Source organism: Roseburia sp. OF03-24 (assembly GCF_003463035.1).
GTDB lineage: Bacteria > Bacillota > Clostridia > Lachnospirales > Lachnospiraceae > Roseburia > Roseburia rectibacter.
Genome location: NZ_QSCK01000009.1, coordinates 1 through 57671, shown reverse-complemented (window position 1 = coordinate 57671; position 57671 = coordinate 1). Strand labels below are relative to the sequence as shown.

At 42.0% G+C, this 57671-nt stretch carries 55 protein-coding genes (1 of these 55 running past the window's edge); 4 read left to right on the top strand and 51 right to left on the bottom strand.

The window, feature by feature from the left end; all coding sequences use genetic code 11:
* From DXA60_RS06100 to DXA60_RS06000, 21 genes are all read right to left on the bottom strand, one after another.
* Positions 1-857 carry the 5' portion of a hypothetical protein gene (locus tag DXA60_RS06100; RefSeq protein WP_117920401.1) on the bottom strand. Its footprint begins 322 nt before the window's first position, so the window shows 857 of its 1179 coding nt (coding positions 1-857); its start codon is at positions 855-857; the stop codon falls past the left edge of the window.
* Positions 858-1658 carry a hypothetical protein gene (locus DXA60_RS06095; RefSeq protein ID WP_117920399.1) on the bottom strand — a complete coding sequence of 267 codons (801 nt, stop codon included), beginning with the start codon at positions 1656-1658 and terminating at the stop codon, positions 858-860. It abuts the gene before it with no gap.
* Between the two features lie 12 nt (positions 1659-1670).
* Complete coding sequence (locus tag DXA60_RS06090) at positions 1671-2744, bottom strand: DUF6077 domain-containing protein (protein WP_117920397.1); 1074 nt, start codon at positions 2742-2744, stop codon at positions 1671-1673.
* Positions 2734-4020, bottom strand: coding sequence for a hypothetical protein (locus tag DXA60_RS06085; protein WP_117920395.1), 1287 nt, complete (start codon positions 4018-4020; stop codon positions 2734-2736). Before DXA60_RS06085 ends, DXA60_RS06090 begins: the two co-directional genes overlap by 11 nt.
* A 14-nt stretch (positions 4021-4034) precedes the next feature.
* The gene (locus tag DXA60_RS06080; protein ID WP_243006782.1) at positions 4035-5456 is read right to left on the bottom strand and encodes a sugar transferase; all 1422 of its coding nucleotides are present in this window, start codon (positions 5454-5456) and stop codon (positions 4035-4037) included.
* 55 nt (positions 5457-5511) lie between these two features.
* Positions 5512-7563, bottom strand: coding sequence for a hypothetical protein (locus tag DXA60_RS06075; RefSeq protein ID WP_117920393.1), 2052 nt, complete (start codon positions 7561-7563; stop codon positions 5512-5514).
* A gap of 26 nt (positions 7564-7589) precedes the next feature.
* Positions 7590-8867, bottom strand: a complete 1278-nt coding sequence (locus tag DXA60_RS06070) for an ABC transporter ATP-binding protein (protein WP_117920392.1) — start codon at positions 8865-8867, stop codon at positions 7590-7592.
* A gap of 59 nt (positions 8868-8926) precedes the next feature.
* The gene (locus DXA60_RS06065; protein WP_022112665.1) at positions 8927-9760 is read right to left on the bottom strand and encodes an ABC transporter permease; all 834 of its coding nucleotides are present in this window, start codon (positions 9758-9760) and stop codon (positions 8927-8929) included.
* A gap of 10 nt (positions 9761-9770) precedes the next feature.
* On the bottom strand, positions 9771-10355 hold the full coding sequence (gene rfbC / locus DXA60_RS06060) for a dTDP-4-dehydrorhamnose 3,5-epimerase (protein ID WP_022112666.1): 585 nt from the start codon (positions 10353-10355) through the stop codon (positions 9771-9773).
* Between the two features lie 27 nt (positions 10356-10382).
* On the bottom strand, positions 10383-11261 hold the full coding sequence (gene rfbA, locus DXA60_RS06055; RefSeq protein ID WP_117920390.1) for a glucose-1-phosphate thymidylyltransferase RfbA: 879 nt from the start codon (positions 11259-11261) through the stop codon (positions 10383-10385).
* Positions 11262-11348: 87 nt separating this feature from the next.
* On the bottom strand, positions 11349-12431 hold the full coding sequence (gene rfbB / locus DXA60_RS06050; RefSeq protein ID WP_022112668.1) for a dTDP-glucose 4,6-dehydratase: 1083 nt from the start codon (positions 12429-12431) through the stop codon (positions 11349-11351).
* A 109-nt stretch (positions 12432-12540) separates the two neighbouring features.
* Positions 12541-14172: a glucosyltransferase domain-containing protein gene (locus DXA60_RS06045; protein ID WP_117920388.1), complete on the bottom strand. Its 1632-nt coding sequence runs from the start codon at positions 14170-14172 to the stop codon at positions 12541-12543.
* 4 nt (positions 14173-14176) lie between these two features.
* Positions 14177-15049 (bottom strand): dTDP-4-dehydrorhamnose reductase, encoded by an 873-nt coding sequence (gene rfbD, locus DXA60_RS06040; RefSeq protein WP_117920386.1) that lies wholly within the window; start codon positions 15047-15049, stop codon positions 14177-14179.
* Between the two features lie 45 nt (positions 15050-15094).
* Positions 15095-15358, bottom strand: a complete 264-nt coding sequence (locus DXA60_RS06035; protein ID WP_117920384.1) for an HPr family phosphocarrier protein — start codon at positions 15356-15358, stop codon at positions 15095-15097.
* Between the two features lie 70 nt (positions 15359-15428).
* Positions 15429-16778 (bottom strand): phosphoglucosamine mutase, encoded by a 1350-nt coding sequence (glmM, locus tag DXA60_RS06030; protein WP_117920382.1) that lies wholly within the window; start codon positions 16776-16778, stop codon positions 15429-15431.
* A gap of 27 nt (positions 16779-16805) precedes the next feature.
* Complete coding sequence (locus DXA60_RS06025) at positions 16806-18125, bottom strand: CdaR family protein (protein ID WP_117920380.1); 1320 nt, start codon at positions 18123-18125, stop codon at positions 16806-16808.
* Positions 18091-18996: a diadenylate cyclase CdaA gene (cdaA, locus tag DXA60_RS06020; RefSeq protein ID WP_442969710.1), complete on the bottom strand. Its 906-nt coding sequence runs from the start codon at positions 18994-18996 to the stop codon at positions 18091-18093. The genes DXA60_RS06025 and cdaA overlap by 35 nt, the downstream gene beginning before the upstream one ends.
* A gap of 39 nt (positions 18997-19035) precedes the next feature.
* Entirely contained in the window at positions 19036-20034 is a 999-nt protein-coding gene (locus tag DXA60_RS06015; protein WP_117920376.1) for a hypothetical protein, read from the bottom strand.
* Positions 20035-20089: 55 nt separating this feature from the next.
* A complete protein-coding gene (locus DXA60_RS06010) occupies positions 20090-20515 on the bottom strand; it encodes a hypothetical protein (RefSeq protein ID WP_117920374.1) in 426 nt (141 codons plus the stop codon).
* Between the two features lie 83 nt (positions 20516-20598).
* On the bottom strand, positions 20599-20997 hold the full coding sequence (locus DXA60_RS06005; protein WP_186899896.1) for a flagellar protein: 399 nt from the start codon (positions 20995-20997) through the stop codon (positions 20599-20601).
* A 41-nt stretch (positions 20998-21038) separates the two neighbouring features.
* Positions 21039-21785 carry a ComF family protein gene (locus DXA60_RS06000; RefSeq protein ID WP_117920370.1) on the bottom strand — a complete coding sequence of 249 codons (747 nt, stop codon included), beginning with the start codon at positions 21783-21785 and terminating at the stop codon, positions 21039-21041.
* 198 nt (positions 21786-21983) lie between these two features.
* Between DXA60_RS06000 and DXA60_RS05995 the strand changes: the two genes are divergently transcribed.
* From DXA60_RS05995 to DXA60_RS05985, 3 genes are read left to right on the top strand one after another with little or no spacing between them, the layout of a single operon-like run.
* Positions 21984-23048, top strand: coding sequence for an ABC transporter substrate-binding protein (locus DXA60_RS05995; protein ID WP_117920368.1), 1065 nt, complete (start codon positions 21984-21986; stop codon positions 23046-23048).
* A 26-nt stretch (positions 23049-23074) separates the two neighbouring features.
* Complete coding sequence (locus DXA60_RS05990) at positions 23075-24022, top strand: ABC transporter permease (RefSeq protein ID WP_117920366.1); 948 nt, start codon at positions 23075-23077, stop codon at positions 24020-24022.
* A 1-nt stretch (position 24023) separates the two neighbouring features.
* Complete coding sequence (locus tag DXA60_RS05985) at positions 24024-24818, top strand: ABC transporter ATP-binding protein (protein WP_186899915.1); 795 nt, start codon at positions 24024-24026, stop codon at positions 24816-24818.
* Between the two features lie 115 nt (positions 24819-24933).
* Here the strand turns inward: DXA60_RS05985 and recD2 are convergent, their stop codons facing one another.
* The 24 genes from recD2 to DXA60_RS05860 all read right to left on the bottom strand — a co-directional run bounded on the left by recD2 (position 24934) and on the right by DXA60_RS05860 (position 51668).
* Entirely contained in the window at positions 24934-27147 is a 2214-nt protein-coding gene (gene recD2, locus DXA60_RS05980; RefSeq protein WP_117920362.1) for an SF1B family DNA helicase RecD2, read from the bottom strand.
* A gap of 147 nt (positions 27148-27294) precedes the next feature.
* Positions 27295-27648: a hypothetical protein gene (locus DXA60_RS05975; RefSeq protein ID WP_117920360.1), complete on the bottom strand. Its 354-nt coding sequence runs from the start codon at positions 27646-27648 to the stop codon at positions 27295-27297.
* 34 nt (positions 27649-27682) lie between these two features.
* Entirely contained in the window at positions 27683-28501 is an 819-nt protein-coding gene (locus DXA60_RS05970) for a flagellar hook-basal body protein (RefSeq protein ID WP_117920358.1), read from the bottom strand.
* A gap of 20 nt (positions 28502-28521) precedes the next feature.
* Positions 28522-29316, bottom strand: a complete 795-nt coding sequence (locus DXA60_RS05965; protein ID WP_117920504.1) for a flagellar hook-basal body protein — start codon at positions 29314-29316, stop codon at positions 28522-28524.
* Between the two features lie 99 nt (positions 29317-29415).
* Positions 29416-30411, bottom strand: a complete 996-nt coding sequence (locus DXA60_RS05960) for a rod shape-determining protein (RefSeq protein ID WP_117920356.1) — start codon at positions 30409-30411, stop codon at positions 29416-29418.
* Between the two features lie 467 nt (positions 30412-30878).
* On the bottom strand, positions 30879-33743 hold the full coding sequence (gene uvrA, locus DXA60_RS05955) for an excinuclease ABC subunit UvrA (RefSeq protein ID WP_117920355.1): 2865 nt from the start codon (positions 33741-33743) through the stop codon (positions 30879-30881).
* Positions 33744-33763: 20 nt separating this feature from the next.
* On the bottom strand, positions 33764-35746 hold the full coding sequence (gene uvrB, locus DXA60_RS05950) for an excinuclease ABC subunit UvrB (protein WP_117920353.1): 1983 nt from the start codon (positions 35744-35746) through the stop codon (positions 33764-33766).
* Between the two features lie 190 nt (positions 35747-35936).
* Positions 35937-37139 (bottom strand): FprA family A-type flavoprotein, encoded by a 1203-nt coding sequence (locus DXA60_RS05945; RefSeq protein ID WP_186899900.1) that lies wholly within the window; start codon positions 37137-37139, stop codon positions 35937-35939.
* Positions 37140-38235: 1096 nt separating this feature from the next.
* Positions 38236-38421, bottom strand: a complete 186-nt coding sequence (locus tag DXA60_RS05940; RefSeq protein ID WP_117920349.1) for a hypothetical protein — start codon at positions 38419-38421, stop codon at positions 38236-38238.
* Between the two features lie 27 nt (positions 38422-38448).
* Positions 38449-38826, bottom strand: a complete 378-nt coding sequence (locus DXA60_RS05935) for an SdpI family protein (RefSeq protein ID WP_117920347.1) — start codon at positions 38824-38826, stop codon at positions 38449-38451.
* Between the two features lie 910 nt (positions 38827-39736).
* Positions 39737-40672, bottom strand: coding sequence for a MetQ/NlpA family ABC transporter substrate-binding protein (locus DXA60_RS05930; protein ID WP_117920345.1), 936 nt, complete (start codon positions 40670-40672; stop codon positions 39737-39739).
* 102 nt (positions 40673-40774) lie between these two features.
* Positions 40775-41434 (bottom strand): methionine ABC transporter permease, encoded by a 660-nt coding sequence (locus DXA60_RS05920; protein ID WP_015521960.1) that lies wholly within the window; start codon positions 41432-41434, stop codon positions 40775-40777.
* Positions 41424-42461, bottom strand: a complete 1038-nt coding sequence (locus DXA60_RS05915) for a methionine ABC transporter ATP-binding protein (protein ID WP_186899901.1) — start codon at positions 42459-42461, stop codon at positions 41424-41426. Before DXA60_RS05915 ends, DXA60_RS05920 begins: the two co-directional genes overlap by 11 nt.
* Positions 42462-42842: 381 nt before the next feature.
* The gene (locus DXA60_RS05910) at positions 42843-43748 is read right to left on the bottom strand and encodes a LysR family transcriptional regulator (RefSeq protein WP_117920340.1); all 906 of its coding nucleotides are present in this window, start codon (positions 43746-43748) and stop codon (positions 42843-42845) included.
* A 39-nt stretch (positions 43749-43787) separates the two neighbouring features.
* On the bottom strand, positions 43788-44666 hold the full coding sequence (locus DXA60_RS05905; protein ID WP_243006778.1) for a YitT family protein: 879 nt from the start codon (positions 44664-44666) through the stop codon (positions 43788-43790).
* Between the two features lie 30 nt (positions 44667-44696).
* On the bottom strand, positions 44697-45182 hold the full coding sequence (locus DXA60_RS05900) for a hypothetical protein (RefSeq protein ID WP_117920502.1): 486 nt from the start codon (positions 45180-45182) through the stop codon (positions 44697-44699).
* 260 nt (positions 45183-45442) lie between these two features.
* Entirely contained in the window at positions 45443-45568 is a 126-nt protein-coding gene (locus DXA60_RS19430) for a hypothetical protein (RefSeq protein ID WP_256451903.1), read from the bottom strand.
* Positions 45569-45720: 152 nt separating this feature from the next.
* Positions 45721-45975, bottom strand: a complete 255-nt coding sequence (locus DXA60_RS05890; RefSeq protein ID WP_117920336.1) for an ArsR family transcriptional regulator — start codon at positions 45973-45975, stop codon at positions 45721-45723.
* A 165-nt stretch (positions 45976-46140) separates the two neighbouring features.
* Positions 46141-47076, bottom strand: a complete 936-nt coding sequence (locus tag DXA60_RS05885) for a PfkB family carbohydrate kinase (protein ID WP_117920334.1) — start codon at positions 47074-47076, stop codon at positions 46141-46143.
* A 20-nt stretch (positions 47077-47096) separates the two neighbouring features.
* Positions 47097-47276, bottom strand: coding sequence for a hypothetical protein (locus DXA60_RS05880; protein ID WP_117920332.1), 180 nt, complete (start codon positions 47274-47276; stop codon positions 47097-47099).
* 21 nt (positions 47277-47297) lie between these two features.
* Positions 47298-48485 (bottom strand): sodium/glutamate symporter, encoded by a 1188-nt coding sequence (gltS, locus tag DXA60_RS05875; protein ID WP_117920500.1) that lies wholly within the window; start codon positions 48483-48485, stop codon positions 47298-47300.
* A 53-nt stretch (positions 48486-48538) separates the two neighbouring features.
* Complete coding sequence (locus DXA60_RS05870; protein WP_117920498.1) at positions 48539-49462, bottom strand: TAXI family TRAP transporter solute-binding subunit; 924 nt, start codon at positions 49460-49462, stop codon at positions 48539-48541.
* Between the two features lie 75 nt (positions 49463-49537).
* Positions 49538-51022 (bottom strand): C69 family dipeptidase, encoded by a 1485-nt coding sequence (locus DXA60_RS05865; protein WP_117920330.1) that lies wholly within the window; start codon positions 51020-51022, stop codon positions 49538-49540.
* Between the two features lie 28 nt (positions 51023-51050).
* Positions 51051-51668, bottom strand: a complete 618-nt coding sequence (locus DXA60_RS05860) for a histidine phosphatase family protein (protein ID WP_117920328.1) — start codon at positions 51666-51668, stop codon at positions 51051-51053.
* Between the two features lie 228 nt (positions 51669-51896).
* On the opposite strand from DXA60_RS05860, the gene DXA60_RS05855 reads away from it, so the two are divergent.
* The gene (locus tag DXA60_RS05855) at positions 51897-52718 is read left to right on the top strand and encodes a GGDEF domain-containing protein (RefSeq protein WP_158570864.1); all 822 of its coding nucleotides are present in this window, start codon (positions 51897-51899) and stop codon (positions 52716-52718) included.
* A gap of 5 nt (positions 52719-52723) precedes the next feature.
* Here DXA60_RS05855 and DXA60_RS05850 read toward each other — a convergent pair whose 3' ends face one another.
* From DXA60_RS05850 to DXA60_RS05825, 6 genes are all read right to left on the bottom strand, one after another.
* Complete coding sequence (locus DXA60_RS05850; protein WP_117920325.1) at positions 52724-54088, bottom strand: MATE family efflux transporter; 1365 nt, start codon at positions 54086-54088, stop codon at positions 52724-52726.
* A 111-nt stretch (positions 54089-54199) separates the two neighbouring features.
* Positions 54200-55411, bottom strand: a complete 1212-nt coding sequence (locus DXA60_RS05845; RefSeq protein ID WP_117920323.1) for an MYG1 family protein — start codon at positions 55409-55411, stop codon at positions 54200-54202.
* A 21-nt stretch (positions 55412-55432) separates the two neighbouring features.
* Positions 55433-55969, bottom strand: coding sequence for a hypothetical protein (locus DXA60_RS05840; RefSeq protein ID WP_117920321.1), 537 nt, complete (start codon positions 55967-55969; stop codon positions 55433-55435).
* A 15-nt stretch (positions 55970-55984) separates the two neighbouring features.
* Positions 55985-56269 carry a hypothetical protein gene (locus tag DXA60_RS05835; RefSeq protein ID WP_117920319.1) on the bottom strand — a complete coding sequence of 95 codons (285 nt, stop codon included), beginning with the start codon at positions 56267-56269 and terminating at the stop codon, positions 55985-55987.
* A 14-nt stretch (positions 56270-56283) separates the two neighbouring features.
* A complete protein-coding gene (locus DXA60_RS05830; protein ID WP_117920317.1) occupies positions 56284-56664 on the bottom strand; it encodes a lanthionine synthetase LanC family protein in 381 nt (126 codons plus the stop codon).
* Positions 56665-56826: 162 nt separating this feature from the next.
* Complete coding sequence (locus DXA60_RS05825; protein ID WP_243006777.1) at positions 56827-57618, bottom strand: methyl-accepting chemotaxis protein; 792 nt, start codon at positions 57616-57618, stop codon at positions 56827-56829.
* Between the last annotated feature and the right edge of the window lie 53 nt (positions 57619-57671).

Genomic DNA, 57671 nt, shown 5'->3' with positions numbered 1-57671 from the left:
AGTTCCTGATTCCTTGGAAGCAGTGCAAGTCCCTGATCCTGATAATATTCTCCCATGATATGTACCCTTCCTGATACATACCGGTCAATCATCTTCATCACGGAATTTTCATTGTCAAAAAATACCATCATAACAAAACTAAACAATGCTCCAACCGGAACTGACAGCACAAAAATAAATTTTGCATATTTATTTTTTATCAGTTTATCATATGCAATCAGGACCCATGCAAATATGAAAACAAGAATACCGGTACGGCAGAATGTCAGCTCATAAAAAAGAAACGCCGCCGCAAAGGTACAAATAAACCACCATCCATTTAGTTTTTCATAGTAAGAATAAACCAGCAGGATAAGCAGAAGGAAAATCGTAAGGTATGCGGTATTCGGCTCATTAAATCCAAAGCTGTATACCGGCACCTCGACATATTGTGCATTCGGGGTTGTCTTATAACCAATATCGTAAACCCCGTATACCGATCCTATCACCATAACAGCCGCTACGAATAACCGTATCCATACCGAAATTCCAATCAATTTCCCAAATTGCACATCTTTCATTCCTATGATGGTCAGGAACAAAAACAACAGTGTTGCCTTTTTTGTCATGACCCAGATGAACATTCCGGCACCCAATAAAAGTGCAATGATCACAACTTCTCTCAAAGTATATCTTGTCGTAATAAATTTGATACCAAGAAGGATAATTCCCGATAACATGAAAAATTTATAGATCTGGTCACTGCTGTCATAGCCAAATGCCTTTACTAACACATTGATTGCAAAATAGCCATAATACGCAATGATCCCTATACTTTTCCAATCGTTTTCCTGTATCCATTTCCTGATCTGATCCATCTATTCTTCTCCACGTATATAAATGATATAATCTCCGGTTTCCATATAATAGTGATACCCATACGGTGTCATATCATCCGGCAGTTCCTTCTCCTCGCGGTTAAAGCACAAAAATACGAGCCCGTTTCGTTTTGCAATCTCCGTCACTACTTCCATATCCGGCTTTTCCTGACACATCTGCTGATGCATGGCATCCTCATCCTCGCCAATGCCGGAGATAAATCCACCGACATTTCTGCCGTAAAACAGTCCGATATCACAGCGATACTGTCTGATATAACAGAATAACTCATCTGGCACAACAGCTTTTACTTTCCAGCTGTAACCTGAATTTCCTATAATATCAGCAACATCTATCGCCGCCTGCGGAAGTTTATATTCATTTTCTGCCTCTGTAAAGGTCGTTTCGCTGTAAATCCTTTGTCCACTGACCATGATCGTAACAAGTGCCGCCACAAAGACTGCCACACGCACTGCCTGTTTTTTCCATCTGCAGATCAGCCATACTATCACATATGCTACAGAAAATGAAATTGGAAGCATCCAGAATAATCTCCAGTATACACCGGCAAAAAAACGACTGCCGACGTAACGGTAAAACAATGGATTAAATATAAATAACAGTACTAAAACAGACGGCCACACAAGAAAACGCACTGCCTGTTTTTCCTCTTTGTACTTTTTTCCAAGGAAAAATATCGCCACAACCGCAGCACAAAACAGTACCCAGTGTAAAAGACCGGTACATCCGCCAATAAAATTTTTAAAATTGTCCAGTATTGAATAAAAATCTGCTGCCATATTTCTTTCCTTTTAAATTCCCGCTGTATAATAAATCATATAAACAGCACATGGCAGTGCTGCTATCCATATACAAAGCACGCGTTTAAAATTTCTGTAATATATTCCATCTAAAAGTCCATATAATCCCATCATGACAGGTGCCATAATAATTCCCATACCTGATAAAAGGGACGATGCAAAACCCACAACATACAATGGTGCCACCCATCTCATACTCTGCTTTCCACTCTGAAAGATCGAATAAAACAAATACATCAATAACGGCAGAATAAATCCTGCCACGATTGCTTTCCCCTGCCAGATACGCAGTAAAAACATCGCTGAGAGTGTATGTGTTGATGTAAAATCCCAAATATGAAATATGGATAAAACAATCAGAAACAATGCCGTTTTCTCCGGATTGCCACGAAACAGAATATTTCCGATCATCCCATACAGCACATAACAGATAATGATCATAAAAAATGGGAAATAGGTATGTGAAAATATTGCAGGGGCAATTCCTGATATCCTGCAGTACATAGACACATACATTGTCCACGGAGAAGTTACATCTTTCCTTACTTCCCCTACATCCCAGTACATATATTCATCCGTGATCGGATCATCCACAAGCATCGTATCATGTACTACCGCAGAGACTTCTTCGGAAACAAATCTTGCATCATCATCATCAATATGCTGGTAATGATACGATATCCATGCCTGCGTAAAGATCAGAACGGCTGCAAGTACTGCAAATATGACTGTCTGTCCGTCTATTTTCTTTTTAATTTTTTCCCTGTCTTTCTCCGCTGCCAGATTTCCCTGTCTTTTTAACAACAGGATAAACTCAACAACAGAAAGTATTGCGAGAAGTATTTTCCACAGATTTATTGCCTGTGTCAGTGTTTTCCCAGTCAGTATCATTGGTACAAGTAATATCTGTCCCAATGCAAACATGCTGACCAATCCAAGTACCCATGCACTGCAAAAACGTATACAGGCTCCTTTTATATCCAGATACACAACCCACAACAATCCAAACCACACAGGAAGCAGTACAAATAATACAAGCATATAAATAAAATCTTTATAAATCATACACTAACACTCCATCCAGATGGATATGATTAATTTCGGTTGTATTTTTTATCATGTAAAGAGTTTCCATTCTTGTATTTCTGCGGCCGCAAACCACAAGATTTTTGTCACAGAGTGCTGCTGCCTTATATCCTTCTGACACTTTTTCTGCATCTCTTCCATTAATGATAATATACTCATACTGTTTTGAAAAACGTTCTAACAGCTCTTTGAATTTTTCATTACCTACAAGATCAAATCCCTTTTCCTGCTTGGTATTTCGTTTTACCGTATCCAGATATTCATTCATCTGCTGCAGTTTTAATTCCGTTGTATCTCCCATAATATAGGCACTTAAAGATGCTTCTTCGCTTTCGGCTGCATTCAGATCGATCAGCAGTGTTTTTTTCTTTTCATTTGCATAACACATTGCAAGACATGACGCAGTCGTATCGGCAAATCTTCCGACAGTCAGACAATTAATTTTCTGACATCCCTGCCCTTTCGAATTGCTTAAAAACAATGCTGCTTTTTTGTAGGTTTCCTCTTCTTCATTCTTTTTCGTGATCACATCAACGATCTGTGTTTCCAGACATTCCTGTATTTCCTGTGCATCCTTTGGTTTCTTATAAATCATGATCCAGAGTGTGTAACATACAACTTCCAGTAAAATTCCAAGCAGGATTCCTGCCGTGACCGCCTTTAACACTGCCTGCCGGAACTCTGAATTTGAAATAGTATAAGAAGCAACTTTTTCTACCCTGCGCACGGATGCAGGCTCATCAAGTACCGAAAAACACTTTGTTCCATATCCCTTTTGTGTCACAGTATCCAATGCCTGGATCAGTCCGTTCATAAATGTAATTGCCTGTTCCTCATCATCTACAGCATAATCCCAGCTCGTTCTTGGATATACAACAAAAAAAGTAACAACGTCCGATGCCTCTGTCTGCTCACCGTCAAACATATCTGTAAACGCCTGTTGTGTCAGCTCGATTCCTGTCAGTTTGCAGAATTCCTGATATACACTTCTGCTCTTTGCGATCTTCATAATATTAGTGCCACGTTCCACCAGACCTTCAGAATTATATTCTGTTAAAAGCACCGATGCTTCCACCTGCATTTTTTCATCATAAGTTTCCGCCTCAATATAAGGCATCAGGGTTTTCGCCTTATATCCCCCTACAATAACTGCAAAAAGAACTGCCATAATAGCTGCAAGCCACCATTTTCTTAAGTTATACTTCAGAACATCCATCAAACTGTATTCTTTTCTGCTCTCATATCTCTGACTCATATCAGGTCTCCTTTCTATTCTCCGCCTTTTTCAAATACCACTTTTATTGTCTTTAAGATAATCTTGATATCCAGACCAATACTCCAGTTATCTAAATACTGCACATCCAGTTTCACAACTTCCTCAAAATCACTGATCTCATTTCGTCCACTGACCTGCCACAACCCGGTAATACCCGGTTTGGCACTTAAACGGCGTTTCTGATGAGATTCATACTGTTTGAACTCATCTACCGTCGGTGGTCTTGTTCCGACTAAACTCATATCGCCTTTTAAAACGTTGAAGAACTGTGGAAGTTCATCAATACTGGTCTTGCGGATGAATTTTCCGACTTTCGTGATACGCGGATCATCTTTCATTTTAAACATCAGACCATTCATCTCATTCTGGCTTTCCAGTTCCTTTTTCCGCTCCTCCGCGTCCTTATACATCGAGCGGAACTTATAGATCTTAAAAAACCTGCCGTTCTTACCGACACGTTTCTGCGCAAAAAACAGTGGTCCCGGAGACTCGATCAGAAGCGGCGGTGCTAAAAATACTGTCACAACCGCAGTGATCGCAAGTCCAATGATCGAACCTATGATATCCATCACACGCTTGATAAAAAGCATTTTCCAGTCATAGGACTGGTTGGAAAATGTAACAACCGGAATATTTCCCATCATATTAAAACTCTTATGATAATCGTCGAACTTGTTTAAGATCTCAATGGTCACATGTACCATTGCCCCCATATCTTCAAAACGGTTAACAACTTCCGCGAGAGAATCTCCAGACTCATAAGGCACACTGATGAAAACCTCATCAACGATCTGTTCTTTTACATACTGGAACATGTTATCATAATTCGCAACGACCTGAACACCGTGATACCATTTTCCGATCTGGTTGTCATCAATGATCGCAATACTTGCAAGACGATGTATCCAGTCACCGGAATGGTCAGCATCCGCGATGACCTTTTCCACGCGGTCTGCCGTTGTGACCAAAAAGACCTGATTATTTGCTTTTTTATTCCGGTAAACACGCAGCAGATAATATTTAATTACAATATGCACGCCAAAATACAGGCACATATTTACCAGTGCGATACAAAAATATACGCCTCGTGACGCCTCCGCATTATTATGCTGCAAAAAGATGGTCAGTGCTGTCACAAAGATCAGTACAACACTGGCTTTGATTGCTGCCCACAATTCCTGAAATACACTGCGGTCAATGAAGCGATTTTCAATATCCGAAAAAAGCATTACCAGCATGTAAATAACCATTACAATGCCAAAGCTCTCCATCAGCTCTATTTTCATGTTCGCAACGGAAACATTTCGATAGCCTACCAGCCACAGGTACCCGCCCCCGAAATAACTCACGGCAAAGCATACCAAATCTGCCAGCAGTAAAATGATACTCTGAATTTTTTCTCTTGTCTGGTACATGTCAAGTCCTTTCCTTTCCCCCGGTTTCACAGTCAGATGGCACGGCTGCCCACTGTCATTCGTTCCGGTAACAGTATTCTGCACTTCGCTTTCCCAACGAAAAGACCAGTTTCCATCTTTCTTCGCGTGGAGCAACAAACACACAGTCAAATCCCCAGTTAACATCACATGCCCTGCGCAGTTTTAACGCATCGGCAACGTCTGTTCTCGCATATCTGGCCAGTTCCACTGTAACCGCAGTGCCATCCTGCATCACGGCTTTTATATCAACCGGAAGTATTTTTCCGCTCCATGTCTTTGCAAGTGCCCATCCACTACAGACCACACTGCCGTCCTGATACTCCTGTCTGTCAATATGGTATAAGATTTTTCTTACCCCGGCAGGCTCATTCTGTATTTTTTCTTCTGTCTTTGCGCACTTTGTATCCTGGTCAGTCAGTTGTTCGAACGGAATGATCTTCGTTCCCATTACACGCTGCATATTACGCACCGGAACATTTCCCTTTCCCAGATATGCCTGGAAATTTTCTTCCATCCTGCCAAACTGCTCTTTTAATGTCTGATCAATCCCATAAGACGCTAACAGTTCATCAAGGGATATTCCCCTGCCCCCCATTATCTGGTAGTATGCAAAATAAAGAGCACGGTATAAAACAAATAACTTTGGTACCGGGAAGAAAAAAGTCCATTCATAATCAATGACTGTCCACTTAGCCTGCCCGATTTTATTTTCGCTGCCCTTCGGTATTAAAATATTGGCAAATATCATATCAATATCGCATGTATCCACCGCTTCTGGTTCTTCTGTAAAATCTATCTCACCAAATACCTTTTTGAAATCTTCGGTCAGTAAAAACCTCTTTTTTCCACCGTATTCCATAATACGCTTTGCATAATCATCAAGAATATTCTTCACCAGCTCTGTCTGGTTTGCTTCAAGCGCCCGCTCCATTACATCCTGTAACGTGGTTCCCAAATCAAAAGCAGATACAGACACATCATTTTTTGTATGACAGGCGCAAAATGCAATTTTGTCTCTGCCATCCTCATAGCATGACGTCAGCCTTTCGTATGCCATTTCTATATGACAGATATGTTCTTTTCCCTCCGGATAAAGTGCATATTTTTTTACATTTTTTTCCCCATCTGTATTCTTGCAGATATCCGTACGGATGGCAAACTGCCTTGCTCTCTCATTTGAATATTTCGAGTAGATAACACGTTTTTCTTCTGTCTTATTTCCTGCCTCAATCAGAAATGAATTCGTAAGTTCCCCAAACAGCCCTTCTGCCAGCACCGTATCAAAAACTTTTTTTTCATCAAAAAGCTGTACTCTGTCCCTGTCAAAATTTCTCCGGTTATCTGAAAGTTCTCCCTTTCCCGGAAGATATTCATCTGAGTAGATACAGGCAGGAAACTTGTGATCCGGATATGGGTAATATACATAAATTTCAGGAAATCCAGCTTCTTTTAAGATCTGTTCATACTCTTTTCTGGTGTAAACCCTGGGTTTTACATCCCCCTCATCCGCTGTGAATATTCTGGGATTTTCATCGTAATTTTCCAGTCCGGTAAAATATCCACCGCGGTATTCCTCCTGACACCCTGCAAAATATTTTAGTCCCAGACGGTTGGCATCCGCCACATAAAGTTTTCCGCTGTCAGCCAGATGTTCTCTCATACAGGAAAGCTCTTTCTGATACCTTGAAAATTCTCCGGCGATCAATATCATATCATACGTCTGATCCCGATAAAGTACGTTTTTCTCTGTTCCTGTATCAGCATCTGAAATAACCGATACCGTAAGATTATCTGCATCTTTGTAACGTGCCCGCAGGATTTCTGCTTCCTCCATGCTCTCCACCGCTGCTGTCACATGCAATGCCATAGAAAGTAATTTTCCTGTCAATGCACCACAGCCTGCGTTTCGCTCTAAAACGCGCATCTGTTTTGTAACCGGCAGAAATGCGATCAGATTTTGCCTGATATCCGACAAATGAAACAAATACGGATAAGATGCCTCATCCATGATGATCTGTGGATATGCTTTTTCATTATTCTGTTGTACGATTTCCAAAAGCCTCTCCGGCACCATTACCTGTCCCATAGTTCTCCTGCTTGCGCACTCTCTGCCTATTTGTCATCACATTTTTCGATCGTAACTTCCGAGTTCATATCATAAAAACCTACTGTATTTTTGTCGGACACCACCGTCACACCAACCACATCATACAATCTGTGGTAAGCACGAAATTCGCCTCCGACATAACCGGTACAGCTGATGGATAACAGATATTCCCCCCCCTGCATATCCATGTTCTGACGAAACGTTGCCACATAGGTTTCTCCCGTCTTTGCCATTCCGATCCCCACTTTTTCAAACATCGTGTTTGTTCCGGTAACAGCAGTCCCCTGCACTGTTTTAAATGTATAGGTAAATATCGGGTCCTGTATATCAGAAAGGAATTTTACCTTTGATTTAATAGTAAAAGACGTCCCTTTCTGGATACAGTTCGTATAATTTCCATATTCATCGATCAGTGCAAAGTCAATGATCTCTGCCTCTCCGGTTCCATATTCATTGACATCCGGATTGAGCTGGTAATTAGATTTCCAGAGTTTCTTTCCATCTGATGCGTCATTCTCTAAAATCTTACCGCCAGTAATCTTGTCCGAGTTTTTGAGAAGAACCTTTTTGTAAAGGTTGATCATATCCTTTGCATTTCCCTCTGCTAACTTGTCTCCCTTATTGAGCAGGATCACACGGTCACAGTATTTTGCCACACTGCTGATATCGTGGCTTACAAACAGGATCGTCTTTCCCTGTGCCTTGAAATCTTCAAATTTTTTATAACATTTTGCCTGAAAAAATACATCTCCGACTGACAGTGCCTCATCCACAATAAGGATCTCCGGATCAATATTGATCGCCACTGCAAATGCAAGCCGGACAAACATACCACTTGAATAGGTCTTACACGGCTGATGCACAAATTCGCCAATGTCTGCAAACTTTAAGATATCATCTAACCTTGCATCCATCTCTTCGCGTGAAAAACCCATCATCATACCGTTTAGATAGACATTCTCAATTCCGGTATATTCCATATTAAATCCGGCTCCAAGCTCTAACAGTGCTGAGATTCTTCCATCGATCTCCACCTCACCGCTCGTCGGACTCAGAACACCTGTAATTATTTTTAAAATGGTAGATTTTCCGGAACCATTCGTTCCGATGATGCCGATCGTCTCACCTTTTTTTACTTCAAACGACACATGCTTTAATGCATGATGTTCTTTGAAACGGTTCTTTCTGACCAGTCCAAGTGCATCCTTTAACCGGTCAGAAGGTTTATCATAAAGTTTGTAGACCTTGCAGACATCCTCTACCCTGATTGCTAAATTATCCATACTATCCTCATTCTTGCGCTGCTTTCTAATAAAAACAACATTTTCATTCTTACGATGCTTTACAGCACGTCTGCAAAATGTACACGCAGACGCTTAAACATGGTCGTTCCTGCCCAGAGAATAAACAGCGTGATTCCCCAGAACCACAATGTCAGTCCCGGATATTCCCAGAATGCCGTTTTATTGATCAGTGCATCCCTGTATCCCGAAACAATATAATACATCGGATTTAGCTTAAGCAGGAGCACAGCCCATTTAGGAATGCCCTGCATGCTCTCAAAATTCCACATGATCGGTGTTACCCACATTCCGATCTGTAAAAGAATGGAAACAACCTCTTTCATATCACGGAAAAATACCGTCACGGCGCTTGTCGCATAAATCAGTCCTGCTGTAAGGATCACCATGCAAAACGAATAATAAACAATCTGAAGCACATAAAGATCGGGATAAAATCCCATAACTGCAAAAACAACCAGCATAAACACAACAAAAAATGCATGTGTAAATAGTGCAGAGATTAATTTTACTACCGGAAGTGCATCGATCTGGAATACAACTTTTTTAACGAGATAACTGTATTCATCCAGGACGCCGGTTCCTCCATTTAAAGCCTCCTGAAAATAAAACCAGGGCACAAGGCCACCCATCAGCCAGAGTACAAACGGCACCTCAATCCCTGTTCTTAAATCATTTACTTTCTGATGCAGTCCAAACTCAAAGACAAACCAGTATAAAAGCACTGTGATCACCGGCTGTATGAAAGCCCATACCACACCGAAATAAGAGCCTGCAAACTTCTTTTTAAAATCATTTTTCGCAAGATTAACAATCAGTTTCCGGCTGGCGATCAGACGTTTGGGCAGGCAGACATTTTTTTTGTTTTCTGTCATATGAAAGCTCCTATCTTACGATTCCACGTTCCCTGCAGTATGCATCAAATCCACCATGCACTTTGTCCTTATCAGACAGGATCAGATCTGCCTGTGTCATTCCTTCCGGCATTGGCCATTCGACACCGACTGCAGGATCATTCCAGAGAATACCGCCCTCATCATTTGGATGATAGAAATCTGTAACCTTATAGCAGAACTCTGCATAATCAGACAGCACGATGAATCCATGTGCAAAATTCTTTGGTACAAAGAACTGTTTTTTATTTTCTGCAGACAAGACAATACCAAACCATTTTCCGAATGTTTCAGAGCCTTCTCTTAAATCCACTGCAACGTCAAACACTTCTCCATTTACCACTCGAACCAGTTTATCCTGCGGATGGTTGATCTGGAAATGTAAGCCCCTGAGCACACCTTTTTTTGAGGCAGACTGGTTATCCTGTACGAACTGGCAGTCAATTCCTGCCTCCTTAAAATCGTTGTAATTGTATGTCTCCATAAAATATCCCCTGGCATCCCCGAATACTGCCGGTTCAATTACCTTCAGTCCCTCTATTCCATTACAGTCATGTGTTACTTTAATTTTTCCCATAATTATTGATCCTCGCTATCTGTTTTTTTAAAGTCCCTCGGCAACCTCTACTAAATATTTGCCGTAATCAGTCTTAAGAAGCGGTTCAGCAAGTTTTAACAACTGCTCTTTATCTATAAATCCGCGTTTGTATGCGATCTCTTCGATACAGGACACATAAAGTCCCTGACGTTTCTGGATCGCTGACACAAAATCTGCAGCCGCAAGCAGCATATCGTGGTTTCCTGTATCAAGCCATGCAAATCCCCTGCCAAGTGTCTCAACGCTCAGATCACCACGCTCTAAATACGCATTATTTACAGATGTGATCTCGATCTCACCTCTTGCAGACGGCTTTACATTTTTTGCGATCTGTACAACATCATTGTCATAAAAATAAAGTCCCGGCACCGCATAATTTGACTTCGGATGCTCCGGCTTTTCCTCAATGGAAAGGGCCTTTCCATTCTCATCAAACTCTACCACGCCATACTCTCTCGGATCTCTGACATAATAACCGAAGATCGTTGCACCCTTTTCATTCTGTGTACGCTCTGCCGCACTGCGCAGAACCTTTGAAAAACTCTGTCCGTAAAAGATATTGTCTCCAAGAACCAATGCAACAGCATCATTTCCAATAAACTTCTCTCCGATAATAAATGCATCCGCAAGTCCTCTCGGCTGCTCCTGCACTGCATATGAAAAACTCATTCCAAGCTGGCTTCCATCCCCAAACAACTCTTCAAATACCGGCAGATCTCTCGGTGTGGAAATGATCAGAACCTCTCTTATCCCAGCTAACATCAGTGTGGATAATGGATAATAGATCATCGGTTTATCATACACCGGCATGATCTGTTTTGAAATCGCCTTTGTTAACGGATATAACCTTGTTCCGGAACCGCCTGCTAAAATAATACCTTTCATATATCAATCCTCCATGTTTTGTACCACCATTATAAAACGCAAACAAGCAGTATCGCCCCATCTGACGGTACTGCTGCCTGCATCTTCTTACCTGTTCTGATACATATCCTCATAATATTTCTGATAATCACCGCTGGTAACGTTTTTCATCCAGTCCTCATGTTCAAAGTACCATGCGATCGTCTTTCTGATACCCTCTTTGAACATTGTCTCCGGCTCCCAGCCGATCTCAGCCTTGATCTTATCCGGTGCGATCGCATAACGTCTGTCATGACCTTTTCGATCCTCCACGTAAGTGATCAGATCTTTGCTTACAAGTGCACGTCTCGGATCATCTGCTGGAAGCATCTCAAGCAGTGTATCTATGATGATATTGATAATCTCGATATTCTGTTTTTCATTGTGTCCGCCAACATTATAAGTCTCACCAAGACGGCCGTTTTCCTGAACCATATCGATCGCTTTTGCATGATCATCCACATACAGCCAGTCACGGACATTCTTTCCATCGCCATATACCGGGAGTTTCTTTCCATGCAGCGCATTATTGATGATAAGTGGAATCAGTTTCTCTGGGAACTGATACGGTCCATAGTTATTAGAACAGTTCGTAATGTTTGCCGGGAAATGGTAAGTGTCAATATAAGCCTTTACAAGCATGTCCGAAGATGCCTTGCTTGCTGAATATGGGCTGTGCGGTGCATATGGTGTTGTCTCATAAAAGTATGTTCCATCATCCTCTAAGGAACCATATACCTCATCTGTTGATACATGAAGGAATTTCTTTCCTTCTTTAAAACTGCCATCCGGCAGTTCCCATGCAGCTTTTGCACAGTTCAACATAACTGCTGTTCCAAGCACATTCGTCTTTACAAATACTTCCGGATTTTTGATACTGCGGTCTACATGACTCTCTGCCGCAAAATGTACAACGCGGTCAATGTCATTTTCTGCAAAAATCTTTGTAATTGCCTCTTTATCTGTAATATCTGCACGCACAAAGGTATAGTTATCACGATTTTCAACGTCTTTTAAATTTTCCAGGTTACCTGCATAGGTAAGCACATCCACATTGATGATCCTGATCTCATTGTCATATTTGCGAAACATGTAATGAATATAGTTAGATCCAATAAATCCGGCTCCACCGGTTACCAAATAAGTTCTCATAATTTTCTCCATTCTATGATCTGCAAAATCTCTCGTCATTTTACCATACTTTTATTATCTGTACAAGTAACTACCACCAGCAGGTATCTATCCTGCAGGCAGACTGTCTCTACCACCAGTCCACTGCCGGGCGTTCCGTAATTTCGGACAATTTTACGATCACCATATCGTCCTCCATGCGAATTGCCCCATCCGCCGGAAATACCGGCATATCTTCCGATAATGCCGCAGCTTTATTTTCCATATCCCAGGAATAGCCATCATCCAGATGTACTCCGTTATGTGCCTCTAAAAATCCGGTGATCCGGTGTGTTGCACCTGCCGGATGCTCTTTGGTATAATCCCATTCAAAAAATGACCAGCCATACATTTCGGTGCGACGGTTCCAGCCATTTAACTGCGGCTCACGGTATCCGATAAATATCACCTTTTTATCCACAGGATCTGCATCCACTTTGGAGCTCTCCCTTTTTAAGGCATCTGCAATCTGATCTGCAAGCAGTGCATCCTGTTCATATCTCACCTGATCTGCATTATGCATTCTGAAATTATAGCAGATCTGCCCGCCTGCAGTCACAATGACAAGCAGTACTACAGCATTGCTTATCATTTGCAACTTATGACACACTTTTCTGTCCTGTTCTGCTTTTTCTGATTGTGCCACAGAAGCCTGCCGCTCTTTCAGGGTCATCACACCAAACATTGCCAGAAATGCCGCCGCAACCGGAAGTGCTAACTGCGTTCTTGTTACCAGCATTGCACCAGCATATATTGTCATTAAAAATGGCGTAATAAGCATAAAAAGCATTCCTGCTGTAAATATTCCAAAACCGGTGCGGCCTATTTCTGCCTTTTTGTTCCATACAGCCCATATTGCAAAGAATGCAAGCAATATACCGATCACGTAAAACGAAAAATTTCTTGGCCCGACTGTAAGAAGCTGGTTTTTTACAACACGAAGAACATTCTTTATACACTCAGCGACCGACAGCATTCCCCAGTTGCTCTGTCCTTCCATATAGTCACCAGCCGCCATGAACCAGGTATCTGCGATCATTTTGTATATCAGATAAGCAACTCCAAAGTGAACTGCCAGAAAAACGATGCGCAGCCCCCATTTTTTTCTTTTTCCATTGACCTGCCAGAAGATCAATAAGAAAAACATGGTGCAGACTGTGATATAATAAGCTGCCAGTGCCTGATAAGTTCCAAGCGCTATTACAAGAAATGCCACAGACAGCACTGTTTTACACAGATTTTTTGCACTTCTGTTTTCTTTATATTCCTCTAGAAAACAGATATCACACATCCAGAATCCCGTAACTGCCACCAGGAGCATTGCCAGTGCGATCTCCGCCTGCTGCATGGAAAAATAAAACTGAAAACTCCATATATTTGATGTCATATAAAGCAGGGTAAATATCCAATAAGGTTTTTCATCCTTTTTCCCGGAAAAATAATAACAGCCATATGTCAGCACGTTACCACCAAGGATAAAAAACAAAAGCATCAGAATACCGCTCTTTACCGCTTTGTGTACCCCAAGACCAAGAATCCGTTTTAAAAGAACCAACCCGAACCTTCCAATGGTAAGCCATCCTAATGTAGATCCGGGATGATTGATCAGTTCCTCCGTATCGATCCTGATATTCGCATTAAACGCCTGATATCCAAAGCAGACCAGTGCTGCAATTACAGACAGCAAAATCAGCCGGTAATGTTTTTTGATATATTCTGTCATTGTATTATTCCAGTGTTTTCATATATTCATCAAGTGCAGCCTGCCAGTCAGCCATTTTGTAGCCATCTGTCAGTTCCATCATATAGTTCTCAAGGATCGAGTATGCAGGTCTGTTCGCAGAAGCCGGATTCATTTTAGCATACTGTTCACTTGTGACATGGTTAACTTTTGTTGTTTTCCCTGCACGTTTAAAGATTGCTTCCGCAAAAGCCGCCCAGTTCGTATCGCCCTCGCAGGTTGCATGAAATGTACCGTAATTTTCTGTCGGTTCAAAATGATGTATTGCTCTTGCAAGTTCCACCGCACTTGTCGGAGAACCCTGCTGATCACATACTACGCTGACTTCATCGTGTGACTCCGCAAGACGAAGCATTGTCTTGACAAAATTTTTCCCATCTCCATAGAGCCACGCTGTACGGAAAATGAAATATCTGTCTGCAAATTCACGGACAAATTTTTCTCCCTCTGCTTTTGTCTTTCCATAAGCACTGACCGGATGGATCTCATCAAACTCCGTATACGGTCTTGTTCCATTTCCTTCAAATACATAATCTGTGGAAACGTGAATCATTTTTGCTCCGGCTTCTCTTGCTGCAATACTTAAATTTCTCGGTCCGATCGCATTGATCCGGTATGCAGCATCCCACTGCTGTTCACAGGCATCCACATTGGTATGTGCTGCACAGTTTATAATAACATCTGGTTTTTCTGTACGAACCAGCCGAAGGACTGCATTCACATCTGTAATGTCAAGTGCTACGATACCTTCACCTTCAGCAACATCTGTATTGATAAAGGAAACATCTTCATCTTTATACTCCTGTCGGATTGCACGTCCTAACTGTCCGTTACATCCTGTCACTAATATCTTCTTCATTTTTTCTCCATTGCTGTACTTTTTTATGAAAATAATATATTCAGACTACTCACCCAGCCCATTTTCAATTGCTGTCACAATTGTAGTAAGCGCTTCCTTTTCGTCTTCACCTTCGCAGACAAGTTCTATCTCATCCCCGGATTTGATACATGCACCAAGCACGCTCAATACACTCTTTGCATTTGCTGTATTCTCTCTGTACCGAAATGTCACATGAGATTTAAACTGCATAGCCTCCTTGCATAAAATTCCAGCTGGTCTCAAATGAAGCCCCGTTGGATTCTTGATCGTTACTTTCTGACTTACCATAGTAAATCCCTCCAGACTGTTTATTTTACCACTGCATTTTTTCTGCAGCCACTTTGATTTCATACAGATCTTAAAGCATGATCTTTGTGATCAGGTCTGCTAATTTTTTTGCTTCCTCATCGATCACGTGCTGATCTTTTCCCTCGATCATTACACGGACAAGCGGTTCTGTACCGGATGGACGGATCAGCACTCTTCCTTCTCCATTAAATTTCTGCTCTAATTTTGCAACGGCATCCGCGATCTCCTGATAATCCATGAAATTATCTTTTTTATGGTTTGGCACCTTTGCATTTACAAGTGCCTGCGGCAATACTTCCATGACAGATGCAAGTTCTGATAATGGCTTTTTCGTTTTTACCATAACTTCAAGCAGATGAAGTGCGGAAAGCAGTCCGTCTCCCGTTGTATTATCATCGAGGAAGATAACGTGTCCTGACTGTTCGCCTCCGATATTATATCCATGTTCTCTCATATTTTCAAGGACGTATCTGTCACCAACCTTTGTCTTTTCCACATGAATGCCTTCACGCTCTCCCATCAATGAAAAACCAAGATTTGTCATTACAGTGACAACGATCGTATTCTTTTTTAAGGTGCCTTTCTGTTTCATATAATTACCGCAGATCGCCATGATCTGATCTCCATCGACCAGTTCGCCCTTTTCGTCCACGGCAAGCATACGGTCTGCATCCCCATCGAATGCAATACCAACGGCGGCATTTTCATAAACTACTCTGGCTTTTAATTCGTCCATATGCGTCGAACCACAGTTTGCATTAATATTGGTTCCATCCGGTTCTGTATGGATCGCCACCAGATCAGCTCCAAGATCTTTCAATGCTTTCACGGATGTATAATGGGCAGCTCCCTCTGCGCAGTCAACCACGATCTTCATGCCTGTCAGATCAACAGGAACACATTTTTTCATGAACTCTACATATTCATCCCGCAAGTCAAAACGGTAATCAATCTTACCCACTCCGGAACCGATCGGCAGATTAACATCTTTCATATTATTGCGGATCAGTGCTTCAATCTCATCTTCAAGCTCATCAGAAAGTTTATATCCCTCACCGTTAAAAAACTTGATTCCATTAAATTCCATCGGGTTATGAGACGCAGAGATAACAACTCCTGCATCCACTTTATGTTTTCTTGTCAGATATGCAATTGCAGGTGTCGGCATTACCCCAACAAAAATAGCATTCGCTCCAACGGAACAGATTCCTGCCATCAGTGCACTCGCAAGCATTCCTCCTGAAATTCTCGTATCACAGCCAACAATAATAGTTGCCTGATGTTCCTGCTCTTTCGTAAGCACATAAGCTCCCGCCTGTCCAAGTTTTGTTGCAAGCTCGATCGTAAGTTCTGATCCTGCTACTCCACGCACACCATCTGTACCAAACATTCTTGCCATTGTATTTCCTCCAGTTATCATTTTCTTTTATTCTGTTTTAGAAGCATTCTTTTTGCTGCTTTCTGTTGCTTTTGTTTCATTTTCCGTATTTTCGGCAGTAATATCAACCGGTATCCGTACGGTTTTCACCTGATAAAGTTCATTATCAACATCTATATCTGCAGCAACCTTATGTTCACCATTTCCATATCCCTGCAGATTGACAGTACCTGTAATATCATCTGCTGACAACTTTTTAATATCACTTTCAGCTCCGGTGATCTCAACCTCGATCGTTTCTTCTGTAATCTTTGCCTTTGCCTCATCCGGAATGTTTTCAAGAGTAAATGCTGATGCATCCACCTCAAACGTCTTTGTTGTGATCGGTTCTACTTTTACCTTCACTTCCACTTTTGCATCTGCTGCAAGTACAAGTGAAGTTCCATCCGGAAGATAAGATGTAATATCCACAGTTGTCTCAACGTCTTCCGTCGCACCGCTCATATCTAATACCTCATCCGGTATCGTGATCTTAGTCACCTTGTTAAGTACATCTGTCTCTCCTTTGATCCGGACTTTTTTCGGACTGTAGGTAATTCCTTTTAACGTATACCCGGATGCCACATTTCCTTTTGTCTGGAACGAAAGATCTACATCTTTTGTATTTAATATCTGTGCCGTGATCGTAACGGTATTGATATTCATTTTTAACTTTGAGGCATCAATCTCATTGCCATCCGCATCATATAAAACCGGTACCACCGTATCCGTCACATCCGATGACATTCCATCAACATTGATCGTTGCAACCACCGTACTGATCTGGCTTGTAACAGAAGACGGTCCTGATATTTTCAAAAGATTCGATGTTACGATTGAAACATCTCCGAGTGCACAGCCGTTCATGACCGTACCCTCCGTGTTTGCAGTAATCTTTTTCTGTACATTTCCAAGGTCTTCCACTGTTACATCCAGATACTGCTGTTTGGATGAAATGGTAACCGTATTACTGTTATATTTACTGCACGTAATTGTAATCGGAACACGGCAAATGCCGTCCCCTTCCACATATTCAATCTTTTCCATATCTGCAACAGCGGTAAAATCCGTGTTGGATAGCTTTTCCAGAATACTTCGTTTTGCAGATGCCGTAAACGTAACTGTATTTTTTCCACCAAGTGTCTCGGAATACTTTCCATTTGAAGTAAGATAATCCATATTATCCTGCGTCACACTGATCGTATACTGTGCGGGTTTGACCGGATCATCAATATTGACCACCACAATCCACAAAGCGATCGCAAATAATAAAGCCAGTACTTTGAGGCCAAGATTATTCGTCAGTTTTTTTGCGAGATTCTTTAACATCCTTAAGCCTCCTTCTCCATGATTCAATTTTGCTTACTTTCTTTTCACGCCGCTGTATGTATGCAAGTTTATTTTTTAAGAACTCTGCATCCACATTGCGGTACAATTCACCACCCATGGCAATGGAAACTTTTCCTGTTTCCTCTGAAACAACGATCGTAAGTGAATCACTTACTTCACTGATTCCGACTGCTGCACGATGCCTTGTTCCAAGATCCTTGCTGATACTTAAGGAATCCGTAAGCGGCAGATAACAGGTTGCAGAAACCACTCTGTCTCCCCGCACGATCACTGCACCGTCATGAAGCGGCGTATTTTTTTCAAAAATATTGATGAGAAGCTGACTTGTCAGTATTCCATCCACCGAAATTCCTGTTCTTTCATACTCTGACAGGACAATTTCATCTTCAATAACGATCAGTGCACCTGTTTTGACCTTTCCCATCTCATAGCATGCCTTTACCAGTTCATTGATCGTTTTATCTGTAAATTTTGCAATTTCCCCTTTTGAAAAATCAAACGCGAAAAAAGAAGTAAGGAAGTTCTTCTGTCCAAGATTTTCCAGTGCCTTTCTGATCTCCGGCTGAAAAATAATAACTATGGCAGTAATAGCGACGCTTAATGTGTTCTTTGCGATCCAGATGATCGTATTCATCTGAAATACAGCCGCAACCAGAACAAACAGCAGTATAACCATAATACCTTTTAACAGTACCCATGCTCTTGTATTTTTGATCCACACAAGCATATAATAAAACAGAAATGTTATGATAAGAATTTCCACAATATCTGTCATTGTAATCTTTGGTAAATTTAAATAAATAGACGCTTTTTCCCAAAATGCGCCCATGGTCGCCATCGCATTCTGCACCTGCTTCACTTTCCTTTCCGCTATCTGTATTTAAAACAACTAATCCAGCAGATCTTCGTCAATCTCCATTTCTTCTGCGAAACGCTTTTTTGTCATACGGTCCTGCTCTTCTTTTCCGCCGAATCTGGTCACTTTTTTATCCGTACCTGCAACAATCGCTTTTGGCACAGCTTTTACATAATAATAATATTCATCATCTTCAAACTGAAGTCTCTCTGTTCTTGAATAATCCAGATTAAAAAATAAGAACTGGATCCCAAACGCAATCACACAGGAAATAATACTTCCCACCAGGATTGTAACCGTTTTCCCGCTGATTCCAAGTACCATATCCCCTGCAATCATGCCAACTGCCTCGAACAGAATACCAAAAATAATTGCGACCGCCCATGCATGTTCAATGGACATTCTACGTATAATGTAAACGATGACAAGAGTAACTACCATAATTGCAAGTACAAGATACATTTCCCTATTGCCCAGAAGCTGATTTAATGCAACAACGATCTTTGACGTTGCTGCTTCCTTCTCATCCACTCCACCAAGTGTTGTCGCATTCTGCTTTACACCATTTAAGAAGAAGTAGAGAATGATTCCACAGACCATTGAAAACATGGAATATAATTCCCGTAAAAGTCCCATACCAACCGGCATCACAAACGGAATATTTAATCCGAAACAGATCGGTGTCAAAAACACTCCATATTCGTTTTTTGGAGAGAAACGAAAGTACAGAATGTAGATCAGAATAAACAAGATAAGTGCTACAATACATACTTCCAGAGAAAGTGCATACATATCCGCAAGAATCAATACAGAACCAATAAAGACAATTCCTCCGACCGGAAGGATCGAACAGATAAGTGCCAGGATCAGCGCGATTGGTGTACTGCTGATTTTTTCCATGTAGCCGATATTATGATTTATCATTAAAAATGCTGTGAGTGCAACAGCAAATTTTATAACCGGTGTAATGTATATATCATATTTTCCATAAAAACGCGTTAACTTTTCTTTTAATTCCAATAAGGTTGTCATACTAATCTCCATTCCTGCATGCGAAAACTCTCATTTTCCACATTACTTTCTGTTGTCATTCCCAGTCTTTGTTTCCGTTTGATTTCAACCGTTCTTCCCGCAGATACATTGCATTGATCTTTTTTAAACCCGCATAGTATTTTTTTACCTTTTTCCTGCCATAAGTATATTTCACATTAAAAATAATATATGTAGCCAGAAGATAAATTACCATAAAAACTCCATATAATATTCCCAACGTAATGGCAGATTGTATAAGATCCATATTATTGATCTGCTTCATCAGTGTTTCCATGGAATAGAGTACCCATAGTCCTAACATTATAAAAAAGGCAATCGTGCCGATCACAAAACTTTTTAAAAGCTGTAATGCCACATAATCTTTCCTTGCATACTGGATCATTGGTTTGCAGCTTTTTCCATCGTTTGCATCAAATTTTGCTATTTTTATCATACTGTGCAGTCGTTGTTCATTGACCATGCTGCGTTTCCTTTCTCATACCAGGCTGTATTTTATATCACATGATAATAAAGCAGGACCACCTGTCAGGCCCTGCTCTCTTCTTATAAGAAACGCATTCTGTTTCCGTCGCGCTCTTTTTTCGGTGGTTCTATAGGCTTTGGTTTTTCGATCGAGTTTGCGAATGAATCTGCCATTGCAGCTTTACACTTTTCACAAAAACGTCCTGTCCGAATCGGTCTGCCGCAATGTTCACAGGTAATCCCATCAAGTGATGCTTCTGACAGTGAAAGTCTCTCTTCCCTGATCCATTGCTTGATCTGTTTCACCGACACATCATTATCCTCGGAAACCTGATTCACAGAAGCATCCGGATGATCATCAAGATACTGTTTTACTTTCTGAAACTTTTCTTCCAGTTTCTTTCTGCAGGCATCGCATAACGGTGCGCCCCCCATATAGTTAAATAAACGTCCACAACCTTTGCAATTTTTTACTTCCATACTGGCATGACCTCCTGTCATTCTGTCATTCTGTCAATCTGTCAATACCCTTCTCCGATACTAATACAGATATAATATATTTTTTTCACACCTGACTCTTTCAGGGTTTTTGATATTTCGTCCATCGTACTTCCTGTTGTATATATATCATCCACAAGTACGACTTTCTTATATTTTACTATATCTGATGTCAATTGGAAAGCATTTTTTAAATTACTGCGTCTCTGTAAATCATTTAACTCTTTCTGGGGTGTTGTATTTCTCACTCTTTTTATCAGATGCCTCTCAACAGGAATCCCCGTCTTTCTCCCAAGTGCCTGCGCAAATACTTCGGCCTGATTGTATCCACGCAGTCGTTTTTTCCGTGGAAACATAGGAACCGGAATCAACACCTCTGCCTCTGTCCGCTTCAGCCATGTCCCATACTTTTCTATTGCAGCATCCGCATAAAACTCTGCATATTCTCTTTTATTTCCATATTTAAAGCGGTACATTGAATTTCTTATACCACCCTCATAAACAAACACTGCCTTTCCCTGTGTATACACATGCTTCTTTTTCCCACAATCCGGACAAAACTCTTCCCGCTCATCCACAAGTGGTTTTCCGCATTTTTTGCATGAAGGTTCTCCTGCCACATGTACTTTGTTTTTACATGACGAACAAATTCCATTTCCTGCCGCATCGATTTCATCACAGATTGCACACCTTCGGGGGTAAAGGATTTCAAGTATCTGAAATATTATTTTTCTTCCATATGAGGAAATTCCATTTTTTCCGGTTTTCATAAGATCCTTTCCCGATCTCTCCTTGCAAAGGATATCATTTTTACATCATATATACCATAAAGTTTTTCTTAATTTTTTCTTACTATACAGATAAACGAATACACAATACTGAATAATAATAGTTGACGAAAACGATTCAGGTCTTTATAATTTGTTTATTAAAAGCGATAACACTTTAAAGTCCTAAAGGAGGATTCTATGAAAAACTACAGGAAAATTTTATCTGTCGTAATGACAGCAGCCATGGCTGCTTCACTTGCAGCATGCGGAAACAGCACAACAAACACAGGCAGTACAACAAATGCATCATCTTCCGATGCAGCACAGACATCTGATGCAGCAGCCACCGAAAGCGCTGCTGGCACCTCTTCCGATGGTAAAAAATACACGATCGGTATCTGCCAGCAGTTAGAGCACCCGGCTCTCGATCAGGCAACACAGGGATTCGAAGACGCTCTGACCGAATTACTCGGCGCTGACAATGTTACCTTTGATCTGCAGAATGCACAGGGCGAGCAGGCAAACTGCGCAACCATCAATAACGGGTTCGTATCTAACAACTATGATCTGATCATGGCAAATGCAACAACTGCACTGCAGTGTGCAGCATCAGCGACCAGCACGATCCCTGTTATCGGAACTTCTGTCACAGACTATGCAACTGCTCTTGATATTGACAACTGGACAGGTTCCACCGGAACAAACGTATCCGGAACAGCAGATCTTGCCCCAATCGACCAGCAGGAAGACATGCTTGTCGAATTATTCCCGGATGCCAAAAATGTCGGTATTCTTTACTGCTCCGCAGAACCGAACTCCGCTTATCAGGCAGCAGAGTTTGAAAAAGCCCTCGATGAGGACAATATTTCCTATAAAGAATACACTGTATCGGATTCCAACGACATTGCTTCTGTCGTACAGAGTGCCGTCAGCGACTGTGATGTTCTCTATATTCCGACTGACAATACCATGGCAGGCAATACTGAATCCATCAACAATATCGCACTTCCGGCAGGTGTTCCGATCATCGCCGGTGAGGAAGGTATCTGCTCCGGCTGTGGTGTAGCCACACTTTCCATCAGCTACTATGACATCGGATATGCTGCAGGTAAAATGGCATACGATGTTTTAGTAAACGGCGCTGATATCTCTACCATGGATGTACAGTATGCAGAAAATGTTACAAAAGAGTACAATGCTGATATCTGTTCACAGCTTGGCATCACTGTTCCGGATGACTATACAGCCATCGCTGCTGAATAAAAATATTTTTGATAAGGGGTTTTCCTATGACAATACTTATGTCTTTAGACCCGATGGCTCTCTTCCGCTCCATGCCCGGCGCATTCGCGCAGGGGCTGGTCTGGGGGCTGATGGCATTGGGTGTATATATTACATACAGACTTTTGGATTTTGCTGACCTTACCGTAGACGGTTCTCTTGCCACCGGCGGTGCCGTTGCCGTAATGCTGATCCGCTCCGGCATGCACCCGTGGGCAGCACTTATTTTTGCATTTTTAGCAGGCATGGCAGCCGGATTTATTACCGGAATCCTGCACACTGCACTCGGAATTCCCGGAATCCTTGCCAGTATTCTGACACAGATCTCCCTCTATTCCATTAACTTAAATATTATGGGAAGTTCCAATCAGGCTGTCAGTGTTGACAAGTATCCGTTAGTTGTTTCCCTGCGGTATATTTCGGATTCTTCTTCCACAAAAATCCGTTTATTTATCACCTGTGTTCTGTTCTGTGTTGCAGTCGTAGCACTTTTATACTGGTATTTCGGGACAGAACAGGGACATGCGATCCGTGCAACCGGATGCAACCGCCAGATGGCGCGTGCACAGGGTATCAATACCGATTTCCATACTGTCGTTGCGCTGATGATCTCAAATGGTCTCGTCGGTCTGTGCGGTGGTCTTTACGCACAATATCAGGGAGCTGCAGACGTCAACATGGGACGTGGTGCCATTGTAATCGGACTTGCCGCTGTCATCATCGGTGAAGTCCTCTTTGGAAAATTATGTGCTGGAAAGCATCTAGCATTTGCGTATACCATGTTTTCTGTAATCGGTGGAGCGATCATCTACTATATTGTAATGAATATCGTATTGTGGCTGAAACTTCCGTCTGATGACTTAAAACTGTTTTCCGCCATCGTCGTGGCGATTTTCCTTGCATTCCCGTATCTCAAGTCCAAATACGGCAGGAAAGGGGTGTCTGTCAATGGCTGAAATGTTAAAACTTGATAATATCCATAAAACTTTTAATCCAGGAACCATCAATGAAAAAGTTGCACTAAACGGTGTCAACCTGACCTTAGAGGAAGGTGATTTCGTCACTGTCATCGGAGGAAATGGTGCCGGTAAATCAACTACGTTAAACGCAGTTGCCGGTGTATGGCCGATCGATTCCGGTAAAATATATATCGGAGGCGATGACGTTACTAAGTTATCCGAACACAAACGTGCCAAATATCTCGGACGTGTATTTCAGGACCCAATGACCGGAACCGCAACCACTATGTCAATTGAAGAAAACATGGCAATTGCAGCAAGACGTGGAGAAAAACGCGGGCTCTCCTGGGGTATCACTCATCAGGAACGTGACACTTACCGGGAGCTCCTCAAAACCTTAGATCTCGGACTTGAAGACCGTCTCACCAGCAAAGTCGGTCTGCTTTCCGGTGGACAACGCCAGGCGATCACACTTTTAATGGCTTCGATCAAAAAGCCAAAACTTTTACTGTTAGATGAACACACTGCTGCACTTGACCCAAAAACTGCCGCAAAAGTGCTTGAGATTTCCGATAAGATTATCTCAGAAAATCATCTGACCGCCATGATGGTCACACACAATATGAAGGATGCCATCGTACATGGCAATCGTCTGATCATGATGCATGAGGGAAAAGTGATTTTAAATATCTCCGGGGAAGAAAAAAAGAAACTGACTGTCGAGGATCTTCTCCATCAGTTTGAGAAAGTCAGCGGCGAAGAATTTGCCAATGATAAAGCGTTGCTTTCATAGCAACCGCTTACATGCTCCGCATGTATTTATGTAATGAATCAAAAAGCTGCCATACAATATGACCGGTGTTAAAAACTTTTCATCGGCTGCTAATTGTATGGCAGCTTTTTATTATTTAATTTTCTTTTAAGCGGTCGCAGAGTCCGCTATACCGCTTCTGCTGCGAGGTATTCTGAATCATCTGCTGAAAAGTCACTTCATTGCCGACTAATGTCACACACTTTCTCGCACGCGTGACCGCAGTATACAAAAGATTCCGGTTCATCAGCATCATAGGACCACTGAGCAGAGGAATAACAACTGCAGGATACTCACTTCCCTGCGATTTATGTATCGTGATCGCATAGGCAAGCTCAAGTTCATCCAATAGCTTATAAGGATACTCCACCATTCTTCCCTCGTCAAATTCAATGATCATCTGCTCTGCAAAATCATTGATCTGTCTTATGATCCCCATATCTCCATTGAAAATTCCGAGACCTTTATCCACAGTCAGACCATATTTTGTACGAATTTCCCACGCCAGCTGATAGTTATTCTTCGTCTGCATAACTTTATCCCCTTCGCGGAACACTGTACTGCCATACTCTTTCTCTACCTTATCATTTGCCGGCGGATTCATATAACGCTGCAAAATTCCATTCAGACGCTCTACTCCCAGCAAGCCTTTGCGCATCGGCGTCAGCACCTGGATATCATACGGCGTGGCATCTACGAATTTAGGTAATTTCTGTTTGATCAGCTGCAAAACCACATTTATGATCACATCCGCATCATATCTTTTTAAGAAAAAGAAATCCATGCTCTTATTGTCTAGCACCACTTCTTCTCCATGGTTGATCTTATGCGCATTGACAATAATATCACTGGTGGATGCCTGTCGGAAAATCTTTGTCAGCATGACCACATTGCAGGCATGTGACTGAATGATATCACGGAGCACACTGCCTGGTCCGACACTCGGAAGCTGGTTGACATCCCCGACAAGGATCAGCCTTGTCCCAACGGAAATTGCCTTAAGCAATGAGCACATCAGAGAAATATCCACCATCGACATCTCATCTACAATGATCACATCTGCTTCCAGCGGATTGCTCTCATCCCTTTCAAATCCTCCGCTTCCTTCAGCTCCTCCATTCAACTCCAACATACGGTGAACTGTCCGTGCTTCAAATCCGGTCGTCTCGCTCATACGTTTTGCAGCGCGCCCGGTCGGAGCAGCCAAATAGATTTCAAGTCCCTCCAGTTCAAAATAACGGATGATCGTGTTGATCGTTGTCGTCTTTCCGGTTCCCGGTCCTCCCGTGATCACAAGCAGTCCGTTGCGCACTGCCTCTTTGACTGCAGTTACCTGATGTTCATCCAGCGTCATTCCGCTTTTCTTTTCAATTCCCCGGATTCGCTGTTCTATCTCCATATCAGACACATCATAGCTTACATTGAGACGTTTCAACATGGTAGCTGTGTTTGCTTCCATGTAATAAAAGGATGCAGCATAGATCTGCGTCTGATCTTCCATCTGCTTTAATATGATTTTCCGCTCAATCGCCAGATCCATATACTGTTTTTCCACCTGTTCCGCCGTAACATTCAATAATTTAGCTGCACGCGGTGTCAGCTCCGTTTCAGGCAGATAAGTATGTCCCTCCCCACTTGCCTGAAGCAGTGTATAGAGTATTCCACTGCGCACACGGAAATCCGAATCCATGCGTATCCCGACTCTTGCTGCAATCTCATCCGCTGTCCTGAATCCGACTCCATCAATATCATCTGCCAGGCGGTATGGATTTTCCCGGATAATACTGTAAATATCCTGTCCATATGCCTGATATACTTTAACCGCAAGGTTCATTGTGATTCCATATTGCTGCAAAAAGATCATCGCCTGACGCAGATCCCTTTTTTCATTCACCTGACTGGCAATCTCCATTGCTTTCCGGCTACTGATTCCTTTGATCTCCGCAAGACGTTCCGGCTCTTCCTCTATGATCCGGAAAGTATCCTCCTTAAAACGTCTGACGATCCTCGCAGCCATGGCAAGTCCGATTCCTTTGATCGCCCCGGAACCAAGATACCTCTCGATTGCCTCTTCATCCTCCGGTGCTTTCTCCTCAAAACTTGCCACCTTAAACTGCTGTCCATAGGTCGGATGCTCTGTATACTCTCCCTGTGCCTCAATATTTTCTCCTTCTGCAATCGCAGAAAATACCCCTACGCAGGTGATCTCATCTTCTCCGCTTACCAGATTTAAGACGGTATAACCATTATCCGCATTTCGATATATAATGTGTTCCACATATCCTGCAAGACTTTCCACTTTTTTCTCCATTCCAGTAACTAATTTAAAAAATGCAGTCTAACGGGATTCTGAAGCAGAGATTCATTTTCCCATTAAAACTGCACTGATTTATGTACTTATCTGCACACCTTACTTCGCTGCGCCGATTTTACAAAACTGTATTTTATCTGCGCGCCTTTATTCAATATTATAATTACGTTTCATCTGCTCATAGAGCTGTTGTGTAAAACTGGTTCCAACTTCATCCACAACCTGATCAGCAACTTGTTCGATCACATTATCCATATAATAATCAGTCATCGTTGATGTAGAAGAATCCTCTTCATCATCATCCATCAGGCTCTCCTTGATCTCTTTTAAAACCTCTTCCACAAAATATGATTCAAAATCTTTGCATACCTGCATCAGTTCATCCTCGGAAGTATCCGAAGAAATACTGTTTAAGGAGTTCTGCAGAGAGTTTGCCTGATTTGCAGCTGCCGTATTCTTACTTGTATCGATCAATGATGAAATGCTGTCCATGGAAATCATATCATTTTTCCTTTCCTATATCCGCTGTCTGTCCTTAGCGTTTCAGATTATTTGCCTGCTCAAGCATCTCATCTGATGTCGTGATTGCCTTGGAATTAAGCTGATATGCACGCTGTGCGATGATCAGGTTTACCATTTCATCTGCAACCTGAACATTCGACCCCTCTAAATAATTCTGTAAAACCTTACTCTTAGTAAGATTTGCCGTCGTAGACTCATTCATGGCATTCCCGGATGCCGGTGTCACCGCAAGAAGATTCGTTCCTACCTTTTCAAGTCCACTTGGGTTGTTAAACTGGAACAACCCGATAGTCTGATTCATATCTACATAATTACCGGCAGCATTGGTATATCCAATTTTTCCATTTTCGCTGACGATCACTTTTTCTGCACTGATACCTGCCGGAAGATTGATCGGCTGGTTATTGGAATCTAAAACAGGATAGCCCTCATTTGTGCAGAGAGTCAATGTATTACCTGCATTTACAGACCATACAAAATCACCGGCTCTGGTATAGTAAGTCTTTCCATCTGCTCCGCGCACTGCAAAAAATCCATCTCCACTGATTGCAAAGTCAGTAGCATTCTCACTTGCCATCAGTGATCCCTGTGTATAAATGGAGGTGTTAGATGCCACCCTGGTACCGAGTCCAACCTGTGCAGAAATCGGTTTTTCCTCTCCATTTGCACTGGTTGTTCTTGTCTGAATGGTTTGATAGAGCAAAGATTTAAACTCCATCTTCTCCTGTTTATATCCAACTGTATTAACATTTGAAAGGTTGTTTGAAATATTATCCACATTTGACTGCTGTGCAATCATACCGGTTGCCGCAGTATAAAGAGCTCTCATCATAATTCCGGTTTACCTCCTGCTTATACCTTTCCTACCTGATTTACCGCTTTATCGAGTGTTTCATCCACAGCATTGATCACCTTTTGTCCTGCCTGGAAAGCTCTCGATATCGTGATCATATTAACCATCTCCGAAACAACATTGATATTGGATGATTCGATACATCCCTGTGTTACTTTCGCAGTAGACGCCTGACGAACCCCACCATTTACCAGATCATACATATTCTCGCCATACTTCGCCAGATAATTATAATCTTCTATATCTACAACACCGATCGTTCCGACCTGCTGGTTGTTCTGAAAAATATTTCCCTTTTCATCAACGGTGATCGGTAAATTCGGATCTACCTGAATACGTGCTCCTGCATCTGCATTCATTGCGCCATTCTGGTTTAACACATAATCGCCATCTTTCGTGACAAGATAACCTGCTGTATTTACCACAAAAGCTCCATCTCTGCTGTACTTCACAGATGTATTTCCAGCTTTATCTGTATAAGCGATCGCAAAAAAACCATCGCCATCCAGGGCAAAATCTGTAGAATTATCGGTTACCCGGAAATTTCCCTGACTGTAATCTGTATAAGTCTCTCCTATGTGTACCCCCATGCTCATGGTTCCAAGTTTTTGTGGCATACCATAATAGGAAGTATCCTTAATCTTGATTGCAAGTTCATCTGCAAATGTCTGGTTGGTAGCTCCTTCTTTCTTATAACCATTGGTATCTGCATTTGCAAGGTTATTGGAAAGAATATCCAGACGGTTCTGTTCATTGATCATTCCTGTATACGCTGTATACAATCCTTTTACCATGTAAACTCTCCATTTCTGCACAGCTTTTGTTCTTTTTATCACATCTTCCGTGCACAAAGCATATCTTCCATTTATTGTATCGGCAAATCTTTCATAAAATTAATCATCATCACGTTTTCCGGCTAAAAACTCTACGAATTTTCCGGTACCGATCGCAACGCATGTCATTGGTTCATCTGCAGTCATCGTATTGATTCCCGTGCGATCCTCAATCAATTCCTCTAAACCTCTGAGCAGTGATCCCCCACCTGTCAGCACGATACCACGATCTGCAACATCTGCTGCAAGTTCCGGTGGTGTTTTTTCAAGTACGGAATGTACGGCTTCCACGATCTGAAGCGTCGGTTCTCTGAGTGCCTCTTCCGTCTCCTCTGAGGAAACTGTTACCGTTTTCGGAAGTCCTGTCACAAGATTACGTCCACGCACATCCATCGTCTCAGCCTGTGCCTGTGGAAAACAGCTTCCGATGCGGATCTTGATATCCTCTGCGGTACGCTCACCGATCAGAAGATTGTGTTTTTTACGCATATAACGAACGATCGCCTCATCAAAATCATCTCCGGCGATCTTGATAGAAGTGCTGACAACCGAGCCTCCCAGGGAAATAACTGCAATATCTGCTGTTCCTCCTCCGATATCTACGATCATATTTCCACATGGCCTTGAAATATCAATACCTGCTCCGATTGCAGCAGCGATCGGCTCCTCAATGATTGCAACCTCTCTTGCTCCTGCCTGATAGGTTGCATCCTCAACAGCCTTTTTTTCAACCTCTGTAACACCGCTTGGCACACATACACTGATACGTGGCTTGCGGAATGTTTTTTTACCAAGTGCTTTCTGTATAAAGTACTTGATCATCTTCTCTGTAACCTGATAATCTGAAATAACACCCTGACGAAGTGGTCTGACTGCTACGATATTGCCCGGTGTTCTTCCAAGCATCAGTCTTGCTTCCTCTCCGATTGCTTTTATCTTATTTGTATCACGATCAAAAGCCACAACTGACGGCTCCTTTAATACAACACCTTTTCCTTTGATATAAACTAATATGCTGGCAGTACCGAGATCGATACCAATATCTGTACTCATCATTTTAAATACTTGCCCCTTTCGTCTCTCTGTTCCTAAAATCTATGGGTAATATTCCCATGTCCTCCCGGACACAGAAATGCCATTAAACCTATTTTTACATATACAGTCCTATTATATACAAAAAATGGGATTTTTCAAAGGTTTTTTTATGGCAGGACTGCATTTTTAAAAAAAATAAGAAAATCTTCATTCTTTTTTATTTATTTTGTTTATTTTTCATTTTATCATCACATTTTCATCACATTTTTATTTTATATTCTAAGAGTACTAGCTAATAAGTCCGATACAAACGGACCCAACCGTCAGTAAGTCTGACGGGCAGTATAATTTTTCATAACTCATGCTTCCCGGTTTTCCGCAAGGGATTCCGGGGAGTACTCCCCGAATGTAATAAGGCGCTGCAGTTGCAGCGCCTCTTTTGATGCAGTCAATCCTGCTTTCTTTATATTTTTACAGTTCTTACATACTTAAGATTCCTGACAGTTCTCCCTGTCTCTCTCAAGATATTTTTTCACATAATATCCCGTATAGGATCCCGGCACTTCTGCAACTTCCTCCGGTGTTCCCTGTGCGATCACAGTTCCGCCACCGTCTCCGCCTTCCGGTCCCATATCGATAATATAATCTGCCGTCTTTATCACGTCTAAATTATGCTCGATCACGATCACAGTGTTTCCACCATCCGAAAGTCTTCGCAGGATCTCGATCAGCTTATGGACATCTGCAAAATGGAGTCCTGTTGTCGGCTCATCGAGAATGTAAATCGTCTTGCCTGTGCTTCGCTTCGACAGTTCCGTTGCCAGTTTGATTCTTTGTGCCTCTCCACCGGAAAGTTCCGTTGATGGCTGTCCAAGTTTGACATACGACAGTCCCACATCATAGAGTGTCTGGATCTTTCTTGCGATTGCAGGTACATTTTCAAAGAATTTCAAAGCCTCTTCTACTGTCATGTCAAGCACATCATAGATGCTCTTACCTTTATATTTTACTTCTAATGTATCACGGTTATAACGCTTTCCACCACAAACCTCACACGGAACATATACGTCCGGCAGAAAATGCATCTCTATCTTTAAAATTCCATCACCTGAACATGCCTCACAGCGCCCTCCTTTTACATTGAAACTGAATCTTCCCTTCTTATATCCCTTCGCCTTCGCATCCGGTGTTGCAGCAAAAAGATCACGGATCATATCAAATACCCCTGTATACGTCGCAGGATTTGATCGCGGTGTTCTTCCGATCGGGGACTGGTCGATATCGATCACTTTGTCTAACTGTTCAATGCCAAGGATATCATCATGTTTGCCCGGAATACATCTTGCACGGTTTAAGTCTCTTGCCAGTCTTTTATATAATATTTCATTGGTGAGAGAACTCTTTCCCGAACCAGAAACACCTGTAATACAGGTCATGATACCAAGCGGAACCTTCACATCGATATTTTTAAGGTTATTCTCCCTCGCACCTTTTATTGTCAGAAATCCGGTCGGCTTTCTGCGCTCTGACGGAACCGGGATCTTAATTCTGCCGCTTAAATAAGCACCTGTCACAGAATTTTTATTTTTCATGATTTCTTCTGCAGTTCCGCACGCTACCACTTGTCCACCGTGCGCACCTGCACCGGGGCCGATATCCACTATATAATCCGCAGCAAGCATCGTATCCTCATCATGCTCTACAACGATCAGTGTATTTCCAAGATCTTTCAAATTCTTTAATGCACCAAGCAGCTTATCATTGTCTCTCTGGTGCAGACCAATAGACGGCTCATCTAAAATATAAGCCACACCCACAAGACCGGAGCCGATCTGAGTTGCCAGCCGGATACGCTGTGCCTCTCCACCGGAAAGCGTTCCAGTAGCACGGGACAGTGACAGATAATCGAGTCCGACTTCATTTAAAAATCCCACACGCGCACGGATTTCTTTTAAGATCTGATCTCCGATCAGATGCTGCTGATGACTTAACTCCATGTCATTCAGAAAACTTCCGAGACTTTTTACGGACATGGATGTAATCTCATAAATATTCTTATCCGCAACTGTAACAGCTAATGATTCTGCTTTCAGACGCTGTCCCTTACATGTTTCACACGGAGTGATACGCATAAACTGCTCATATTCCTGCTTCATGGTATCAGAACCGGTCTCACGGTATTTGCGCTGTACATTCCGGATCAGTCCCTCAAATGCCACATCATAAATACCTTCGCCACGCATTCCCTTATAATGTACCTTTAGTTCTTTGCCATCTGTTCCATGCAGGATCACGTATTTAATCTCATCCGGATAATCCTGAAACGGTGTCTCCAATGAAAAATGATATTCTTCGGTCAATGCTTTTAACACAGCATACGTAAAACTCGACGGATCTGTACAGGACTGCCATCCCATAACCTGGATTGCCCCCTCCGCAATTGAAAGACGCTTGTCCGGAATCATCAGATCCACATCAAACTCCATTTTATAACCAAGTCCGAAACAGGTCGGACACGCACCAAATGGATTATTAAATGAAAAACTCCGCGGTTCAATCTCTCCGATACTGATACCGCAGTCCGGACAGGAAAAACTCTCCGAGAACTGGATCGGCTCCCCATCGATCACATCCACCGTCATCAGTCCCTTTGACAACTCCAGTACATTTTCAATGGAATCTGATAAACGCTTCTCAATACCCGGTTTTACCATCAGACGGTCTACCACTATCTCGATATTATGCTTTTTATTCTTATCGAGTTTAATTTCCTCGGTCAGCTCATACATACTGCCATCTACGATCACACGCACATAACCGCTGCGCTTTGCCTGTTCTAACAGCTTCTGGTGCTCTCCTTTTCTTCCCCGTACCACCGGTGCTAAAAGCTGGATCTTAGTACGCTCCGGAAGTGTCATGATCTGATCGACCATCTGGTCAACTGTCTGTTTTTTAATCTCCCTGCCACACTTTGGGCAATGTGGGATACCGACCCTTGCATACAACAGACGAAAATAATCGTAAATCTCCGTAACAGTTCCAACGGTAGATCTTGGATTACGATTCGTTGATTTCTGGTCGATGGAGATTGCCGGAGACAATCCTTCAATTTTCTCTACATTTGGCTTTTCCATCTGTCCTAAGAACTGTCTTGCATAAGAGGAAAGTGACTCCATATACCGTCTCTGTCCCTCCGCATATATTGTATCAAACGCAAGCGATGATTTTCCGGAACCGGAAAGTCCGGTCAGCACGACAAATTCATCTCTTGGAATATCTACATCAATATTTTTCAGATTATGCTCATTTGCACCTCTGATCTTAATGTATTTTCTTTCACTTGTTTTTTTCATGATTTACTGTCCTTTTCTTATTACATATCACGCAGCATGCTCTTTAATTCCACCATCTTGTCGCGGTATTCCGCAGCCGCCTCGAAGTTTAGGTCTGCCGCAGCCTTCTGCATCTTCTTCTGGATATCTGCGATCAGCTTTGTAAGCTCGTCCCGGTTCATGGATTCCGGATCTTTTTTGAAATTCATTTCTTCCTTTGCTACCTTCTTAGATACGCTGATCAGTTCCCGCACAGATTTCTGGATCGTTGTAGGTGTAATGCCATGTTCTTCATTATATGCCTGCTGTATCTCACGACGCCGCTTTGTCTCCTCTATCGCGACACGCATGGAATCTGTGATCTTATCTGCATACATGATAACGTGTCCCTCACTGTTACGCGCAGCACGTCCGATCGTCTGTATCAGTGATGTCTCCGATCTTAAGAATCCCTCTTTATCAGCATCTAAAATCGCCACCAGCGTGATCTCCGGTATATCCAGTCCCTCTCGCAGCAGGTTGATGCCGACAAGCACGTCAAATACATCCAGACGCAGATCTCTTATGATCTCAGCACGTTCTAATGTATCAATATCTGAATGAAGATATTTCACGCGGATACCAATCTCACGCATATAATCGGTCAGATCTTCTGCCATCTTCTTCGTCAGTGTTGTGATCAGCACCTTATGATGATCTTTAATCTCTTTATTAACCTCGCCGATCAGATCATCAATCTGCCCCTCCACCGGACGTACCACAACCTCCGGATCAAGTAATCCGGTCGGACGGATGATCTGCTCTGTACGGAGCAGTTCGTGTTCATCTTCATATACATTCGGAGTCGCCGATACAAACAGCATCTGATCTATCTTGCTCTCAAACTCTTCAAAATTAAGCGGACGGTTATCCTTCGCTGATGGCAGACGGAAACCATAGTCGACCAGCGTTGACTTTCTCGACTGGTCTCCCGCATACATGCCGCGGATCTGTGGGATTGTGATATGTGACTCATCCACAATGATCAGATAATCATCCTTAAAATAATCCATCAGCGTATGCGGTGTCGCCCCTGCCGGAAGTCCTGCAAGATGCCTTGAATAATTCTCAATGCCGCTGCAGAATCCCGTTTCTTTCAGCATCTCTATATCAAAATTAGTCCTCTCCGAAATACGCTGCGCCTCAAGCAGCTTGTCCTCACCTTTAAAATACCGGATGCGCTCGTCCAATTCCTGTTCGATCGCTTCACATGCCTTTAAAATCTTCTCCTGCGGCACAACGTAATGGGATGCCGGGAACACGGCAAAATGCTCCAGTTCACATTTGATCTCTCCGGTCAGCACATCAATCTCTGTAATACGGTCGATCTCATCACCGAAAAATTCCACGCGTACTGCCGTATCTCCATAGTTTGCCGGAAAAATCTCTAACGTATCCCCCCGCACACGGAACGTACCGCGGTGAAAATCCATATCATTTCTTGTATACTGGATATCAACCAGGGCGCGGAGTACATCATCCCTGTCTCTCTCCATCCCAGGTCTTAAGGAAACCATCATTCCAAGATAATCTTCCGGGCTGCCCAGACCATAAATACAGGAAACAGACGCCACCACGATCACATCCTTACGCTCCACCAGTGCAGCTGTCGCAGAAAGGCGCAGTTTATCTATTTCTTCATTGATTGCCGAGTCTTTTGCGATATAGGTATCCGTCTGAGGCACATATGCTTCCGGCTGGTAATAATCATAGTAGGACACAAAATACTCCACTGCATTTTCCGGAAAAAACTCTTTCATCTCCCCATATAACTGCGCTGCCAGTGTTTTATTATGGGATATGATAAGTGTTGGCTTATTCAGTGCCTGAATCACATTTGCCATTGTAAAAGTCTTACCGGAACCTGTAACACCCAGTAAAGTCTGAAACTGATTGCCTTCCTCAAATCCTTTTACCAGTTCTTCGATCGCATGAGGCTGATCCCCGGTCGGTTTATATTTTGAATGTAATTTGAAATGATCCATGGTATTCCTCATTTCTCCCAATGAATTTTTCTATCTGGGAACATCTGACATCAATATTTAGTATGATTCTGTTTCCAGTATATCATTCAATCAAAAAAATGTACAGCAAAAATCGAACTTTTGTTCTGTTTTTTCTGTAAAAACAAAGCATAGGACATTGTTTTATCCTATGCTTCGCCCTGCAATCTTACTACATCATACTCTTTACGATCTCATCTGCCAATGCATCCAGCTCTGCCTTCTGACCAGCATGCATTGCGGATTTAATGGTAAGTCCGGCATCGAGTATCGTCATATCTTTCATTTCGCCAAGTTTTTCTTTTACCTGCTTTGCGGCTGTTGGTGCCCAGGTTCCATTTTCCATGACCGCAACCGTCTTTTTCTGAACAGCCAGCGCCTTCATATCAGAAAGCAGGTTTTCCATAACCGGATAAATTCCGGCATTATAAGTCGGTACTGCAAACACCAGATGGCTTGCACGGAAGATCTCACTGATCAGCTCAGAAACATGTGTATTGGATACATCGTAAACTGCAATTTTCTTCACACTGCGCACTGCAAGCGCACCTGCAAGTGCATCTGCAGCAGATGCCGTATTGCCATACATAGACGCATACATGATCACAACCGCCTGATCTTCTGCTTCATAAGTACTCCATTTCTGGTATTTTTCCAGAATATACGGCAGGTTTTCTCTCCAGACCGGTCCATGCAGCGGACAGATCATAGCAATATCAAGTCCTGCTGCCTTCTTTAATAATGTCTGTACAGAGGCTCCGTACTTTCCAACAATATTCGTATAATAACGTCTTGCATCATCCAGCCAGTCACGGTCAAAATCAACTTCATCAGCAAAAATATTGCCATTTAATGCGCCAAAAGAACCAAATCCATCTGCCGAAAATAACACTTTATCCACATCATCATAAGTTACCATCGCTTCCGGCCAGTGTACCATAGGTGCCATCACAAAATGAAGCGTATGCTTTCCGGCTGATAATGTATCACCCTCTTTTACTACAATGGAACGTTCTGCAAAATCTGTTCCAAAGAACTGGTTCATCATCCCAAATGTTTTCGTATTTCCAACGATCTTAACATCCGGATATCTTCGTACAATATCACCGATCATTGCACAATGATCCGGCTCCATATGATTTACGATCAGGTAGTCCAATGTTCTTCCCTCTAAAACCGCCTCCAGATTTTCAAAAAACTGTCCTGCAACGGAAGCATCTACGGTATCAAAAAGAACGGTCTGCTCATCCACCAGAATATAGGAGTTGTAAGATACGCCGCGGCTGATTGGAAAAATATTTTCAAACAATGCCAGTCTGCGGTCACTCGCTCCGATCCATGTAATGTCATCCGTAACTTTTCTAATATTATACATATCCGTATCCCTCTCTCTTTCCATTCTATTATTGGCTTTTCCGGTGAAATCATACCACATGCTTATTTGGGTTTCAACGAACAGAATGTGATTTTATAAATTGTTTATTTTCACCGTTTCTCATATCAAAATCTGATTTCAAATGATAAAATACATGTTTCTCGAATGTTCTATCATTACGTCTATACAATAATAGTAATCATTACTGTTATTATAATATCAAATATTCCAGTTTTTGTCAAATGTTTTTCCATGCTACTTCTCCATGGCAACATCCTACAATCCCCCCGACAAATGATGGTTTGTGGGTGATATGCGTCGCCCGTCCAAATGGTGTGTCGCAGGCTTGTGAGTGGCATCTTACGCAAAGCCGGAGTTAATTTTGGTTCCGTTGTCCGAAAATAAGAAAAGCTAGGTCTGCCTGATTTAGGTTATGGCGGAGTGACGTGACCGGCATTCAACGAGCCATCCTTGGCTCGTGAAGCCTTGTTCTGCCATCCGTGGCAGAACATCACTGTGTAACTACAGGCAGGCCAAGTTTTTCTAATTTTCTCCCAAAGTCACAAAATTAGCTTCGGCTTTGCGCAAGATGCCAGCCTCCAGGTTATGAAACACCATTTGGGTGGGCGGTTCATCTCAAAACTGGGGGCGTAGGTGCGAATTTTCGATATTCGCACAAATGGAAATATGCTTAAAATGCTAATGTGCTGTATCATTAATATTCAACCTAATGACTTCCCAGATTTTCCATCTGCTACATTGTATTACATGAATTTTTTCGTAAATTTCCAGACCAATAACACAAAATATTTTCAAATGTGTATGGCAATAAATATGAGCATAGTGTTATATATCGAGGTTTTTGCCAGTGTAATCAAAAATAACTCCCTATTTACAAAAGTGTGTCTGATGCATACTAGCTCATAACTATACGAAACACCACTCTTTTATTCATTTTCTATTCACTTCTTACTAATGGGTATTCATTTTTACTCTAAGTTGTCGTGCAATTTATTAGAATGGAATTTTGAAAGAGCCAGCACCTTGAATGGACTGGCTCTTTCAATGTCACCTGTAATTGACAAACTGGAATTTCTCACTTCTTCATTTTAGGTGCAATAAGCAACACTACTGTCACAAGAAAATATACACCATACAGCAACCACGTAATAGTATTGTTCCATGGAAAACTCATTTCTGGATGGTTCAATGCATACATTATAAATACAATAGCTATAATCAGCATCATCAAACCGATAATCCTTGATAGACTCTTTTTCATGTAAATCATCTCCTCGTCAAATTGTAGTTATCTACGTGTTCCATCATCATTAAAATGTTTTTTTAAAGCTTTCTCTGTCGGATAAATTGATATAATCATAATAAAGCATTGAATTGTCACAAGAATCAACCCTGCAAATCCAATCGTATTCTTATCACTATGATATAATGGAATATGTATCAAAGCAGATGGTATAATCATTACCCATCCTATTTTCCACCAAATTCTTCCGCAGTAGTCATTCGCAAATTTCCATGTATCCATATTTTTCATTGAGCGAGTTGTTCTGTAGCCTGACATACTATTTATATTTTTTGGACAATGTTTCCACATCATTCTTCCACCAATGACCATAGCAATAGGAATTATCAGATCACATATTAACATAAACCACCAAAACCACATAAACAGCTCCTCCCTTCACGTACCGATTGTATAACAGTAGGCTAACACATGTTGATAAAAAATACTACATCCAAACTAATGTCTGTGATTTGTGATTTGTTTTCCATAATAGTTTCCTTTCAAAAATATTTTATATTTTCTATATCTTGGTGTTTGAAAAACAGCCTCATAGACATTGGTTAATGCTTGTACTCATTACCTTAAAATCACAACCTCTTAAAAAGGCTTCCCAGATTATCTGAAAAGCCTCATTGGTTTGTATTTGAATTTGGACTACTTGATTTTCTAATTGCATACGCAATTCGTGAAATGTATAATTATACTGTTGATACATCAGACACACAAATGTAAATAGGGACAAAAATAATAAACTATTGAATATAGTTATTTGAAAATATTTTTTTAATCAGATTCACACATAAAACACTAAAAATTTACGTCCCCCCAAGGTTGTAAAATAAGTTCCCCGGCGAAGGGTGGTTCACAACTTAGTGGCTGGCAAATCGCATCAAGCCGGAACCTGTTTTGTGACTTTGGGAGAAAATTAGAAAGTCTTTGTATGCCTGTTCACAATACAGTGTTGTGCTGCCACGGACGGCAGCACAAGTCCTAATGTGCCCGGACGGCACATTTAGGACGCACACGTCACTCCGGCATAAAACTAAATCAGGCATACTTAGACTTTCTTATTTTCGGACAACGGAACAAAACAGTCCCGGCTTGATGCAATTTGCCAATCTAAAATCCCCAGAACCACCCTACACGAGGAAACTCATATCACCCACAAACCATCATTTATCAGACAACTCATTTTATTACATTCTAAGCCATCCACAAGGTACAAAAAAAGAACATGACGTCTCCGCCATGCCCTTTCTCTTTTTTATATTCATTTCTGATTAGGAATCAATTAGTCCTCAAATGGAATAACCGCACCATCATAAGTATCGTTGATGAATTTTTTGATATCATCAGATTTTAATACTTTTACAAGTGCCTGGATGCCAGGGTTGTTCTGATTTCCTTCTTTTACAGCGATAACATTTACATAAGTTTTTGCTGCTTCAGAATCAGATGTCTCATATGCTAAGGAATCCTGTGCTACGGAATAACCTGCCTGTAATGCATAGTTACCGTTTAATACAACAAATGCAACTTCCGGTGCTACTCTTGCTACCTGCTCTGCTGCAAGCTCTTCGATCTTGATGTTGTGCGGATTCTCAGCGATATCATTTACAGTTGCCTCTAAACCAGCGCCATCTTTTAAAGTAATGATACCGTTGTCCTGTAACAGTAATAATGCTCTTGCCTCGTTTGTTGTATCGTTCGGTACTGCGATCGTATCGCCATCTGCTAACTCAGAGAGATCTTTCTTTGTTCCCGGATAAATTCCGAATGGCTCATAATGGATACCGCCAGCATTGACAAGGTGTGTACCTTTCTCTGTATTGAAGTTCTCTAAGTACGGGATGTGCTGGAAGTAGTTTGCATCGAACTCACCGCTCTCTACTACTTCGTTTGGAAGTACATAGTCATCAAAAATGGTAATCTCTAAGTCCCAGCCCTGATCTGCAAGAATTTTCTTTGCTTCCTCTAAGATCTCTGCATGTGGTGTTGCAGAAGCTGCTACGGTAATTGTGCCGCCCTCTGTTGTCTGTGTGTCAGCTACGCTCTCGGATGCTTCACTTTCTGCTGCAGTGGTGTCTGCAACTGCTGCATCGTTTGTTTCTGCTGCTGCGTTATTATCTGCAGCTGCATTGCCTGCTGTGTTGCTGCTGCCGCATCCTGCGAATGCAGATACAGCTAAAACGCCTGCTAAGATTGTGGTAAGTACTCTTTTTTTCATAATATAATCCTCCTTGTTTTTCGAAGAAAAATGCGACTGCCCTTGCAGGAGCAGAGGATTTTCCTCCTAAATTTATAATAATGTGAAAAACATTGTTTACGTTTATTTTCTGCGATCTAAATTGCTCGCAAGTTTCATACCGATCGTCTGGAATATCTGGAATAAGATTACCAGTAAAATAACGGTTACGATCATAATATCTGTCTGCCATCTGGTATAACCATAGCGGATTGCGATATCTCCAAGTCCGCCTCCACCGACAGTTCCAGCCATTGCAGAATATCCTAAAATGGTTCCAAGTGAAATGGTTGCCCCTACGATCAGGGATGTGCGTGCTTCCACTAACATAACTTTTGTCACAATCGTAAAATTAGAAGCCCCCATGGAACGTGCTGCCTCAATGACACCTGCGTCCACTTCTTTTAAAGAAGATTCAACCATTCGTGCAATATATGGTGCTGCTGCTATGACAAGCGGAACGATCGTCGCCGTCGGTCCATAGCTTCTTCCGATCAGAAATCTCGTAAACGGAATCAGCACGATCAGTAAAATTAAAAACGGTACGCTTCGGATCAGGTTTGCAATGACATCTAATACCTTGTAAACTGCTGCATTCGGATGGATTCCATCTTTGTCAGTGACCGTTAACAGGATTCCCATCGGAAGTCCGATCACATAACCGATCAGCGTAGATGTCAACGTCATATAAAGTGTGTCTTTGATACCCTCTAACAGCATCATGATAATCTGCTCATTCCACATCTTCGGTCACCTCCTCAACTGCAAGTCCTTTTTCTTTTAAATATTCCTCGATATCTACCTGTAAATGTCTGTCCTCCGGAAGTCCTAAGATCATCTCTCCCTTTGCAACACCACCGACATTCTTGGTGTCTGCCCTTAAAATATTTACCGGCGTTTTAAACTGTAAGATCATATTTGCAATGACCGGTTCAAATGCGGAATTCTCTGAAAAGACGACCCTGATCTTTTTATCCCCCTGCATGCGCTCCTGAACTGCACCCGCTAACGGTGCATTGTTATTGCCAGGCTGATCTCTTAGGATCAGTTCTTTTGCAGCTTTTGATTTTGGATGGGAAAAAATATCCTCTACCAGTCCGTCTTCCACAAGGATACCGTGTTCAATGATCGCCACATGACTGCAGATCTCACGGATCACTGACATCTGATGTGTGATGATCACGATCGTAATGCCAAGTTTTTCATTGATCTCCTTTAAAAGTGAAAGAATGGAAGCGGTTGTCTGTGGATCTAAGGCACTGGTTGCCTCATCACAAAGTAAGATCTTCGGATCCGAAGCAAGTGCTCTTGCGATCGCAACTCTCTGTCTCTGTCCTCCGGAAAGCTGTGCCGGATACGCTTTTTCCTTTTCGGAAAGCCCGACCGTCTTTAAAAGCTCTCTCGCTCTTTCCCGCGCCTCTTTCTTTTTCTTTCCCTGGATCTGCATCGGGAAACATACATTGTCAAGTACACTCTTTTGCATCAGAAGGTTAAAATTCTGAAAAATCATCGCAATATCGCTGCGCTGCCCTCTTAATTCCTTCTCTGTCAATGCTCCTAATTCCTGACCCTCGATCAGCACCTGACCTTCTGTCGGTTTCTCTAAGAAATTTAAGCATCGTACCAGTGTACTTTTTCCAGCTCCCGACATACCGATGATTCCGTAGATATCGCCCTGCTCCACCGTCAGATTGATATCACTTAATGCCTCAACGGTCACTCCCTTTTGTTCAAACTTTTTATAGAGATGTCTGACCTCAATTGCTGCCATACATGTTCTCCTTTCTTCCTGCCCTATGTGAGCACCTGTGTGTGCTCCGCGCTCCATCTTATCACAAATCTGGCATTAAGGCAAAAAAACAGATGCTCCCTCGCGGAAACATCTGTTTTACATTTTCTATCAACGCATAAAATCAGATATCTTCCCGCACACGAAATCGTCCCATACAGCACATACACATCATGCCGCACATGGATCCTGTCATCATCATTTTGTCTGCTGTTGTATAGGTCTTAATTTCTGTACGCATATCTGATCTCTCCTTTCTCCTACTGCTCTGTCTTGATTTGATAGTCCTTATTATAACAGGTAGTTACAGAAAGTGTTAATATTGGAAACCTTGAGTTGGTTATAGGTTTCGCCTATAGCTGATCACATCACATTTTCCCTGTATTTTTTTAATTCTCCGATATAGATCTCCCCGATATGGCTGACTTTTGCCCCTTTCCGCTTCACATAGCCAATGCGCATTTTCTCCGTTTCCTTTAACGGGATTGCCATATAGTCACTGCCGTTTAGTTCCTCACAGATAATTCCGGAACAGAGCGTATAGGCATTTAATCCAATCATCAGATTCAGAAGCGTGGCACGGTCATTTGCCTTAATGAGTCTTTTATAATCATAAGTGCTTTTCATTTCCTCCGCCAGATAAAGGGAATGATGCTCTCCCTGATCAAAAGAAAGACACGGATATGCATCCAGCTCCTCCATCGATATCTCTCCTTTTTTTGCCAGCGGATGTCCCGACCAGAGATAAACATAAGTATCACAGGAAAACAGTTCGATAAATTCCAGTCCATGTTCCCTGATGATCTTATTCATGACTTTTTCATTGAAATCATTCAGATATAAAACCCCGATCTCACTGCGAAAATTCTTTACATTTTCAAGCACATCATATGTCGTTGTCTCATGGACTGCAAATTCATACCGTTCCATTCCAGCCTGTTTTACCGTCTCCACGAATGCCTTGACTGCAAACGTATAATGCTGCATGGATACACTGAACTTTTCTTTAACCTGTTTATCAATATAGCGGGTAGTAAGCAGATGAAACTGCTCCGTAACCTGTCTTGCATATCCTAAAAACTCTTCCCCTTCCGGTGTCACAAGAATTCCACGGTTAGAACGCACAAAAAGATCAAATCCGATCTCTGTCTCTAATTCCCGGATCGTCTCTGACAGACTCGGCTGGGAGAGAAATAACGTTTTTGCCGCCTCGTTCATCGATCCACAGTCCGCGATCGTCAAAGCGTATTTTAACTGCTGCAGTGTCATACTAATCCTCATTCCTGCGTGTGAAAAATATTTTTCACACTAATCTGCATTTTCCTGTTTTAAATATCTCTTCTTACTGGAAAAACCTCTTCCGGACACTTCACTGACTTTATTGATAATCACAAAGGCATCCGGGTCTACTTCATGGATCAGTTTTTCCGTTCTGGCAAGCTCACGCATAGATACCACAGTCAGAAGCATCATTGTATTGTTTCTTAAAAATCCGGTCTCACTGTTTAACAGCGTCACACCGCGGTCGATATCATTTAACACTGCCGTGCGGATCTCATCAATATGGCTGCTGATAACCTTGATCTGCATTTTTGCAGTACCAAGCATCAGACATTTATCCAGTACTGCACTGTATACGATCACAAGCAGGATACCGTAAAGCACCTGCTCTCCACTGCTGTGAAATACCTGAAGCAGTAAGATCAGCATATCAAATACATAAACAGAACTTGAAACCGGGATCTTAAAATACTTATTTAAGATCAAAGGCGGGATATCCATACCTCCTGTGGAAGCTCCCATTCTGATGACAAGTCCGATCGCTGCCCCGATACAGATACCTCCAAAGACCGTGCAAAGGATCAGATCATCTGTGATACGGTAACCACCAAGCAGTCTCGTGATCAATTCGAGTGCGATCGGGTAACTGAACGTACTCACGACCGTATTTGCCGCAAATTTCCATCCAAATGCAAAAAAACCGATCAGAAACATAATCGTATTAAACACAAGTACAAACACGGTGACCGGTGTGTGAAAAACATCATTGACAAACAATGCGATACCTGTCGTTCCACCTGTGATAAGCCCGCTTGGTAAAATAAACATTGCAATTCCAAACGCATAAATACAGTTTCCAAATATTACGATGAGCGTTTCCACTACTCTTTTTAAAATCTGCTTCATAAAAATCCTCATTTCTGCATGTGAAAAATCTTATTCTTCGCGATCTTCATCCATGACATCTTCTTCGTATTCGTCATATGCTCTCTGATGTCTCTTTTTACTGCGGTTTTGATCCTGATGTGTCGTATCACGGATCAGACTTAAGATTCCCTTGTAAATCTCACGTATAATCGCAAAGACAAAAAACATCACAATAAACCCGACTACACCAAAGACAATATCTGCAAACTCCATATTACCGGTGTTCGTTACCTTCTGACCGATCTCGATCGCAAACGTGATCACGATGATCAGCGTAAAAACATAAATCCATGCGATCACCATGACATGATCGTGTTTTGCAAGCCATTTAAAAACCGGATACACCACAAAAATAAACATCATTCCCAAAATTCCAATGACCAAAAAATGCAGTTCCTTGTCGCTGAAATTGTATTCATATGCATCGTTTAAACGAAGCAGATAACTGTGTATCTTTGCGAGCAGTTCCACGATACCATAAAGTAATTCTTTCATAAAAATCTCCATTCTTGCGCTGTCTTTTGCGCATATCAAGTTTGTGCGTAAGCACAAATCTTGTGTGTGAAATATCTTATTTTCACACTGATCTCTTTCTGCCGGAAATTATCGTAATATATCTTTTTTAATTTGTAAAGGCAGAATCCTGCCCGGAGGGCTTTTTATATAATAGGGTATTTCAACGAATTTTGCTATTACATAAAAATACCCGAAATCCTAAGACTCCGGGTATCTCTCATCTACTTTGTAACCACTCATCAATATACATGTTTCTTTGACTTATGTGTCTCTCTTGCCTCTTCTACTGCGGCATGATCTGCAATATTGATCTTGGCTGCCACCTTTTTCTTTTTTAATGGATGTTTTGGATTCTTATCTGACATACTATACGCTTCCTTTCTGCATATCATCTTTCATCCTTTTTACTTTATTTCCTTGCTTCGGTTACGTTATAGCACTATAAATCAGCAAAGTCAAGTATTATCCATCTGTTTTTTTGATATTTTATCATTTCTTATTAATTTTCAGAATTTTTTTACAATTCATAATCTGCACCTAACGCAGCATAATATACACGAAATCCATGCCGCTTCTTCTCCACATAGTCCATCCGGATAAGCAGATTAATAAATTCCTGTATCATGTTCTTCTCCCAGCGTCTGTTATATACTTCATTCACTGCATCTGTTAATTCAGCGGTACACATTTCCTCATTTCTGTCCCACAGGATATTTAAGATCATATTTGCTGTGTCCGGAAGATTGTCTAAAAATACACTTTCCAACTCCATCACTCTGCTCCTCATCTTTCGTAATGCTCCGGCACTTATTGAAACCGTTGCTTTCTGCCCATGAGTTTAGCATAGATTTGACGGCATTAAAATAGAAATGCTCTATATTCTCTTTAACTCGTCCTTTCGGTATTCTACGTTCTTAATTTATAAGATTTTTTATCCTCAGGCATCAATTCCAAGTTCCGCAGGGAGGAATCGCGGACAGACATTTTCGGATGATGTGATCACGGATGCAGCCAGACGTGTTCCAATCTCTACTGCTTCTTTCAACGTTTTCTGATATGTCAGTCCACTTGCCACACCTGCGCAGAACGCATCACCCGCTCCTGTCGTATCTTTTACCTGTACCTTTTTTGCCGGGCACACTCCATAAATACCTTCCCTGTCCGCATATACTGCACCCTTGCCGCCCATGGTAACGACCATGGAAGGAATATTGGCACGTTTTACACAGCCTGCTAGGATCTCTGCAAGTTCTTCCGGTGTCTTTTCACTGTAATCATCAGAAAAAAACATTCCTGCCTCTAACTGGTTGCAGATAAAGCAGTCAAATTTCCGCAGAAAATCTCTTCTCTCTGCCGCAATACTCATATTGCTGACAACCCCGTAAAGCGGTTTTTTGAATTTTTCACACAGATTCACGACTTTTTTGACAATCTCTTTATCCATATCCACTTCGATCACAACGGAATCAGCATTTTCAAAAATCTCATCCCCTGATTTTTCCAGCACATCAAGGATCGGCATCAGATTCGGTCTCTGCGAGATTGAACCGGCAACATCTCCGTGATGATCAAATACCGCAAGCCAGGTTCCCATTCCATTTGGAATCGTCAGCATGTATTCTGTATTTACTTTATGATTCTGTAGTTTGTGAATGACCTCACTTCCAAGTGCTGAATCATCCACGATTCCCAGAAATGTAGGCCGCAGTTCGATATTGGCGATATCTTCCACAACATTACGGCTGACACCTCCATGGATATATTCAATTCTTCCTGCATTTCTTCCGTCCGGAATATAAATATCTTCCGGAAATCCTTTAATATCCACAAATACCGCACCAATTACTACGATTCCATTTTTATTTACTGCCATCTGTTAAAATTACCTTTCTGCTATTTTTTTCTGATATGAATCTCCGGGATTGCCACACTGTCATAGGTGATTCCCGGCTTTTTGTCCTCTTCCTCTGCTGCTTCTTCCGGCTCATGTGTATGGATCTCCGGGACTGCAAGATTATCATAAGTCAGATTATATTCGTGACCTTTCTCTCTTTTCTTTCTGAATTTAAACATAAACATCTCCGTTTCTTCTATTTATAATATATTAATGAAAAATGTGATGACCAGACTGTTGATAAAATCTGCAAATAAACTTCCGATCAGCGGAATAATCAGGTACGCCTTTACGGAAGGGGCATATTTTTCACAAAGTACCTGCATGTTTGCCATAGCATTCGGTGTCGCTCCCATTCCAAATCCACAGGTTCCTGCTGCAATTACTGCTGCATCATAGTCTCTTCCCATCACATAAAATACTACAAATTTTGCAAATACACAGATAAGTATCGCCTGAACTGCTAACAATATGATAAGCGGCAGAGCAAGTGATGCAAGCTGCCAGAGTTTTAATGTGATCATTGCCATTCCAAGAAACAGTGACAGGGAAATACCACCGATATCATTGATCTCACCCATATGGATCACAAATTTACCAGAGTACTCTCCGATATTCCGAAACAGAGCCGCAGCGATCATTGCACCGATATAAATCGGAAATGTCATTCCTGTTTTTGTCAGAATCCAGGAAAAAACAGTTCCAAGTCCGATTGCCAGAATAAGCTGGAATACTGCCGATGCATACATATTTGTATGACGCTCATGTTTCTTCTCATCTTCCACCAAAAGACTGTCATCCTCCGGCACAACCGTATCAAGCAGGTTCTTTTTCTCAATAAGCTGCTTCCCCAACGGCCCACCGATCAGACTTCCGGCGATCAGTCCAAAGGTCGCTGCTGCCGTACAGATCGTTGTTGCACCTTCCACATTCAGATCCTCTAAAACCGGGCCAAACGCACCCGCCGTTCCATGTCCGCCTACCATCGGGATTGAACCGGTACACATGCCGATCAGCGAATCAATGCCAAGCAGACGTGACGTTCCGATCGCAAGTAAATTCTGTGAAACGATCAGAAGAATGACAAGTCCTAAAAATACTGCCAGTGACTTTCCTCCGCTCTTTAATACTTTCAGATTTGCCTGAAATCCTACCGAAGTAAAGAAGAATACCATACACACTTCTCTTAATGTATCATCAAAAGAAATCTCCATAATTCCGCTGCTGTAACAGATGCAGGTGACGATTGCAAACAACAGTCCCCCGACAACCGGTGCCGGGATACAGAATTTTTCCAGAACATGTATTTTTTGTTTTAAATAACTACCGAGCATCAGCACCAGCACTGAAGCTGCCAGTGTCTGATACATATCCAACTGAACTTCCATATTTATCCTTTCAATCTTAATTTCCAAACCGTATCTGATATTCAGATCCGTATCTACTCTGTCGGCACCTCGATGCCGCATTCTGCATAGTATGCTGCCGCCCCCTTATGAAACGGGATCGTGATTCCCCCGATCGCAGACTGCTCATCCTCTTTTAGTCCGATCGATGTCGCATATCTGATATCCTGTTCATGAGAAAACAGAAGTGCCGTCAGCTCCTTTACCGTATCCGCGGATAAACTGTCACCAGCTAACAGCACTGCCTGTACAGACAGTGTTTTTACATCTTCCGTCTGACCGTTATAGGTACCTGCAGGAATCGTATATTCGGAATAGAACGGATATGCAGCCTTTAATCTGTCCCTGCATTTTACATCGATACTTAAAAGCCGTATTCCACATTCCTTTGCGAGTTCCCCGATCACCGTTGTCTGGGTGCCTGCAGTGCAGAAAAATGCATCTATCTCACCCGCTGCAAGTTTTGCTGCCGCTTCCGTATAATCTAAATTAACAGTCTCTGCCATATCCGTGCTGATCCCCTGTGCGAGCAGGATCTGTTTTGCATTCCGCTCTGTTCCTGACTCCTCCGCTCCGATACTGATCGTTTTTCCAAGGAGATCATCTAATGATGTAATATCCGAATCTGCTCTCACCACGATCTGACATGCCTCCGGGTAAAGTGCTGCAACCGCTTTATATCCCTGATATGCTTTATCACGAAATTCCCCTGTTCCATGATAGGCTTCCTCCACCAGGTCTGCCTGCGCAATTCCCAGTTCTATATATTTTCCGGAAAGAAGTCTGATGTTTGCTGCCGATCCGGCAGTATTTCTCGTTTCAAGTTTATAAGAAAAATCCTCTTTATTTGCAAGACTGACAAATGCATTGGAAAATGAATCATACATTCCACCAATGCCCGCAGCTCCAAAACGGATCGTTTTCCGGTTCATACTGCATCCTGCCAACAATAAAATCATTGCCAGCCCAAGAAAAATATAACGACCTTTTTTCAAATTATCTCTTCTCCTTTTCCATTTCCTTTTATCTGCAGGTTATGCATCCGATCTGGCATATGCATTCTTCATCTGACCACTCAGCTCAAACAGCACTTTATCGAGAGTGTCTGCCGTCTCTTTCTTTAACATTCCTGCAACTGCACGATTTGCCTCATGCCGGATCTCTTTTCTTTTTGCTGCATCGGTTTCTTTTGAAAGCAGATCATCATACCGGTTGATCAGTTCATGACCTTTTGCCAGTACATGCTCTTTATATCTTTCAATATGGAATACCGAACTCCGGTAAGACGCATCAGCCATTGCCGCGATCATTCTGCTCGACCAGTAAAAATTATCTGTAGAAACCTCATCTGTGGTATTGCAAAGGTAATCCGGGGTCTCATCAATATCTGCATAAAATGGAACCAGCACGTTGAACGCATTGGATGCAAATGCGATCCACTCGATCACATTACAGTCATGCTCCATCTCAGGGCGCATCTGGATCACTGCCAAAAAGTCATTGCGGTTGATCCCAATCGAGCGGTATGCGCCACGCATATTTTTCTCTCCGTATGCCGCATACGGATCGTACGGTTTCCCCTGAAAATGGGAGGACAGTACATATTTTACATCTTCCACTGTAATTTTCTTTTCCGGTACCATGCACCACGGGATATCATCCGACTGCGGTGTATAGTCCGCATTTTCTCCATCCCAGACTTTTGTATGGGGATTTAAACAACGCTCCATATACCATGCTCTCGGTGTATTGTATACGTGATCTGCATCATCGTGGCTGCCAAATGCATCACGCGGATTCAGGCTGCCATCCATTGAGAGGTTCAGATGATTTTTTTCTATAAATTCTTTCATATCAGAAGAACACATATATTCTTTCTGTTCAGATAGTGCATCTTCAAGATCAAACTGATCAATACCAAGCTGATTTGGCATGACAACGTACACATCATCCGGCACCCTTCTTGCGATCCAGTGATGCCCACCGATCGTCTCAAGCCACCAGATCTCATTCTGATCCTGAAATGCGACTCCGTTCATCTCATATGTGCCATACTGTTCCAGCAACGATCCAAGGCGTTTCACGCCCTCTCTTGCACTGCGGATATACGGTAAAACAATACATACGATATCTTCCTCACCGATTCCGCCCGGGACTTCTTCTTTCCCGTTTTCTGCCGGCTGAAGTTCAACCAGAGGATCTGCGCCAAGCACACGCGGGTTTGATGTGATCGTCTCCGTTGCCGTCATCGCAACATTTGCCTCATTGACACCTGCCGCTGCCCAGATACCTTCCCCATCCACGGCATTCGGCACTGCCGTATAACGCATCGGATCATCCGGAAGTTCAATCGTCACATGCGAAAGAACAGATTTATATGTTTTCGGCTGCTCATCCGGATGGACGACAACAAATTTCTTCGGTGTAAAATGTCCGGAACCGGAATCATCATTTCTCGCGATCATTGTAGATCCGTCATAGGATGCATTTTTTCCAACAAGTATTGTAGTACACGCCATTTTTATTATCTCCTCTCGCGTATTTTATCTATTCTGCTTCATCATAGAAAATTTTGTCTTTTTCCAATACTGTCCCAACACCGTCTTTTACTTCAACGATGCAGACAGAACAGTTTTTCGGAATGCCGCCACGCCAGATATCCTCTTTGTCTTCATAAAAATTAGCTAAAAGACAGCGTCCGGCTGCCCCATGTGTTGATATAAAGATCGTGGCATTTTCATATGCCTTGTTCTGTACCAGCGACTGATAAAAATCTTCGGTCCGTTTTAAAACATCTTTAAAACTTTCTCCGCCCGGTGCTTTCATGCAGTGATAAGGATCATTGTAAAATTTATCAATAAAATCCGGTGGAAGAACTTTGCTGTCTTTCACACATTCTCCCTCCCAGTCGCCAAAAGAAAGTTCTATGATACGTCTGTCTGTGATCATCGGAAGATGTCTGCCCGCCATCACAAGCTCTGCTGTCTGTTTTGCTCGGATCAGCGGGCTGGAAATGACAAGATCAAAATCAATGTCTTTCATTCCTTCACCTGTCAGTTCTGCCAGACGCACACCTGCGTCATTTAACATGATATCATGCTGTCCCTGCAGTTTTTTCTCTTTATTCCACGATGTTTCACCGTGTCTGATTATGTATAATTTCATATTTTCTGCCTTTCTGTATTTTAATCTCATGCGATAGCTATTGTACCATAACGTTGTTTTATTTGAAATATGCCGGAAAACATTATATACTATTCTCATCTTATCAGAAAAGAGTAATGTATTTATGGATTCGGACCAGGTACCTTTTTCTGCGGCATGTGTGCACTGCTCATCCTTCTGAGCAGTTTTTATGGCGTCCATTTTGGACATACAAAACGGGCCTCCTATTTGGTAGTCTCACTGCTTACTTTTATAGAATTTCCGTTTCTTTATTATATTTATCATACAAATACGATCGTTTACATGATTTTAAGCATCGCTGCCATCGCCATTTTCATCCCGGCCGCCCACGCCCTGATTTTTGCAGCTTTAGCCGTTTTCTGTGATGTTTTTATCGTAATTTTTTCTTATTATCATCCGGCTCCATGGGCTGTGATCACAGAACAGGAGGCATTTTATTCCACCCTTTGTTCTCTGGTAATTTCTCTGTTTTGCGTATTTATGGTCACTTTACTTTTAAAGGTTCAATATGAAAAACAGGCCAACGATCTAAGAACCCTGGGCGAACAGTTAAAAAACGCCGCTGACCACGATACACTGACTGCACTTTATAACAGACGTTATCTGAACCAGTATTTAGAGCAGCTGATTCAAAATGATCATACTGATTTTTATGCTGTTTTACTGGATTTAGATTTTTTCAAGAAAATCAATGACACCTATGGGCATGTATTCGGTGACGAAGTGTTGGTTACTTTCAGTCGGATTTTAGAAAAGTATCTGCCGGATGGCGGAATTGCTGTCCGCTTTGGCGGGGAAGAATTTATGCTCATTCTTCCCAACACTACTGAAAACAATATCCGCAATCTTTTACAATGCATGAGAACCGACTACAAACAATTCATAAAAGAAAAGAAAAATACCGTTTACTCTTTCAGCAGCGGCATTGCACAATACCAAAATGGAATGGAGATTTCCACCCTCTACAGTCTCGCCGACAAAAAACTATATTGTGCAAAGAATGATAACCGGGATAAAGATGTATTTTAACCAGCTTACAGATCCTTTTTAACCGCTTTTCCCAGACATTTTTTCCGTACAAAGTAATAACAGATCACCTGCATCACGATCGTAGCCAGCCAGGATGCCGGGTACGAAATAAACAGGAAATACAAGGATCTGTGATACGGAAAGAATGCAAAAATCCATAATATACGCATTCCAACTGTACCGATCACAGACAATATCATCGGAACCGAAGAATATCCCATTCCACGCAGTGCTCCCGGAAAAAGATCCATGATACCGCAAAGGAAATATGGCACTGTAGTAATTGAAAGAATCTCTACTCCACATGCAACCACATCCGGTTCTTTGGTATAGATCGTCAGTATCTCTGCTCCAAAGAAATATGCCCCACATCCAAGCACAGCAGCAACTCCAACCGATAAAATCAGACAGTCCAGAAGAACTCTGTCCATACGCTTATATTTTCCTACACCAAAATTCTGACTGGTAAAACTCATACACGCCTGTGTAACAGAATTTACAGAAACATACAGGAAACCAAGCAGATTATTTGCTGCCGTATATCCCGCCATTGCTGTTGCGCCAAAGGAATTAACAGAGGACTGTAACAATGCATTTGAAAAATTGATGACTGTACTCTGGATTCCCGCCGGAACTCCCACCTGAAAAATCTGTTTTAAATAAACACCTTTTATAGAAAGTTTTGATAAATGAAGCTGATAGCTTCCCTGCGTTTTACAAAGGCAGCGTAAAACAAGAATACAGGACACACACTGTGAAATGATCGTTGCGATCGCAACGCCGGCAACATCTAAATGAAATACGATCACCAAGATCATATTCAGCACCGCATTGATACAGCCGGATATAATAAGGAATAAAAGCGGCCGTTTTGTATCCCCGACTGCCCGAAGTATTGCCGCACCATAATTATAAAGCATAAAAAATGGCATTCCCATAAAATAGATCCGCATATATAAAGTCGACTGACCGATCACATCATCCGGTGTGCCCATCAGTTCCAGCGCTCCCTTTGCAAACAGTACACCAACAAATGCCATCACCACACCGCTGATCAGTGCCAACGTAATCGCCGTATGTACGGTCTGTGACATTTCTTCCTCCCGTCCTGCAGCATAAAATCTTGCTGCAAGCACATTTGCTCCAAGTGAGATCCCGATAAAAAGATTCACAAATACATTGATCAGTGCCGTTGTCGAACCTACTGCTGCAAGTGCCTGACTGCCGCTGAACCGTCCCACAACGATGATGTCGACCGCATTAAACATTAACTGTAAAATTCCAGAAAGCATTAGCGGAAATGCAAACGATATTAATTTATCCATAATGGTGCCATTGCACATATCAATTTCATATTTATTATTTTTCATTGCTGCTCTCACCTTTCTTCCTTACACTGTTTCATAAAATAAAATAAGATATACAATGCCTGTTTTGCATTGCATATCTTACTGCCTTTTTTGGGCTTCGTCAATCAATTTTCAAGAACCCGACGGGATACGTACGATATATCGCTCTCCATCACATTCTGCCAGTGTTAAAACCGGAATATGTTTTTTTCGAAGCTGATGTACGATCGGATAAGTCAAAAAAACATCCCCTTCCACATAAACAGCTTCCGGTTTTTCTTTTAAGACCTGTTTTACCTGATCTTTGATACGGCTCTTCCACTCCTGCTTTTCCATCAAAACTTCCCCATAGATTCCCTGCAGTGTAAGTTCCGGAACATCCGGCAGCACGCAGTGTGATATGCGGGCATGCTCCATTCCCGGCAATTTCTGCAATAATTCATCTGCTTCCTTTCCACCGCCAAGATTTACGATCACGGGTTCCTCTTTAAAGCAGGACAGACTGATCTTACATGCTGCGACAGCATCTTCTAATGTGCCAGCCGTCATCAGAAAGCCACCTTTGTGGCAGAAACCGGCGCTGGAAAGTCCTGTTGCCTGTACCAGCTCTTCATTCTCCAGTCCAAGCCATTTTTCCGGGAAACTGCACTTATAATTCATGGAATATTCTCTTTTTTGCGGCTGGATACAATATCCACCACGATTAGATGGAAAGATCACAAACGCTATCTCCGTCTCTGAAAGCCTTTTCTGGCAGGGAATAAATTCCGGCAGGACGAGTATTTTTGCATCAGACTCCTTTTGCTGTGACTCTAAAATTTCCTCGATCCTTTTATCGGCACGCTCATTTCCAAGATAACGCTCAAATTTATTTTCCAGTATCATACCTGCGACACCGACCGCCTTAAAAAAAGCATCATCACTGCTGCCTGACGCATCCCAGGTTGGATTAAAGTTTCCGATCAAGGTTGCAAGCTCGTTTTTTTCTCCCGTATTATCATTGTTATCGAGAGGCTGCACAAACGCCTCATCAAAAGTCTGCGCGAGTTCTTCCCCTAAAATCCCGGTCCCAAGCTGCTCCCAAAGCAGTCCAAATGCCGCATACGGCACTCCATTTTCACGGACTCTGCTGTCCTTCTGATGATGATCAAATTCCCCACGCCCAATATCAAATACGATTCCGTCATAATCTTCCGGGACTTTATTGCCACGTGTAATCGTAATCTCCGGATTCAGATAGAGCAATAATGCCGAGGAAAAAACATCGTCCGCATGGAACTTTCCGCCGTGTGTAAATGCCTTTGCATCTTTTCTTGTGATCTGCTGTAATAATGTATGATTCATGATCTGATCAATTTTCTCCTGCTATCTGTAAATATTCGTCGATAAATATTTGAATGCATTGTCTGCATAGATCGCAACGATCGTCTTTCCCTTTGTTTCCGGTCTTTTTGCAATATCCGTTGCAACTTTGATCGCTGCTGCAGCAGACTGACCAAGAAAGATTCCATCTGTTCTTACCAGATCACGTCCAACCTCATATGCAAGATCTGCATTAACCTCAACTACTTCATCATACTGAAAATCAATATCTCCGCCTGTAGCATCCCAGATTTCAGGACCGGTAGTTGCGATATGTACATTCGGGTTTTCCGGATTTCTGCCCTGATTGATATAATACCAGCCATGCTCATCTGCATACTTCTGAAGCAGATCGTAAAACGGATCGAATGCCAGTCCTTTTTCTGCGATCAGTTCCGGCACTCTCGGAATATCTTTAAATTCCAGCTTTGCAAGTACCGTAGCATCTAAGTCATGTTCTTTTTCATAGTTAGTAACTTCGACTAACGGTGTCTCTCCCACTAATTCTGCGATTGAATGATAAATTTTTCTCTCTGCCATCTTTTCATTCCCCATTTAGTTAAAATAATTGTATTCTACTGTCTGTATCCATTCTTTTCCTTCCAGTACCCCTGCTAAAGATAACAGACTCCATGCATTTCCTGTTGTTCCAATGTATAAACCGGTATAGCTGTGGACATTCTGCGGTATCGTTCTCCACCAGTTTCCATACCAGTTTCTCTTTTTCTGCTGTTTATAGATATCTCCCGGTTCATCACCCACAAACGACTGGCTGATGATAAATCTTGCTGTCCGTTTTGCATACCCTAAAAACTCATCCTCACCGGTAATCTTATACATGGAAATAAAATGCTCTAAGATACCCGGTGTTCCTTTGTGGCATTGTAAAGAATCGTATATACCCAGCCGATTCCGGATGTACCATGTGCCATGTTGACCCAGAAAACATCTTTCGGAAAATCAATGATCGTAAGATCAACCACATTCCAGTAGCGTCCTCCATGCGGTGCAGGTGTACCCTTCTTCAGGAGGAAATCTCCAAATGATTTTGCATTTTTCAGATATTCCTCATTCTCTGTCACCTGATACAGTCTTAAGTAAAACAGACCAATTCCTGCTGAACCGCCATATAAAGCCTTTGGTGTAAGCATCGGATAATCGGCAAAATCTTCGTCTGAATCCGGGCTCTGTACACAGTATATTCCATCTTCTGCCGTAACCTTTGTGGCATCCACCCATCTCTCTGTCTATTTTGCGATCTCAATATAATCCTGTGTTTTATATTCTTTGAATAATATGTTTTTTGGCATTTTTATAACCCCTGATTGCACTTGTCTTTTGTTATCTGGTAATATACGCTTTTATTTCTACTTTGTTAATAGGAATTATATGATATGTTAGATTTTAAACTGTCGGATATTCATTTCAAGCTCATCAACAATTTCTTTATTGTTCGAAACTACATCCACGATCTTCTTAAATTCTTCATTGATCTGCGACATATATTCTGAATTAACCGCCACTTCCTCTTTCTGTTTATCAAACCCATCCATGATGCCATTCACATAATAATGAATACGCTCCATACTCTGCCCCAGTTCATCTATATACCCCTCAAACTTTTCCATCTGTTCTTTAAAATTATGTGCATCATTTGCATATTCCTCACCGGTATGTACAAGGACATCATAATCAGAAATAACATTTGTTTTCACATAGTTTAGCAGTTCAAACGAAGCCTCCGCTAATTTAGCTACAATATCTACGATAAATGTATTTATCTTTTGAATTTCACCTGCAGTCTTTGACGACTCCTCCGCAAGACTGGATATCTCGTTGGCCACAACTGCAAATCCCCTGCCGCTTTCTCCCGCTCTTGCAGCTTCAATACTGGCATTCAATGCAAGCAGATTTGTCTGGTCTGCAACATTAAGGATCTTGTCTGTAAGCTGCTGTATCCGCTCCACTTCCTTTGATTCTTCAATTTTATCTTCAAGTGTTTTTCCAATTCTCACGATCGTATTCTGCATACGCTCTCTGGCTGATACCGCATCTTCTTCTAGCTTTTCTGCTTTTGATCCAACCTCACCAATATATTCAGCCTGCGATTTTGCCTCATTTATGACAGATGACATCATCTCATTATTATTCTTTGCATTTTCGGCGATCTTGTGAACCAGATCACTCATTTCAAGGTAAGTACGTAATCATCTGTACCTTGCCTTTAAAAAAAACATGCCGC

Excerpts from the sequence above, each read along its gene's own strand:
- DXA60_RS05845 (WP_117920323.1), bottom strand. The coding sequence starts at position 55,411 with ATGAATCATACATTATTACAGCAGATCACAAGAAAAGATGCAAAGGCA.
- DXA60_RS05835 (WP_117920319.1), bottom strand. The coding sequence starts at position 56,269 with ATGTATAAGATTACCGGTGAGGATGAGTTTTTAGGGTATGCAAAACGG.
- DXA60_RS05825 (WP_243006777.1), bottom strand. The coding sequence starts at position 57,618 with ATGAGTGATCTGGTTCACAAGATCGCCGAAAATGCAAAGAATAATAAT.
- rfbB (WP_022112668.1), bottom strand. The coding sequence starts at position 12,431 with ATGAGAACTTATTTGGTAACCGGTGGAGCCGGATTTATTGGATCTAAC.
- DXA60_RS06045 (WP_117920388.1), bottom strand. The coding sequence starts at position 14,172 with ATGACAGAATATATCAAAAAACATTACCGGCTGATTTTGCTGTCTGTA.
- DXA60_RS06090 (WP_117920397.1), bottom strand. The coding sequence starts at position 2,744 with ATGATTTATAAAGATTTTATTTATATGCTTGTATTATTTGTACTGCTT.
- DXA60_RS05880 (WP_117920332.1), bottom strand. The coding sequence starts at position 47,276 with ATGTTTAAATTCAGAAAGAAAAGAGAGAAAGGTCACGAATATAATCTG.
- uvrB (WP_117920353.1), bottom strand. The coding sequence starts at position 35,746 with ATGGATCATTTCAAATTACATTCAAAATATAAACCGACCGGGGATCAG.
- DXA60_RS05860 (WP_117920328.1), bottom strand. The coding sequence starts at position 51,668 with ATGAAATTATACATAATCAGACACGGTGAAACATCGTGGAATAAAGAG.
- DXA60_RS05965 (WP_117920504.1), bottom strand. The coding sequence starts at position 29,316 with ATGGTAAAAGGATTGTATACAGCGTATACAGGAATGATCAATGAACAG.
- DXA60_RS05870 (WP_117920498.1), bottom strand. The coding sequence starts at position 49,462 with ATGATTTTATTGTTGGCAGGATGCAGTATGAACCGGAAAACGATCCGT.
- recD2 (WP_117920362.1), bottom strand. The coding sequence starts at position 27,147 with ATGGAGAAAAAAGTGGAAAGTCTTGCAGGATATGTGGAACACATTATA.
- DXA60_RS06095 (WP_117920399.1), bottom strand. The coding sequence starts at position 1,658 with ATGGCAGCAGATTTTTATTCAATACTGGACAATTTTAAAAATTTTATT.
- DXA60_RS05915 (WP_186899901.1), bottom strand. The coding sequence starts at position 42,461 with ATGGCAGCAATTGAGGTCAGACATCTCTATAAAAAGTTTGAACAAAAG.
- DXA60_RS05850 (WP_117920325.1), bottom strand. The coding sequence starts at position 54,088 with ATGAAAAATAATAAATATGAAATTGATATGTGCAATGGCACCATTATG.
- rfbC (WP_022112666.1), bottom strand. The coding sequence starts at position 10,355 with ATGGGAAAAATTAAAGTAACACATGACTGTAATGGAATAGAGGGACTG.
- DXA60_RS05985 (WP_186899915.1), top strand. The coding sequence starts at position 24,024 with ATGTTAAAACTTGATAATATCCATAAAACTTTTAATCCAGGAACCATC.
- DXA60_RS06005 (WP_186899896.1), bottom strand. The coding sequence starts at position 20,997 with ATGGAAGTAAAAAATTGCAAAGGTTGTGGACGTTTATTTAACTATATG.
- uvrA (WP_117920355.1), bottom strand. The coding sequence starts at position 33,743 with ATGAAAAAAACAAGTGAAAGAAAATACATTAAGATCAGAGGTGCAAAT.
- DXA60_RS06035 (WP_117920384.1), bottom strand. The coding sequence starts at position 15,358 with ATGGTAAGTCAGAAAGTAACGATCAAGAATCCAACGGGGCTTCATTTG.
- DXA60_RS06000 (WP_117920370.1), bottom strand. The coding sequence starts at position 21,785 with ATGAAAACCGGAAAAAATGGAATTTCCTCATATGGAAGAAAAATAATA.
- DXA60_RS06085 (WP_117920395.1), bottom strand. The coding sequence starts at position 4,020 with ATGAGTCAGAGATATGAGAGCAGAAAAGAATACAGTTTGATGGATGTT.
- DXA60_RS06080 (WP_243006782.1), bottom strand. The coding sequence starts at position 5,456 with ATGTACCAGACAAGAGAAAAAATTCAGAGTATCATTTTACTGCTGGCA.
- DXA60_RS05900 (WP_117920502.1), bottom strand. The coding sequence starts at position 45,182 with ATGAAAGAATTACTTTATGGTATCGTGGAACTGCTCGCAAAGATACAC.
- DXA60_RS05940 (WP_117920349.1), bottom strand. The coding sequence starts at position 38,421 with ATGAAAAAGAGTCTATCAAGGATTATCGGTTTGATGATGCTGATTATA.
- DXA60_RS05885 (WP_117920334.1), bottom strand. The coding sequence starts at position 47,076 with ATGGCAGTAAATAAAAATGGAATCGTAGTAATTGGTGCGGTATTTGTG.
- DXA60_RS05990 (WP_117920366.1), top strand. The coding sequence starts at position 23,075 with ATGACAATACTTATGTCTTTAGACCCGATGGCTCTCTTCCGCTCCATG.
- DXA60_RS06075 (WP_117920393.1), bottom strand. The coding sequence starts at position 7,563 with ATGGGACAGGTAATGGTGCCGGAGAGGCTTTTGGAAATCGTACAACAG.
- DXA60_RS05840 (WP_117920321.1), bottom strand. The coding sequence starts at position 55,969 with ATGGCAGAGAGAAAAATTTATCATTCAATCGCAGAATTAGTGGGAGAG.
- rfbA (WP_117920390.1), bottom strand. The coding sequence starts at position 11,261 with ATGAAAGGTATTATTTTAGCAGGCGGTTCCGGAACAAGGTTATATCCG.
- DXA60_RS05920 (WP_015521960.1), bottom strand. The coding sequence starts at position 41,434 with ATGTGGAATGAGCAGATTATCATGATGCTGTTAGAGGGTATCAAAGAC.
- DXA60_RS05975 (WP_117920360.1), bottom strand. The coding sequence starts at position 27,648 with ATGATTTCCATGGACAGCATTTCATCATTGATCGATACAAGTAAGAAT.
- DXA60_RS19430 (WP_256451903.1), bottom strand. The coding sequence starts at position 45,568 with ATGTCAGATAAGAATCCAAAACATCCATTAAAAAAGAAAAAGGTGGCA.
- DXA60_RS06070 (WP_117920392.1), bottom strand. The coding sequence starts at position 8,867 with ATGGATAATTTAGCAATCAGGGTAGAGGATGTCTGCAAGGTCTACAAA.
- DXA60_RS05930 (WP_117920345.1), bottom strand. The coding sequence starts at position 40,672 with ATGAAAAAAAGAGTACTTACCACAATCTTAGCAGGCGTTTTAGCTGTA.
- DXA60_RS05935 (WP_117920347.1), bottom strand. The coding sequence starts at position 38,826 with ATGTGGTTTTGGTGGTTTATGTTAATATGTGATCTGATAATTCCTATT.
- DXA60_RS05905 (WP_243006778.1), bottom strand. The coding sequence starts at position 44,666 with ATGAAGCAGATTTTAAAAAGAGTAGTGGAAACGCTCATCGTAATATTT.
- DXA60_RS06025 (WP_117920380.1), bottom strand. The coding sequence starts at position 18,125 with ATGTTAAAGAATCTCGCAAAAAAACTGACGAATAATCTTGGCCTCAAA.
- glmM (WP_117920382.1), bottom strand. The coding sequence starts at position 16,778 with ATGGCAAGAATGTTTGGTACAGATGGTGTGCGTGGAGTAGCAGGATCA.
- rfbD (WP_117920386.1), bottom strand. The coding sequence starts at position 15,049 with ATGAAGAAGATATTAGTGACAGGATGTAACGGACAGTTAGGACGTGCA.
- DXA60_RS06010 (WP_117920374.1), bottom strand. The coding sequence starts at position 20,515 with ATGGTCAATGAACAACGACTGCACAGTATGATAAAAATAGCAAAATTT.
- DXA60_RS05910 (WP_117920340.1), bottom strand. The coding sequence starts at position 43,748 with ATGACACTGCAGCAGTTAAAATACGCTTTGACGATCGCGGACTGTGGA.
- DXA60_RS05970 (WP_117920358.1), bottom strand. The coding sequence starts at position 28,501 with ATGATGAGAGCTCTTTATACTGCGGCAACCGGTATGATTGCACAGCAG.
- gltS (WP_117920500.1), bottom strand. The coding sequence starts at position 48,485 with ATGGAAGTTCAGTTGGATATGTATCAGACACTGGCAGCTTCAGTGCTG.
- DXA60_RS05890 (WP_117920336.1), bottom strand. The coding sequence starts at position 45,975 with ATGGAGTTGGAAAGTGTATTTTTAGACAATCTTCCGGACACAGCAAAT.
- DXA60_RS05865 (WP_117920330.1), bottom strand. The coding sequence starts at position 51,022 with ATGGCGTGTACTACAATACTTGTTGGAAAAAATGCATCCTATGACGGA.
- DXA60_RS05960 (WP_117920356.1), bottom strand. The coding sequence starts at position 30,411 with ATGATGAGTACAGATATTGGTATCGATCTCGGTACTGCCAGCATATTA.
- DXA60_RS05995 (WP_117920368.1), top strand. The coding sequence starts at position 21,984 with ATGAAAAACTACAGGAAAATTTTATCTGTCGTAATGACAGCAGCCATG.
- DXA60_RS06015 (WP_117920376.1), bottom strand. The coding sequence starts at position 20,034 with ATGACAACCTTATTGGAATTAAAAGAAAAGTTAACGCGTTTTTATGGA.
- DXA60_RS05945 (WP_186899900.1), bottom strand. The coding sequence starts at position 37,139 with ATGTATAATATTAGAAAAGTTACGGATGACATTACATGGATCGGAGCG.
- DXA60_RS06065 (WP_022112665.1), bottom strand. The coding sequence starts at position 9,760 with ATGACAGAAAACAAAAAAAATGTCTGCCTGCCCAAACGTCTGATCGCC.